General features: G+C 61.8%; 45 protein-coding genes and 1 tRNA gene (2 of these 46 only partly in view). 39 read left to right on the top strand and 7 right to left on the bottom strand.

What is annotated here, in order from left to right; genetic code table 11:
• Positions 1-964 carry the 5' portion of an MFS transporter gene (locus AC0Z8Z_RS07205; protein WP_485618636.1) on the bottom strand. It extends 281 nt beyond the left edge of the window, so the window shows 964 of its 1,245 coding nt (coding positions 1-964); it begins with the start codon at positions 962-964; its stop codon lies beyond the left edge, outside the window.
• A gap of 259 nt (positions 965-1,223) precedes the next feature.
• Between AC0Z8Z_RS07205 and hemB the strand changes: the two genes are divergently transcribed.
• Positions 1,224-2,198, top strand: a complete 975-nt coding sequence (gene hemB, locus AC0Z8Z_RS07200; protein WP_205483174.1) for a porphobilinogen synthase — start codon at positions 1,224-1,226, stop codon at positions 2,196-2,198.
• Between the two features lie 249 nt (positions 2,199-2,447).
• Here the strand turns inward: hemB and AC0Z8Z_RS07195 are convergent, their stop codons facing one another.
• Entirely contained in the window at positions 2,448-3,395 is a 948-nt protein-coding gene (locus AC0Z8Z_RS07195) for a VTT domain-containing protein (protein WP_485618635.1), read from the bottom strand.
• Between the two features lie 210 nt (positions 3,396-3,605).
• Here AC0Z8Z_RS07195 and AC0Z8Z_RS07190 point away from each other — a divergent pair, with 210 nt between their 5' ends.
• Positions 3,606-4,091: a Dps family protein gene (locus AC0Z8Z_RS07190; RefSeq protein ID WP_122535818.1), complete on the top strand. Its 486-nt coding sequence runs from the start codon at positions 3,606-3,608 to the stop codon at positions 4,089-4,091.
• A gap of 270 nt (positions 4,092-4,361) precedes the next feature.
• Here AC0Z8Z_RS07190 and AC0Z8Z_RS07185 read toward each other — a convergent pair whose 3' ends face one another.
• Positions 4,362-5,792, bottom strand: a complete 1,431-nt coding sequence (locus tag AC0Z8Z_RS07185; protein ID WP_485618633.1) for a mechanosensitive ion channel domain-containing protein — start codon at positions 5,790-5,792, stop codon at positions 4,362-4,364.
• 224 nt (positions 5,793-6,016) lie between these two features.
• On the opposite strand from AC0Z8Z_RS07185, the gene AC0Z8Z_RS07180 reads away from it, so the two are divergent.
• The 7 genes from AC0Z8Z_RS07180 to AC0Z8Z_RS07150 all read left to right on the top strand — a co-directional run bounded on the left by AC0Z8Z_RS07180 (position 6,017) and on the right by AC0Z8Z_RS07150 (position 16,333).
• Complete coding sequence (locus AC0Z8Z_RS07180) at positions 6,017-7,027, top strand: MBL fold metallo-hydrolase (RefSeq protein ID WP_485618631.1); 1,011 nt, start codon at positions 6,017-6,019, stop codon at positions 7,025-7,027.
• A gap of 111 nt (positions 7,028-7,138) precedes the next feature.
• Entirely contained in the window at positions 7,139-8,437 is a 1,299-nt protein-coding gene (locus AC0Z8Z_RS07175) for a c-type cytochrome (protein WP_485618629.1), read from the top strand.
• Positions 8,434-8,898: a (2Fe-2S)-binding protein gene (locus tag AC0Z8Z_RS07170; RefSeq protein WP_172612371.1), complete on the top strand. Its 465-nt coding sequence runs from the start codon at positions 8,434-8,436 to the stop codon at positions 8,896-8,898. The genes AC0Z8Z_RS07175 and AC0Z8Z_RS07170 overlap by 4 nt, the downstream gene beginning before the upstream one ends.
• On the top strand, positions 8,895-11,156 hold the full coding sequence (locus tag AC0Z8Z_RS07165; RefSeq protein ID WP_485618627.1) for a xanthine dehydrogenase family protein molybdopterin-binding subunit: 2,262 nt from the start codon (positions 8,895-8,897) through the stop codon (positions 11,154-11,156). Before AC0Z8Z_RS07170 ends, AC0Z8Z_RS07165 begins: the two co-directional genes overlap by 4 nt.
• A 468-nt stretch (positions 11,157-11,624) precedes the next feature.
• On the top strand, positions 11,625-13,169 hold the full coding sequence (locus AC0Z8Z_RS07160; protein WP_485618626.1) for an ATP-binding protein: 1,545 nt from the start codon (positions 11,625-11,627) through the stop codon (positions 13,167-13,169).
• A gap of 39 nt (positions 13,170-13,208) precedes the next feature.
• Positions 13,209-13,826 carry a response regulator transcription factor gene (locus tag AC0Z8Z_RS07155; RefSeq protein WP_485618625.1) on the top strand — a complete coding sequence of 206 codons (618 nt, stop codon included), beginning with the start codon at positions 13,209-13,211 and terminating at the stop codon, positions 13,824-13,826.
• A gap of 221 nt (positions 13,827-14,047) precedes the next feature.
• Positions 14,048-16,333, top strand: coding sequence for an ATP-binding protein (locus AC0Z8Z_RS07150; RefSeq protein WP_485618623.1), 2,286 nt, complete (start codon positions 14,048-14,050; stop codon positions 16,331-16,333).
• Positions 16,334-16,362: 29 nt separating this feature from the next.
• On the opposite strand, the gene AC0Z8Z_RS07145 is transcribed toward AC0Z8Z_RS07150, so the two are convergent.
• On the bottom strand, positions 16,363-17,007 hold the full coding sequence (locus AC0Z8Z_RS07145; protein WP_485618621.1) for a phosphohydrolase: 645 nt from the start codon (positions 17,005-17,007) through the stop codon (positions 16,363-16,365).
• Positions 17,008-17,232: 225 nt separating this feature from the next.
• Here AC0Z8Z_RS07145 and AC0Z8Z_RS07140 point away from each other — a divergent pair, with 225 nt between their 5' ends.
• From AC0Z8Z_RS07140 to AC0Z8Z_RS07105, 8 genes are all read left to right on the top strand, one after another.
• Positions 17,233-17,655 (top strand): AraC family transcriptional regulator, encoded by a 423-nt coding sequence (locus AC0Z8Z_RS07140; protein ID WP_485618619.1) that lies wholly within the window; start codon positions 17,233-17,235, stop codon positions 17,653-17,655.
• A 129-nt stretch (positions 17,656-17,784) separates the two neighbouring features.
• Entirely contained in the window at positions 17,785-18,705 is a 921-nt protein-coding gene (locus AC0Z8Z_RS07135; protein ID WP_485618617.1) for a LysR family transcriptional regulator, read from the top strand.
• Between the two features lie 1,021 nt (positions 18,706-19,726).
• Positions 19,727-20,143, top strand: coding sequence for a DoxX family protein (locus AC0Z8Z_RS07130; protein WP_122536253.1), 417 nt, complete (start codon positions 19,727-19,729; stop codon positions 20,141-20,143).
• Positions 20,136-20,765, top strand: a complete 630-nt coding sequence (locus AC0Z8Z_RS07125) for an antibiotic biosynthesis monooxygenase (RefSeq protein ID WP_485618615.1) — start codon at positions 20,136-20,138, stop codon at positions 20,763-20,765. The genes AC0Z8Z_RS07130 and AC0Z8Z_RS07125 overlap by 8 nt, the downstream gene beginning before the upstream one ends.
• A gap of 145 nt (positions 20,766-20,910) precedes the next feature.
• Positions 20,911-22,749, top strand: coding sequence for an amidohydrolase (locus AC0Z8Z_RS07120; RefSeq protein WP_485618689.1), 1,839 nt, complete (start codon positions 20,911-20,913; stop codon positions 22,747-22,749).
• Positions 22,750-22,875: 126 nt separating this feature from the next.
• Entirely contained in the window at positions 22,876-23,499 is a 624-nt protein-coding gene (gene ycaC / locus AC0Z8Z_RS07115; RefSeq protein WP_037010340.1) for an isochorismate family cysteine hydrolase YcaC, read from the top strand.
• A gap of 156 nt (positions 23,500-23,655) precedes the next feature.
• The gene (locus AC0Z8Z_RS07110) at positions 23,656-24,063 is read left to right on the top strand and encodes an SRPBCC family protein (protein WP_485618613.1); all 408 of its coding nucleotides are present in this window, start codon (positions 23,656-23,658) and stop codon (positions 24,061-24,063) included.
• 429 nt (positions 24,064-24,492) lie between these two features.
• Positions 24,493-25,179 carry a RibD family protein gene (locus AC0Z8Z_RS07105; protein WP_485618611.1) on the top strand — a complete coding sequence of 229 codons (687 nt, stop codon included), beginning with the start codon at positions 24,493-24,495 and terminating at the stop codon, positions 25,177-25,179.
• Between the two features lie 105 nt (positions 25,180-25,284).
• Here AC0Z8Z_RS07105 and AC0Z8Z_RS07100 read toward each other — a convergent pair.
• The 3 genes from AC0Z8Z_RS07100 to AC0Z8Z_RS07090 form a co-directional block, all read right to left on the bottom strand.
• Positions 25,285-25,360 (bottom strand) — tRNA-Asn (locus AC0Z8Z_RS07100).
• 459 nt (positions 25,361-25,819) lie between these two features.
• Positions 25,820-27,874, bottom strand: a complete 2,055-nt coding sequence (locus tag AC0Z8Z_RS07095; protein ID WP_485618688.1) for a TonB-dependent siderophore receptor — start codon at positions 27,872-27,874, stop codon at positions 25,820-25,822.
• Positions 27,875-28,228: 354 nt separating this feature from the next.
• Positions 28,229-29,272, bottom strand: coding sequence for an SDR family oxidoreductase (locus tag AC0Z8Z_RS07090; protein ID WP_485618610.1), 1,044 nt, complete (start codon positions 29,270-29,272; stop codon positions 28,229-28,231).
• A gap of 300 nt (positions 29,273-29,572) precedes the next feature.
• Here AC0Z8Z_RS07090 and AC0Z8Z_RS07085 point away from each other — a divergent pair, with 300 nt between their 5' ends.
• The 22 genes from AC0Z8Z_RS07085 to tssF all read left to right on the top strand — a co-directional run.
• Entirely contained in the window at positions 29,573-29,977 is a 405-nt protein-coding gene (locus AC0Z8Z_RS07085; protein WP_172612358.1) for an antitoxin Xre-like helix-turn-helix domain-containing protein, read from the top strand.
• Positions 29,971-30,663, top strand: a complete 693-nt coding sequence (locus AC0Z8Z_RS07080) for an RES family NAD+ phosphorylase (protein WP_485618608.1) — start codon at positions 29,971-29,973, stop codon at positions 30,661-30,663. Before AC0Z8Z_RS07085 ends, AC0Z8Z_RS07080 begins: the two co-directional genes overlap by 7 nt.
• 86 nt (positions 30,664-30,749) lie before the next feature.
• Positions 30,750-31,181 (top strand): HhH-GDP family DNA glycosylase, encoded by a 432-nt coding sequence (locus AC0Z8Z_RS07075; RefSeq protein ID WP_122625453.1) that lies wholly within the window; start codon positions 30,750-30,752, stop codon positions 31,179-31,181.
• A 23-nt stretch (positions 31,182-31,204) separates the two neighbouring features.
• Entirely contained in the window at positions 31,205-31,981 is a 777-nt protein-coding gene (locus tag AC0Z8Z_RS07070; RefSeq protein ID WP_485618687.1) for a DUF72 domain-containing protein, read from the top strand.
• Between the two features lie 143 nt (positions 31,982-32,124).
• The gene (locus AC0Z8Z_RS07065) at positions 32,125-33,249 is read left to right on the top strand and encodes a GGDEF domain-containing protein (protein WP_485618606.1); all 1,125 of its coding nucleotides are present in this window, start codon (positions 32,125-32,127) and stop codon (positions 33,247-33,249) included.
• Between the two features lie 138 nt (positions 33,250-33,387).
• On the top strand, positions 33,388-35,013 hold the full coding sequence (locus tag AC0Z8Z_RS07060; protein WP_172612355.1) for an NADP-dependent glyceraldehyde-3-phosphate dehydrogenase: 1,626 nt from the start codon (positions 33,388-33,390) through the stop codon (positions 35,011-35,013).
• Positions 35,014-35,397: 384 nt separating this feature from the next.
• Positions 35,398-35,901: a type VI secretion system contractile sheath small subunit gene (gene tssB, locus AC0Z8Z_RS07055; RefSeq protein ID WP_485618604.1), complete on the top strand. Its 504-nt coding sequence runs from the start codon at positions 35,398-35,400 to the stop codon at positions 35,899-35,901.
• 28 nt (positions 35,902-35,929) lie between these two features.
• Positions 35,930-37,468, top strand: coding sequence for a type VI secretion system contractile sheath large subunit (tssC, locus tag AC0Z8Z_RS07050; RefSeq protein ID WP_485618603.1), 1,539 nt, complete (start codon positions 35,930-35,932; stop codon positions 37,466-37,468).
• Between the two features lie 23 nt (positions 37,469-37,491).
• Positions 37,492-38,847 carry a type VI secretion system baseplate subunit TssK gene (gene tssK, locus AC0Z8Z_RS07045; protein ID WP_485618601.1) on the top strand — a complete coding sequence of 452 codons (1,356 nt, stop codon included), beginning with the start codon at positions 37,492-37,494 and terminating at the stop codon, positions 38,845-38,847.
• Between the two features lie 8 nt (positions 38,848-38,855).
• A complete protein-coding gene (gene tssL / locus AC0Z8Z_RS07040; RefSeq protein ID WP_485618599.1) occupies positions 38,856-39,527 on the top strand; it encodes a type VI secretion system protein TssL, short form in 672 nt (223 codons plus the stop codon).
• A gap of 7 nt (positions 39,528-39,534) precedes the next feature.
• Complete coding sequence (locus tag AC0Z8Z_RS07035; RefSeq protein WP_485618597.1) at positions 39,535-41,307, top strand: OmpA family protein; 1,773 nt, start codon at positions 39,535-39,537, stop codon at positions 41,305-41,307.
• A gap of 19 nt (positions 41,308-41,326) precedes the next feature.
• Complete coding sequence (locus tag AC0Z8Z_RS07030; protein WP_065991578.1) at positions 41,327-41,818, top strand: Hcp family type VI secretion system effector; 492 nt, start codon at positions 41,327-41,329, stop codon at positions 41,816-41,818.
• A 194-nt stretch (positions 41,819-42,012) separates the two neighbouring features.
• Positions 42,013-44,655, top strand: a complete 2,643-nt coding sequence (gene tssH / locus AC0Z8Z_RS07025) for a type VI secretion system ATPase TssH (RefSeq protein ID WP_485618595.1) — start codon at positions 42,013-42,015, stop codon at positions 44,653-44,655.
• Positions 44,655-47,189 (top strand): type VI secretion system Vgr family protein, encoded by a 2,535-nt coding sequence (locus AC0Z8Z_RS07020; protein WP_485618593.1) that lies wholly within the window; start codon positions 44,655-44,657, stop codon positions 47,187-47,189. The genes tssH and AC0Z8Z_RS07020 overlap by 1 nt, the downstream gene beginning before the upstream one ends.
• A gap of 135 nt (positions 47,190-47,324) precedes the next feature.
• A complete protein-coding gene (locus tag AC0Z8Z_RS07015) occupies positions 47,325-49,352 on the top strand; it encodes a lipase family protein (protein ID WP_485618592.1) in 2,028 nt (675 codons plus the stop codon).
• Positions 49,353-49,356: 4 nt separating this feature from the next.
• Complete coding sequence (locus AC0Z8Z_RS07010; RefSeq protein WP_485618591.1) at positions 49,357-50,148, top strand: hypothetical protein; 792 nt, start codon at positions 49,357-49,359, stop codon at positions 50,146-50,148.
• Between the two features lie 39 nt (positions 50,149-50,187).
• On the top strand, positions 50,188-50,976 hold the full coding sequence (locus tag AC0Z8Z_RS07005; protein ID WP_485618589.1) for a hypothetical protein: 789 nt from the start codon (positions 50,188-50,190) through the stop codon (positions 50,974-50,976).
• Between the two features lie 181 nt (positions 50,977-51,157).
• Positions 51,158-51,424, top strand: coding sequence for a PAAR domain-containing protein (locus tag AC0Z8Z_RS07000; protein ID WP_485618588.1), 267 nt, complete (start codon positions 51,158-51,160; stop codon positions 51,422-51,424).
• 2 nt (positions 51,425-51,426) lie between these two features.
• Positions 51,427-52,584, top strand: coding sequence for a hypothetical protein (locus tag AC0Z8Z_RS06995; RefSeq protein WP_485618587.1), 1,158 nt, complete (start codon positions 51,427-51,429; stop codon positions 52,582-52,584).
• A 197-nt stretch (positions 52,585-52,781) separates the two neighbouring features.
• Positions 52,782-55,949: an ImcF-related family protein gene (locus AC0Z8Z_RS06990; RefSeq protein WP_485618686.1), complete on the top strand. Its 3,168-nt coding sequence runs from the start codon at positions 52,782-52,784 to the stop codon at positions 55,947-55,949.
• A complete protein-coding gene (tssA, locus tag AC0Z8Z_RS06985; protein WP_485618586.1) occupies positions 55,946-57,550 on the top strand; it encodes a type VI secretion system protein TssA in 1,605 nt (534 codons plus the stop codon). Before AC0Z8Z_RS06990 ends, tssA begins: the two co-directional genes overlap by 4 nt.
• Before the next feature lie 24 nt (positions 57,551-57,574).
• Positions 57,575-57,671, top strand: the beginning of a protein-coding gene (tssF, locus tag AC0Z8Z_RS06980; RefSeq protein ID WP_485618584.1) for a type VI secretion system baseplate subunit TssF. 1,673 nt of this gene lie beyond the right edge of the window; the window shows 97 of its 1,770 coding nt (coding positions 1-97); the start codon lies at positions 57,575-57,577; its stop codon lies beyond the right edge, outside the window.

Below are 57,671 nucleotides of genomic sequence, written 5' to 3'. Positions count from 1 at the left end.
CGCCGATGCCGTCGAGCAATTGCACGCCCACCAGCCAGTAAGGGTTATCCGACATGACATACAGCACACCCCGCAGCGGCAGGAAAATGAAACCCGCCAGCAGCAAGGGCTTGCGTCCCCATACGTCGGCCTTGGCGCCCACCAGCCAGGCCACCGGCACCATCACCAGTTGCGCGGCGACGATGCAGGCCGAGGTCAGCGGCGTGGCAAGGTTGACGTCGATCTGCGAGAGCTTTTGACTCACCAGCGGCAGCATCGCCGCATTGGCCAGATGAAACAGCCCGCAGCAAATAGCGAACACCAGCAAGGGTCGGTTGTGCAGCAAGACCGCCCACCCGCTTGGCTGGTCCTTACCCTGGTCATGGCTGGGGTCGAAGCCTCGGGCGACGTCGTGGTCAATTGCCGAGGCATCGACGAACGCCACGGCGACAATGCTCGCCAGGGCCATGAACGCCATCAGGTAGAACACCGCAATCGGCCCGAACATCCATGAAAAGATGCCGGCCAGCAGTGCGGCGCAGGCATTGCCGGCGTGATTCCAGGTTTCGTTGCGTCCGGTCCGGCGGGTAAAGGCTTTCGGCCCGGTGATCCCCAGGGAAATGGCCGCGATGGCCGGGGCGAACACGGAGCCGGCAATGGCGCTGATGCTCTGGGTGATCGCCACCCAGGTAAACGAGTGAATGAACGGCAGCACCAGACAGCCGGCCGTCACCAGCAATGCCGCCACAATGACAACGAGCCGCTTGCTGCGGGTGCGGTCAATCAGCGCACCCGCCGGGGTTTGCGTGACCAGCGCGGCAATGCCGGCGAGGGTCATGACCAGCCCGATGCTCGCCGGGTCCCACTTATGGACAGCCAGCAAATAGATCGCGAGATAAGGCCCAAGGCCGTCGCGCACATCCGCCAGAAAGAAGTTCAGGCCGTCCAGAGAACGGTTGTTGCGCTGATCGGATGGGTTGCTCAAGGTCGGCCTCACTCTGGGGATGCGCAAGCGAAACGGCTGCGGCATTGCTAAATGACCCGGCGCCGTGGCAATGGTTCTTCACTCGGTTTTCTGGACGGTTTCTTCGCGCCGTTCACGCCTACTGTTGCCTCGCAGGTAACGGACTTTCTCGTCACGGCATTTGAATCGGCGCCGGTGCAGGCATAAGCTTCGCGCCATTGATATCGCCGGACGTGTTGGCTCCGGCGAGCTCCCGGATATTCTTGACTCAGGAACCGCCATGTCCAGTCTGTTTCCCGCTGCCCGTCCACGCCGTCTGCGCAGCAACGAAAACTTTCGCTCGCTGTTTCAGGAAAGCGAATTCACCCTGAATGATCTGGTGCTGCCGATCTTCGTCGAAGAAGAAATCGACGACTTCGTGCCCATCAACAGCATGCCCGGCGTGCAGCGCATCCCCGAGTCAAAACTGGCCCAGGAAGTCGAGCGCTACGCCCGCGCCGGCATCAAGTCGGTGATGACCTTCGGCGTGTCCCACCACCTGGACGCCACCGGCAGCGACACTTGGCAGGAAAACGGCCTGGTCTCGCGGATCTCGCGGACCATCAAGTCCGCCGTGCCGGAAATGATCGTGATGTCTGACACCTGCTTCTGCGAGTACACCGACCACGGCCATTGCGGCGTGATGCACGGCGGCCATGTCGACAATGACGCGACCATTGAAAACCTTGGCAAGCAGGCGGTGATGGCAGCCCGTGCCGGCGCCGACGTGATTGCCCCGTCGGCCGCGATGGACGGCCAGGTGAAGGCCATTCGTGCCGCCCTCGACGCCGCCGGTTTCACCCAGACGCCGATCATGGCGTACTCGACCAAGTTCGCCTCGGCGCTGTACGGCCCGTTCCGCGAAGCCGGCGGCTCGGCCCTGAAGGGTGACCGCAAAACCTACCAGATGAACCCGATGAACCGCCGCGAAGCACTGCGCGAATCGCTGCTGGACGAGGCCGAGGGCGCCGATGCGCTGATGGTCAAGCCGGCCGGCGCGTACCTGGACATCATCCGCGACATCCGCGAAGCCTCGAACCTGCCACTGGCGGCGTATCAGGTCAGCGGCGAGTACGCGATGATCAAGTTCGGCGCCCAGGCCGGCGCTATCGACGAACACCGCGTCGTGCGCGAAACCCTCGGCGCGATCAAACGCGCGGGTGCGGATCTGATCTTCACGTACTTTGCGATGGATTTGGCGCTCAGCGGGATCTGATTTCCGCTTATTGGAGATAGTGTGGAAGCAGCTCGCGGTTTTGGAACATGCTGCGGACCTGTGGGAGTGACCGGGTGTTATGTGGGTCACAGTTCCGGGACACGCCGCAGATTTTGTGGGAGTGAGCTTGCTCACAAATTGGCCGTCACATTCCGCAGAGGTCTGTCGGCTGGAACACCCATTCGCGAGCAAGCTCGCTCCCACATCAATCCCATCCCGGCAGGCAGTCCCGTCTGGATACTCCCAAACTCACGCCGCCGTTCTGCCCGTTGCCTCAGGCTGCACATGGGCAGCCTGCCACGCATCCAGCCCGCCGATGAGCGCTTTGCCCCGGGTCAGGCCGTGGGCGTGGAGCTTTTCCGCCAGCAATGCCGCCGACAGCTCATTCGGGCAGGCGCAATAGAACACCATGTCGACATCCCCCAGGCGCTCGATCCACGGCGCGATGGGTTCCTCGAGACTGATCGACACCGCTCCCGGTATGCCCTCGACGACGGCCGCATGAAAACTCGGCCGCACGTCGATGACCACCGGCGCATCCACGGTGTCGCGCAGGGCCAGCAGCTCGGGAACAGTGATGCGCGGTACTCGTGCCGTGCGCGCCTTGAGCCGACGCCGCTTGGCGTACTTCCAGCCAATGAACAGCCCCAGCACCGCCAGTACGCTGACGATGGCGACCGGGATGTAGCCGCTCAACCAGTCGAGCATGGGGATCAGCGCGTCACTGAACAGCATGCCCAACAGCAGCGCCGAACCCGCCCAGATAAATGAACCGGCCAGGGAATAGCGCACGAACACCCCGATCGGCGTGGCGTTCATGCCGGCCACGGTGGTGACCAAGGCGCCCGCGCCGGGCAGGAATTTCGACAGTAGCATTGCCCTGGGCCCAACACGCTCGTAGACGGTCAGCCCCTGACGAATGCAGGTGTCCTGGGACAGGGAAATCTTGCAGATGGTCTTGAGCAGCACGCCGCCATAACGCTTGCCGGCCCAATACCACAGCCCATCGGCGATCAGGCAGGCGACCATCGCCACCAGCACCCCGGCGCCCAACAGCGGCTTGCTCTGCATGGCCAGCGCCCCGGTCACGATCAGGGTCGGGTAGGCCGGCACCGGCAAGCCGATCTGCTCCAGCAGCACGTTGACGAACACCAGCAACAGCCCGTGGCTTTCATTCAGCTGCTGCAGTTCGTTCATGGCGGTGCCTGTTCGGAAGGTTCAGGGAGTGAAAAAGCGGTGGCCGTACCGTCGCCGAACAGCGCTTTTGTGTCAACGCTGAATGGCTTTGGCCGGGGAACGTTTCATAGGCCGCGTCGATGGCAGCGATTGCCATGGCTGATTTCCGTCCAGCCGCCTTGCTCTCTAAAATCGACCCCTCAGCAATCAACAGACCTTAGGGAGCAATTCATGGCTATTGAAATCGGAATCAACGAGCAGGACCGTGCAGAGATCGTTGAAGGACTGTCGCGACTGCTTTCCGACACCTACGTGCTGTACCTGAAAACCCACAACTTCCACTGGAACGTGACCGGCCCGATGTTCCGCACGCTGCACCTGCTGTTCGAAGAGCAATACACCGAACTGGCGACGGCGGTGGACTCCGTTGCCGAACGCATTCGAGCCCTGGGCTTCCCGGCGCCAGGCACTTATTCCACCTATGCGCGGTTGTCGTCGATCAAGGAAGAGCCGGGCGTGCCTGCGGCGACTGACATGATCCAGCAACTGGTTGAAGGGCAGGAGGCGGTGGTACGCACCGCGCGCGAACTGTTCCCGCTGCTGGAAAAGGTCAGCGACGAGCCGACTGCCGACCTGCTGACCCAACGCATGCAAGTCCACGAAAAGGCCGCGTGGATGCTGCGCTCGCTGCTGGAGGGTGACGGGTTCGTTGCCTGACATTTGCGATGCGGCTGACGGCCAATTCTCTGTAGGACCGGCTTCAGCCGGGAAGGCGTCAGGTGTAACACCGCAAAATTTATGGTGTACAGACCGGCCTCTTCCCGGCTAAAGCCGGTCCCACTAAGACACCGCGATCCATCGTCGGACCGCGGTCAATTGTGGGACCGGCTTCAGCCGGGAAGGCGTCAGGCGTAACTCCGAAGATCTTATGGTGTACATACTGGCCTCTTCCCGGCTAAAGCCGGTCCCACTGAATTCACCATTCATTTATCGCTTCTGCAACCATCCCAGAAAATTATTCTTCTTGATCACCGCCGGTTTGCGCATCAGCACGTGCTGGGTGCCTTGCTGGCGGACCGCTTGCAGCTTGTTCAACGCCGTGACGATTTCAACGCGCTGTTCCATGGCCTGCCGGGTGGCGGTTTTGTCGATGCGGTAAACGACGCAGGAGGTGAGGGCGGTGAAGCGCGCCTGGGACGGCGTGTCGGCCAGCACACTCTGCTCACCCATCACTTCGCCCGGGCCCATGCGCCCGGCTTCCACCATCTCGTTGCCGTCCTTGACGCTCGCTGACACCACGCCTGTGGCAATCACCAGCAAGCCGTCGGTGATCTCATCGACTTCGATGATCGTCTGCCCGGCGGTGTATTCCCGCGCGACCATGCTCTGGGCCAGGTGGTCCTTTTCTTCGGCGGTGCTGGTGCGGAACACCTTGACCTCGTCCAGCAACGCCCGCGGCCTAGACATCGCTTCGGCGGTGGTTTCCGACTGCCAGGCGATGCCCGCCGCTTCCAGATGCCGATAGGCCAGATCGAACAGCAGATTGCGCACATCGCTCTTGTTGTTCAGGTCGCTGATGAACCCGGTGACCGCGTATTCAATGGTGGTGGGGCTGGTTTCCTTGACCACTGCGCGAGGCTTGGGCGTCTGCAGCAGAGCGCTGCAGCCCTGCAACGCACGCTCCAGCGCATCGAGCACCCGGCGCGGGCGAATGTGCGGTGACATCATGATGTTGATCGACACGCCATGAATATGGACCGGTCGGCTCAAATTGACGATTTTGGCTTTGGCCGCCACGGAATTGGGAATGACCACCATGGTGCCGACGCCCGTGAGCAAATGCGTGGCGCGCCAGTCGATGTCCATGACTTTGCCTTCCATGCCGTCGATGGAGATCGAGTCGTCGACCTGATACGGCTTGGTGGTGTTGAGGATGATCCCGGAGAACACGTCGCTCAGCGTGCTCTGCAGGGCCAGGCCGACGATGATCGCCATCGCCCCGGACGTTGCCAGCAGCCCCTTGACCGGGAGCTGCAGCACATAACCCGCCGCCGCCACGATGGCGATCAGGAAAATCACCGCACCGATGACTTCCTGCAACAGCCGACCACTGTGTCCCACGCGACTGGTCAGCGCCAGCCCGAGGACCACGGTGAGGGTACGCGCCGCGTAGAGCCACCAGACGATCGCCAGTGCCGTCGCGCCGAATTGCAGGGCGCTGTCGTCAGGCCAGGCCGGCGCTTCCAGCGGGCTCACGCCGGCATTGATGATCACCAGGCTGTAGGCGACGAATGCCGCCAGCCGCGTGGCAATGCGCGCCAGCCGGTTGCGGTCGGCCAGCAAGTGCCAGGCCAGCGCGTCGGCGAACAACAGAAGCAGGCTCCAGGCCAGCGAATAGTGAGGGACGACGGTCGACATGAAAGATATCCGCAGGAAAAGTGCAGGGGCTAACGTGCAGGGCCTGGCTGGCCCGCGCGAATGCGCGCGCTCAATGTAGGCATGACCATGGACGATGTCTATAACCGATGGGGCCTGGTGATCCTGCAAAAAAAACGCGATGCTTCAAGCACAATGCTTCAAGACCATTACCCACGGACAGCGCAGTATCGGACGCCTCTCTTTCTCCGATTCGAGGCATCTCCATGCGCTCATCCGTTCTTCCACTCGCCCGTTCCGTTTCTTTGGCGGGCTCCGTCGCTCTCGGAGTCGCCTTGTGCTCTGGTCTGGCCTTCGCTCAAGCGCCCGCCCAGCAGAAAACCCAGGTGCCCGGTTATTTCCGTCTGGCCGTCGGCGACTACGAAGTCACGGCGCTGTTCGACGGCTACAACGACCTGTCGCCCAAGCTGCTCAAGGGCATGAAGCCTGAAGCGATCCGCGCCTTGCTCGCCCGCCGCGACATCGACACGCCGGGCGTGCAGACCGCGTTCAACGCGTTCCTGATCAACACCGGCGAGCACCTGATCCTCGTCGACAGCGGCGCCGGCCAATGCATCGGCGAGACGGCAGGCATGCTTTCGCAGAACATCAAGGCCGCCGGGTATCAGCCGGGTCAGGTCGACACCATTCTGCTGACTCACATGCACCTGGATCACGTCTGCGGCCTGGTCGACGCCGAAAAGAAACCGGTGTTCGCCAATGCCACGGTGTACGCCGCCAAACCCGAAGCCGATTACTGGCTGGACCCCACCGCCATCGGCCGGGTGCCGGAGCAGGCCAAGGCCTACTTCAGGATCGCCCAGGAGTCCACCGCACCCTACGTCGCCGCAGGCCGGTTCAAGACCTTCGCCCCGGGCCAGTCGCCGGTGCCGGAAGTCAGCACAGCGCTGGAGGCGGGGCACACGCCGGGCAGCACGACGTACCAATTCAGCTCCAGGGGCCAGACCATTCTGTTCATCGGCGACCTGATCCACAGCCTGGCCGTGCAGTTCGATCACCCGGCAGTGAGCATCGCTTTCGACGAGAACAGCCAGAAGGCCATCGCCAGCCGCGATCAGGTGTTCACTCAAGCGGCCAGCAAGAAGATCTGGGTCGCCGCCGCACACCTCCCATTCCCCGGCACCGGCCACATCGTCGCCATCGACAAGCACTTCCAGTGGGTGCCGGTCGAGTACGGCCCGTATCAACGCGCGGCTCATGTGCCGTTGTTGGAATAGTCTGAGTTGCGGGCGCCGAGGCGGCTGCAACTTTGAGCACAGCGGTACAAGTCCCGGTGGATTTAACGGCTAGTCTGAGCAGAGGTTGGCCGGCGAGAATCAGGGGGTGACATGAGGCGTGGGACGCTTTACCGGGCAGCATCGATGATCGTCGTCGCCGGCCTGATCGTCTGCGCGGCAATGCTCTGGCGCCCCTCGATCGATCCATTGTTGAAGGCGCCGGCGATCGACGACGCCAGCGCCCGGCGTGGCTCGCGGGTGGCGGAGCAGGGCGATTGCGCGGTCTGTCACACGCGCCCCGGCGGTGCGTACATGGCGGGCGGGCTGCCATTGGTGACGCCCTTCGGTACGTTGTACACCACCAATATCACCCCCGACCGCGAGACGGGCATCGGCAACTGGTCGCCTGAAGCATTCGTTCGCGCCATGCGCCACGGCGTTTCCCGCGACGGCCACTTTCTCTATCCGGCGTTTCCCTACGTCCACTACAGCAAGATGTCCGATGGCGACATCAGCGACGTATACGCCTACCTCATGAGCGTCGACCCGGTCTCGGCCCGTGCGCCGGAAAACCACATGATGTTCCCGATGAATTTCCGCCCGCTGGTGTCATTCTGGAACCTGCTTTTTTTGCGTGACGATCGCCTGACCGACCTGCCGGATCGCTCGGCGCAATGGAATCGCGGGCGCTATCTGGTCGAAGGCGCGGGGCATTGTTCGTCCTGCCATACGCCGCTCAACTTCATCGGAGGCGAGAAGAACAGCGAGCATCTCGGCGGCGGTCTGGTGGACGGCTGGAATGCACCGGCGCTGACCGGCATGGCACAGCGCAGCAACCCATGGACCGCCGAGCAGTTGGTGACCTACCTGCGCGCCGGCGTGGCAGGGCATCACGGTGCGGCGGCCGGGCCAATGCTGCCGGTCAGCCTGAGTCTGGCGCAACTGCCTGAAGCGGACGCTCAAGCCATCGCCGAGTACCTCCTCAGCCTGGACAGCAACACGCCGTCACCCGGTCCAGACTGCGGGGCAACAGGCGCAGCGTCAGCAGGTGCTGCGAGCCGTGTATCGGCGCCGGCGTTGGCTCAGGGCGAAGCGCTTTTCGCCGGGGCCTGCGCGGGCTGTCACGGCGGCGGGGCGCCCATGCGTACGATCGACGGACGGCCGGGCCTGAGCGTGGTGTCGGCGGCTACCGCAAGCGACCCGCGAAACCTGATCAAGACGATTCTCGATGGCATCCCGATGTCAGACCGGGCGCCCAGTCATTACATGCCGCCGTTCGCCGACACCCTCGACGACGCGCACATCGCCGCGCTCGCCGGTTACCTGCGCAATCAGGCGTGTGGCGCCGCGCCGTGGCGCGATCTGCAACAAACGGTCAACACGCTTCGTCAGGAGGGTCAGTCGAAATGATCACGCTGAACGTCAATGGCACGGATCATTCGCTGGACATCGATCCGGACATGCCACTGCTCTACGCGCTGCGCAATTACCTGCAACTCAACGGTGCCAAATATGGCTGCGGCCTTGGGCAGTGCGGCGCCTGCACGGTGATGGTCGAAGGCAAACCGGTCTTTTCCTGCCTGCTGCCTTCGGGCGCCGCCACGGGCCGGGCGGTCAAAACCGTCGAAGGCCTGGGCAGTGCCGACAAGCCCGGGCCGTTGCAACAAGCGTTTATCGACAACCAGGCCGCGCAGTGCGGTTATTGCATCGCCGGCATGATCATGCGCGCCCAGGCGCTGATCGATACCGTCGCAGCGCCCACCGACGAGCAGATACGCACGCACATGGCGCCGAACCTGTGCCGCTGTGGCACGCACCTGCGGATTTTCGCGGCGATCAAGGCCACGTTGGCGGCCAGGGTGAACCCATGAAGCACGGCGAGGAGAGGGTCGACCAGGGCCGGCGGGCGTTCATCATCAACGGCGCGCTGGTGGTGGGGTTCGCGATGGTGCCGGGGGCGGGGCGCGCATTTGCCGACACCGAGGTCGACACCCTGGGCACACTGGTGCTGGCGCCGGATCTGCCTGGCAGCCTGCGCACCAATCCGTTCCTGGACGCCTGGATTCGGATCGACGAGCAGAACGTCATCACCGTCTACACGGGCAAGGTCGAGTTGGGCACCGGTGTGAAGACGGCTTTGCTGCAAGTGGCGGCAGAACGTCTTGAGGTCGCGCCGCAGCTGATTCATTTTCTGACGGCCGACACCGCGCTTACCCCGAACGAAGGCTACACCGCCGGCAGCCACACGATGTTCGACAGCGGCACGGCGTTGTTCAATGCCGCCGCACAGGTTCGCCAACTGCTGCTTGAATCCGCCGCGCGGCAATGGGGGAGCACGGTCGAGCAGCTCAGCACAAAGGACGCCGTGATCCAGGGGCCCGCCAACCAATCGATGACCTACGCCCAGGCGCTCGTCGGCGTTCAGTTGCACCCCTATGCCAGCGCCCGTTCGCCGGCCATGGCGCCCGACCGCTTCACCCGGATCGGACACTCGTTGCCGCGCGTCGACATCCCCGCCAAGGTCAGCGGCGGTGCCAGTTATGTCCAGGACATGCGCTTGCCCGGCATGCTTCACGCCCGGGTCATTCGACCGCCGCGCCGCGGCTGCCGGCTCGAAGCAATCGACCCGTCCGCCATCGACAACATGGGCGGAGGGGTCAGACTGGTGCGCAATGGCAGCTACCTGGCTGTGGTCGCCGAGGACGAATGGCAGGCGATCAAGGCCATGCGCAAGGGCCATGAACTGGCACGCTGGTCCGAAGGGGATGCGCTGCCTGATTCAGGCAATATCCATCAGTTGCTGACCGAGCTGCCGTCGAAACGCTATCCGATCCGTAATTCCGGCGGGTCGGTTATCAGTTCGTCGCTCAGTCCGGTGCACCGTTGGAAAGCGACGGTGACCAAGCAGTACTTGATGCACGGCTCCATCGGCCCGTCGTGCTCGGTGGCCTGGTTCAACGAAGGCACGTTGACCGTCTGGACCCACACCCAGGGGGTCTACCCGCTGCGGGCCGGCATCGCTGAAATGCTGGGACTGCCGCTGGCACAGGTGCGCTGTATTCATGCCGAAGGCTCGGGCTGCTATGGCCACAACGGCGCTGATGATGCCGCCGCCGATGCAGCGTTGATTGCCATGGCGCTCCCGGGCAAGCCGATCCGCGTGCAATGGATGCGCGAGCAGGAACATCTCTGGGAGCCATACAGCTCGGCGATGCGCGTCGAGCTGGATGTCGCGGCGGATGCCGGCGGGCGCCTGGGCCTCTGGAACGCCGAGCTGTGGACCACGCCGCACAACGAGCGGATCGTCAACGCCGGGCGTCTGATGCCGGCGTGGCTGTTGGCGAAGCCGTTCGCGCCGGCGCCTTCGGTGCCGATTGCCCAGCCCGAGGGGGATGGCGACCGCAACGTGATCCCGCTGTATGACGTCGCCAGCAGTCGGATCAACATGACGTTTGTCACGCAGATGCCGTTTCGCACCTCGGCGATGCGCTCGCTGGGCGCTCACGTCAACGTCTTCGGTATCGAGTCCGCCATGGACGAGTTGGCCGTGCAAGCCGGCGTCGACCCGGTCGAATTCCGTTTGCGCAACCTCAGTGATCCGCGCGCCCGGGCGGTGATCGAGAAGGTCGCTGCGGCGTTTCAGTGGCCGACCAAAGCCGGTGGCCCCGGCAGCGGCATCGGCTTTGCCTTCGCCCGCTACAAAAACATCATGGGCTACTGCGCGATCGCGGTGCAGGTGCATGTCCAGCGTCAGACCGGCGAGGTGGTCATCGATCGGGTTGTCACGGCGGTGGATGTCGGTCAGGTGGTCAGCCCGGACGGGCTGCGCAATCAGGTTGAGGGCGGGATCGTCCAGTCGGCCAGCTGGACGCTGTACGAGCAGGTCGATTATGACCCTGCCGGCGTGCGCAGCTATGACTGGAGCGGCTACCCGATCCTGCGCTTCCCGGCCTTGCCCCGGCAGGTCGAGGTGCACGTGCTCGACCAGCCCGGCCAGGCGTTTCTTGGCGCCGCCGAGATTGTGCAGGGTCCTATGGCCGCCGCGCTGGGTAATGCCCTGTCAAATGCCACGGGCAAACGGCTGCTGTCCCTGCCATTGGCGCGCAGCGGCTGGCACCGCGCGCTGTAAAGGCATTGAGGCAATAAAAACGCCCCGGTCTAAAAGCCGGGGCGTTTTTTTCAGGGGCGTTTTTGTCGAGGGCAGGTATCAGGGGCCACGGCTGACCGCCGCCAGCCTTCGAGCGGTGCGTGCGCGGCAATAAGATGCGTTGAACGCAAAAGCCTTTTGCGTCCAGCGCAAAGCTGCAGTCATGTTTATGCCGGATCCGCAGCCTATACTTCGGGCGCCACAAGGGCGGCGATCCTCTGGGCATCGCTCAAGGCGGCGGTCTTGAGCCCTTGCAGCTCAAAGCATGCCGCTTGTGGTTAACCCGTGGGGTCACTATCCCTACAGCTAATATCGGCGATTGTTTTTAACTGGTTAGATGAGCGCTTGTTAAAAATGGATAGCTGCGCTGTACGTCTCCGGGATTCAACCTCGCCCGGACGATGGTCAGCGAATCAGGGCCTGCGACTCCACTTCCAAGGACTGCATGAAATGATAAGTCTCGGTCAGACGATGATTTCCCGCGAGCACAGAGACGTGTTCAAGGACGGCGTCGCCATGCGCATTGGCACCCGCGCTTTCGACATACTCGACATCTTGCTGCGTCATCAGGGTCAGTTGGTCAGTAAGGAACTGATCCTTCAGAGTGTCTGGCCGGACACCGTGGTTGAAGAGAACAACCTGCAAGTGCATATCTCCGCGCTGCGCAAAGCGTTGGGCAACGACCGTGAGCGGATCCGCACTGTGCCTGGCCGTGGCTATGTGCTGCTGGGTGGGGAAAGCCTCGATGCCCACAACCCTCCCCACAACCATGCTCGCACGCCGTCCATGCTGCACGGCATCAGTTGCCATCACCGCCTGCCGGCCCGCATCGCTTTGCTCGGGCGCCAGGCATTGCTGGATGAAGTGAACAACGCTCTGGCCGAGGGCTGCGCGCTGGTCACGCTGATCGGCCCGGGCGGCGTGGGCAAAACCGCCTTGGCCGCCGAACTGGGCCAGACCCTGCTGGACGCCGGCACGACCCCTGTGTACTTCGTGCCGCTGGCGCAACTGCAATGCGCCGAGCTGCTGCTGGAAGCGTTTGCCAGCGCGGTCGGCTTGGACTGCAGCGGTGGTGATCCGGACCTGCAAGGGCTGATCCGCTGTCTGCAGCAGCAGCCGGGGCTGATCATTCTGGACAACTGCGAGCACCTGGTCGAAAGCGTCGCCAGCCTGCTGGAGGTGATTCTGCGCGGAGCACCGGCGGTGCGCGCGGTTGCCACCAGCCGCGAGCCGTTGCGCATCGCCGGCGAGCGCAGCCTGCAGGTGCCGCCCCTGGACGTCCCTGAGCTCAATGCCTCCCGAGAGACCATTCTGCGCAGTGCGTCGGCGCAGTTGTTCCTGCGTCAGTGGCGTGCGCTGGACAGCCATCTTGCGGCTGACGGCAACGCCGAACTGGACGATTACAGCGTCGAGTTGGTGGGCGAAATCTGCCGCCGGCTCGACGGTATGCCGCTGGCGCTGGAAATGGCCGCCGCCCGGGCCTGCGCCTTGGGGCTTTATCAACTGGTGGCGAGCCTGGACGGTAGCCTGCACATGCTCTCGGCGTCGTTGCGCACCGCGCCGCCGCGTCAGCAAACGCTGCAGGCGTCGCTGGCCTGGAGCCTGCGTTTGCTCGGTCGCGAAGAGCGCACCGTGCTGCGGCAGCTGGCGGAGCTGGACGGTCGCTTTACGCTGGAACGTGCCTGCGATGCCTTGCAGCGAACCCGTCTGCCGCGGGCCTGCATCATGGATTGCATCGTGCGTCTGGCCACCAAGTCGCTGCTGATGGTCAGTGCCCAGGGACCCTTCCGTTTCTATCGAATGCTCGGTACAACCCGCGCCTGCCTGCTGATCGCAAGCGCCCACGACACCGTCTCGACGGAGACCCACGCGCCGCGTGCGCAGGATTACGACGCACCGTCGGCCCTGGCGACGCTGCAAAGCATCAGGGCTGTGCCGGCCGGGCCCGACGGGTATCATGCGCGGCATCAAAGAGCATTGGCCATTGGCCGTTAACAGGTCCGTTGCTGCGACGAAATCCTTTATGAGCCTGTCATGAACGTGAACCCCAAGGTCTATGTGGTGGACGACGACGCTGCCATCCGCACTTCCTTACAGCGGCTGTTGCATTCGGCGGACATCGCCTGCGAAGTGTTCGACAGCGCCCAGGCGTTTCTCGACTGCCCCCTGAGCCAGGGTCCCCTCTGCTTGCTGCTGGATGTCAATCTGGCCCAGGGCACCGGCTTCGATCTGCAACAGAGCTTGCTGGATCGCGGCCAGACCTTCCCGATCATTTTCATGACCGGTTACGGCACCATCGCCATGTCCGTGCGTGCTATCAAGGCCGGCGCCCGGGAGTTCCTGACCAAACCCTTCGAACCGGAGCAGTTGCTGGATCTGGTGCGTGAAGCGCTGACCAGTGACGCGGCAAACATGGACGAGCGCTGCCTGACCGCCTGCGTGAAAGCGCGTTTCGACAGCCTCACGCCGAGGGAACGGCAAGTCATGGCGCTGCTGATCACCGGCAAGATGAATAAACAGATTGCCGGTGAATTGGGCACCAGCGAAGTGACTGCAAAGGTGCATAAAAAGCACGTCCTGACAAAGATGGATGCGCGCAATGTCATTGAGCTGGTGAAGATGAGTGACCGGCTGGGTTGCCTGGCGAAATGACCGTTGAGATCGGCGATGCTTTCAGAAGAGGTGTTGCGAACACTATCCCTGTGGGAGTGAGCTTGCTCACGAAGAGGCCGGTACATCCGCCAAATCCTCATCAGCCTGAATGGCGCCTTCGCGAGCAAGCTCGCTCCCAGAGGTCGTGCCAACGGGACGGGCTTTAGCCGGCAATGGCCGGGACGGTGCCAGCAACAGAATTCCAATAATAAAGGGGCTCCATGAGCAGCATTTTCAACGGGCCATACACGGCTATCTCCAGCGCCGGGGCATTCGGGCCCCTGTGGCTGGATCGGCTCGTCTGGCAGTTGCTGTTTGTCGATGGAGAAGTCGCCCATTACCGGGTCACGCTGACGCAGGAGGATCGCCACTGGCGCATCGTTCGTCCTGCTCCCGACGCCTCGATCGCTGCAATCCGCCGTCTTGAACACGAATTTTCACTGGCGCCCCGGCTGATGCCGCAATGGGCCGTGCAGCCGGTGGCACTGCTGTCGGGGCCGGAAGGCACGCTGATGGTGCTGGAGGATGCCAGCGGCGTGGCGCTTCATGATCAGCCCCAGGCGCCGCTGTCCATCGAAGGCTTTTTGCAGCGGGCCATCGCTGCCGCTGCCGCCGTATCAGGCGCTCACGAAGCAGGCCTGCTGCACCGCGATATCAAACCGTGCAACCTGATCCAGGACGCAGACGGTGTGGTCCGGCTCAGCGGTTTCGGCCTGAGCGTCGATGTGCAGTTGGCGTCGCCGCTGCCGGTAGTCGACGCCATTTGTGGCTCCCTCGGCTACATGGCGCCCGAACAGTCGCGTCGGATTGAGCGTCAGGCTGACCAGCGCAGCGACCTCTATGCGCTGGGCATGACCTTTTATGAATGGCTGGCCGGGCGATTGCCCTTTGAGGCCACCGATGCGGTGGAATGGGTGTATTGCCACGTTGCGCGAATACCGCCGCCGCTGAGCCAGCACCGCGGCGACATCCCTGAGCCGTTGGCCGGTCTGGTGCATCGTTTGATCGCTAAAAACCCGGATGACCGTTATCAATGCGCGGCGGCCCTGCACCGGGATTTGAACGAAATGCTGCGTCAGTGGCAGGAACTGCGGGACATTCCGGATCTTCAGCCTGACCCGTCCAATGGCCAACATGACGCGTCTATCCGCACGCCTTCCCACGATCCGACCCTTGCGTTGCGTAATCTGGAGGCGTGGTCGGCACGTACATCGATCAACCTGAGCGGACGTGATGCCCTGGACCTGTCCTCCGTCATGAAATCCGCCCACGCGCTGCGCGACGAGAGTGAGCTGGACCGGCTGATCGAAACGCTGTTGCGCAACACTATTGTTCATGCCGGTGCGCAACGCGCCTTGCTGCTGCTGGTAAAGGACGAGGCGCCGGTGATTCGCGCAATCGGCCAGAGCGGCGCCGACGGCTTGCACATCGAGTTGGCGGACAGCGCTCCAGACAACCGGCATCTGCCGCTGTCGATCCTGTACCGGGTGATGCGCACACGCCAGCGCCTGGTGCTGGACGATGTCTGCGGCGATGCCTACTTCGGCGCCGATGAATACGTGCGCCAGCATGGGGTGCGCTCGGCCTTGTGCGTGCCGCTGGTTAAGCAGAGCAGGGTGCTCGGCGTGTTGTACCTGGAAAACAACCTCGCGCCCGGCGTCTTCACCCTCTGTCGCACCGAGGTGCTGGAACTGCTCGCCAGCCAGGCGGCGATTTCCCTGGAAACCGCGCGCCTGCATCAGGAACTGGAGCAGGAAAACGCGCGGCGTCGGGATGTCGAGATCGCCCTGCGCGGTGCTCGGGCCCGGCTGGCCAGCATCGCCCAGGCCACGGTGATGGGTGAGCTGGCAGCGTCCATTGCCCACGAAATCAACCAGCCGCTGGCGTCGATGGTGTCCAATGCCGCCGCCGGCATCCGCTGGCTCAATCGCGAAAACCCGCAGGTGGACGAAGCCTTGTCCGGGCTGCGCGACATCGTCGCCCAGGGCCGGCGCGCCGGGGAGATCGTCAACGCGCTGCAGAGCCTGGCGCGGCAGGGGCCCCACCACCGGCGACAGCTGCTGATCAATGACGTGATTCGCCATGTGGTGGCGCTGACCGGTGTCGAAGTCGAACAGCAGCGGGTTTTGATGACCACTCATCTGACCTGTTCACCGTTGCGGGTGTGCGCCTCCAGCGTGCAACTGCAGCAAGTGGTGCTGAACCTGATCCTCAACGCGCTGGACGCCATGAGCGCAGGCGATCACGTGCTGCGGCGGCTGTCTATCACCAGCGAAGTGGTGGGCCGCGATTACGTGGTTGTCAGCGTTGAAGACAGCGGCCGCGGCATCGAGCCGGTGGACCTGCATCAGCTGTTCAACGCGTTTTTCACCACCAAGGACAAAGGCATGGGCATGGGACTGGCGATCTGTCAGTCGATCATCACGGCCCACGGTGGCCACCTCTACGCCATGCCGGCCCGCTTCGGCGGTGCGACCTTCGTGTTCACCTTGCCCGTCGTCGAGTAGCGCCGACGGCTCATCGAAGTCCGGGCTGTTCAGTACGGCCATGTCGAAGCAAGCAGTCGTTCGCAAAAGCCGCCAGCGTGCATACGATGGGCGTGAAACGACAGCACGTCGGCGTTTGTCGTGCCCAGCGTGGAGTGCGGGCGATGCAGCTGCCCCATCGCCATGACATGCAGAAACTTGAATTTGAAACCGGGTTCCCGGGGGTAAGCGGCCAACACCCGCGCCTGAGCGGCGGGGCTGAAGCACTGGCAATGCGCGCCGGTCAAATCGGTTTCGACCGCGGCGCAGAGCAGGGCGGTCAACGGCGGTTTGTGCTGCGGGATGCCCGGCGTGGTGTGCAGCGCGATGGCGTCCCAGACCTGGGCGATGTCGTCCCACGACCGGCCATGCCCGCGCAGGAACTGGGCGGCGGCGTTGGCGCTGTCGACTTCAAACCGCAGTTGCGACCGGGCGTACAGCCGGGTGATGCCGATGCGCAGAAACAGTGCGGCGGTGTACAAGAGGTCGGTATCTAATCGCAGGCCGCGACTGTGCCCCAGCAGGCTGGCGAAGACGAACGTGCGGCAGGCCGCGTTCAGCAGCAGGTCGGACTGGTGATCACGCATCAGGTCGGTTGCCGCTTGGGCCATCGCACCGTCGGGAATCAAAATTCCGGCCACGTATCGGGTGGTCACATGCAGTCCCTCGCAGCGAACCGAATCTTCGGAGCTGGCACGGTATCGCGCTGGCCAATGGCCGTCCTTGGTGCTGCCTTAAACGTTCTGAAAGCGGCTTGCGCGCACCGCGACGAGGCATGTCGTCGTACGACTTTTCAGAACGATTAATACCGGGAGAAGGACTTTAAGAACGCTGCTGTAGAGACTTCGCTCACCGCCAACGGTGAAGCTGGAGCGCCTGACATGACTGCATTCAACCCCTTGCTGAACCCCGAATCCGTTCTCGAGCGCGTCGCGCTGTCGCCGTGGCAGGAGCGTCGGGCCAAGGACTTGATGTCCAGCCAGATGGACAAAGGGCTGTCCATCGCCCGCATCGCTGCCGAATGTTCGCTGTCGCGCAGTCACTTCTCCCGCGCGTTCAAGAAGAACACCGGGCTTTCCCCTCGCGACTGGTTCTTGCAGATGCGCCTGGACAAGGCCCGGGCGTTGCTTGGCGAGTCAGTGCTGACCATCTCGCAGATCAGCCTGGATTGCGGTTTCGCCGACCAGTCGCATTTCACCCGGGTGTTCAGTCGCGTGGTGGGGCTGACCCCGTGCAGCTGGCGCCGGACCATGGCCCTTTTGCCAGCCAAGGGGTGTTTGGCCCAGCGCGCGCACGCCTGTTGAGGGCCGCGTCCCGAGCCATCGTCGGGCGCGACAGCACCGATGTTCAAGACACGGCCTCGGCAGCTGTGTATACCTGCGCCGGTCTGGCATAGTCAGGCCTCCCGATAACGCCCACCCCGGAATCGCTGAATGAACCGCAACGACCTGCGCCGCGTCGACATGAACCTGCTGGTGATCTTCGAAGCATTGATGTTCGAGCGCAACCTCACGCGGGTAGCGGAAAAGCTGTTCATGGGCCAGCCGGCGATCAGTGCGGCACTGGCCAGATTGCGCGACCTGTTCGACGACCCCTTGCTGCTGCGCAACGGCCGCGCCATGGAGCCCACAGCCCGGGCCCTGGCGATCCTCAAGGAACTGCAACCGGCGCTGGACACCATCTCCGGGGCGGTGAGTCGGGCGAAGGAATTCGATCCGGCGACCAGTTGCGACATCTTCCGCATTGGCTTGTCGGACGACGCCGAGTTCGGCCTGTTCCCGCCGTTGCTCAACCGTCTGCGTGAAGAAGCGCCGGGCATCATCGTGGTGGTGCGCCGGGCCAATTTCCTGCTGATGCCGGCGTTGCTGGCGTCGGGGGAGATTTCCGTGGGCATCAGCTACACCACTGAACTGCCGGCCAACGCCAAGCGCAAGAAGCTGCGCGACATCGGCGTCAAGGTATTGCGCGGCGACAAACGCCCGGAGCCGTTGACGCTGGATGAATTCTGCCAGCGGCCGCACACCATGGTGTCGTTCTCGGGTGACCTGAGCGGCAAGATCGATATCGACCTGGCGAAAGTCGGGCGGGCGAGGAGGGTGGTGGTGGCGGTGCCGCAGTTCAGCGGATTGCGTGCGCTGCTGGCGGGCACCGAGCTGATCGCGACGGTCCCGGACTACGCTGCCTGCGCCCTGATTGAGGGGTGCGCTTTGCGAGCAGAGGATCCGCCCTTTCCGATCGAGCCTGCCGAGTTGTCGATGGTCTGGGCGGGCGTGCACGATAACGATCCGGCGGAGCGGTGGCTGCGCTCGCGGATTACTGAGTTCATGTCTCAGGAGACGCGGCCTTTGCCGTAGCGCAAGGTCTTTAAGATCAAGATCCAAGGCGTCTGCCTGGGGGCAGACTGTTTCGCCTTCGGCGACTTACTTTTGAAAAGCACCAAAAGTAAGCAAAAGTGCCTGCTCCTGGTTGGGCCCTTCGTTCCTCAGGGTTCCTTCACTCCGGTCTCGCTCCGTGGGCCCGCCGCCATCCGCCATCCATGGCGGGGGGCGGCTCTCGCGGCATCCATGCCGCTCGGCCCACTCCGCGAGACCTGCGTTCAGCCTGCACCCAAGTCGCGATTTGTGGTGTTTGGGCTTTTTGCGTATGAAGATCAAAAACAGACCAAAAGCAGATCAAAAGCAGATCAAAAGCTTCCCGGCTGAAGCCGGTCCTACAGTCGGAGGCGATTCCACAGGGTATACGCGATGCTTTTAGTGGGACCGGCTTCAGCCGGGAAGAGGCCAGCTCAGGCGCTGACATTTTTGCTGATAGCACCTCCTCCCTGTGGGAGCGAGCTTGCTCGCGAATGCCCTATCAAAAACACCAGATATCCGATGGATATACCGGCCCTTCGTGAGCAAGCTCACTCCTACAAGTCCTTCGCTTGACCCGCCCTGGATCTGCACTTGATCTGCTTTTGATCTTTAAACACAAAACTCCCAGACGACGCCAATCGCGACTTGGGTGCAGGCCGAACGCAGACGACGCGGAGTGGGCCGAGCCGCATGGATGCGGCGAGAGCGCCGTTGCGGACATGGATGTCCGTTCGGCGCGCGCCCACGGAGCGTCGTCGGAGTGAGGGTATTCCGACGAAGGAGGAACCCAACCAGGAGCAGGCACTTTTGCTTACTTTTGGTGCTTTTCAAAAGTAAGTCGCCGAAGGCGAAACAGTCTGCCCCCAGGCAGACGCTTGTGATCTTAAGGATCTTGATCTTGATCTGGATCCTCAAAAGCACGTCTGTTCAATACCCACCTCCGTCGCCCCGCCACACTGAATTCATCGGCCACGTACTCCGGCACCTCGGCAAACGTGGCCCACGCAATGAATGGTGTGTGATGACCTACCCAACCCACAACGACCGCGCACAAGACCTCGGGCTGCTATTCCTCAGATCCGCCGGCGCACTGTTCCTGCTGTTCGTCCACGGCCTGCCAAAACTGCTCGACTTCAACACCCAGCTGACCCTCATCGAAGACCCGTTTCACCTCGGCGCCACCCTCACCCTGAGCATGGCCATCTTCGCCGAAGTCCTCTGCCCCCTGCTGATTCTGACCGGCGTACTGGCGCGACTGGCATGCCTGCCTATTCTCATCCTGCTGCTGGTCGCGCTCATCGTGGTACACAGCGAGTGGAGCGTCGAACAGGGCCAGTTCGGCTGGCTATTACTGATTATCTTCACCAGTGTGCTGATCGCCGGACCCGGTCGTCTGGCGCTCAACCATGGTTTGCCTGGAGCGCTTCGCTATGCCTGATTACGCCACGACCGCCGACACCGTCCCGACGTCGAAACTGTCCGCCGACGAGATCGTCACCCTGGTGGTCAAGCACCGGATCAAGGCCGGGCTGGAAGCCCAATACGAAGCCTGGCTGAGGCGCATCGTCGCCATGGCGGCCAGCTACCCCGGGCATCTGGGCGTGGACGTCATACGCGGCAAGGCCGACGGCTTGCACATGTTTACCTGCGTGTTGCGTTTCTGTTCGACCGACGCCATGCAGCGCTGGATGGACTCTTCTCACCGCCGCGAGCTCGTCGCCGAAGCAGCGCCCATGCTGGCCGACGGCGATTTCACCGAGGTCAACCCGCACAATGAATTCTGGTTCGTCCCCGCCGCTGAAAGCCCGCCGCCACGCTGGAAACAGGCCTGCGTGACCTTTCTGGTCATCTGCCCACTGACCCTGCTGGTCCCGCTGGTCTGGGGACCGGTGTTCCGCCTGTACCCGCTGTTGGCCCATTACATCATCAGCACCGCACTGGTCACCGTGACCATCGTCCTGCTGGTGGTCTACGTGCTGATGCCCCGCGCGACGCGGCTGTTTGCACCCTGGCTGAATGCCCGGCCCGCGCCGGTGGTCGGAGCCGATCATGAAGGATGACGACGCCGATCAACCGTCTTCCAGCGACCGTCGCCGGTTCGTCGCCAAGGGCTCGCTGCTCGGCGCGGCCGCCGCACTGTTTTCTTCCATGCCTGCCACCGGCCTTGCTGTCGGGGCATCTAAAACGTCTGCCAACGGAGGCGCGATGAACGTCGATCTGATTCTCTTCAACGGTAATTTCCACACGGTTGACCAGGAAAAACCCAAGGCCAGCGCCGTGGCCATCAGCGGCGGGAAATTCGTCGCCGTGGGCAGCGACGCGGAGATCATGGCCCAGCGCGGCGCGGCCACGCAGGTCATCGACATGCACAAGCGCACGGTGATCCCGGGCCTCAATGACTCGCACTTGCACCTGATCCGTGGCGGGCTCAATTACAACCTCGAACTTCGCTGGGAAGGCGTGCCGTCGCTCGTCGACGCGCTGCGCATGCTCAAGGCCCAGGCTGATCGCACACCCACGCCGCAATGGGTGCGCGTGGTCGGTGGCTGGAACGAATTCCAGTTTGCCGAAAAACGCATGCCAACCCTCGAAGAACTCAACCAGGCTGCGCCCGACACCCCGGTGTTCGTCCTCCACCTGTACGACCGCGCGCTGCTCAACCGCGCCGCGCTGCGTGTGGCCGGCTACACCCGCGACACGCCGAACCCGCCGGGTGGCGAGATTGTCCGCGACAGCAACGGCGACCCGACCGGCATGCTGGTGGCCAAGCCCAACGCGATGATTCTCTACTCGACCCTGGCCAAGGGGCCGAAGCTGCCGCTGGAGTATCAGGTCAACTCTACGCGCCAGTTCATGCGCGAGCTGAACCGCCTGGGCCTGACCAGCGCCATCGACGCCGGCGGCGGCTACCAGAACTACCCGGACGATTACGCCGTGATCACGCAACTGGCCGAGGCCAAACAGCTGACCGTGCGCATCGCCTACAACCTGTTCACCCAGAAGCCCAAGGAAGAGCTGGAAGATTTCAAGCACTGGACTAACACCGTCACGCTGCATCAGGGCGACGACTTCCTGCGCCACAACGGCGCCGGCGAGATGCTGACCTTCTCGGCCGCGGATTTCGAAGACTTCCTCGAGCCGCGCCCCGATTTACCGGCGGGCATGGAGCAGGACCTCGAACCGGTGGTGCGTCACCTGGTCGAGCACCGCTGGCCGTTCCGCCTGCACGCCACCTATGACGAATCGATCTCGCGCATGCTCGACGTGTTCGAGAAGGTCAATCGCGAGATTCCGTTCAACGGCATCCCGTGGTTCTTCGACCACTGCGAAACCATCACGCCGAAGAACATCGAGCGGGTCAAGGCGCTGGGCGGCGGCATCGCGATTCAGGACCGTATGGCCTTCCAGGGCGAGTATTTCGTCGAGCGCTACGGCGCCAAGGCCGGCGAGCACACGCCGCCGATCAAACGCATGCTGGCCGAAGGCGTGCCGGTGGGCGCCGGCACCGACGCCACCCGCGTGTCGAGCTACAACCCCTGGACTTCGCTGTACTGGATGGTCAGCGGTCGCACCGTCGGCGGCCTGGAGCTGTACCCGGAAGGCTTATCCCGGGAAACCGCGCTGGAACTGTTCACCCGTGGCAGCGCCTGGTTTTCCTCTGAGCAGGGCAAAAAGGGCCAGATCAAGGTCGGCCAGCTGGCGGACGTGGTGGCGTTGTCCCAAGACTTCTTCAGCGTGCCGGAAGAGTCGATCAAGTGGATCGAATCGGTGCTGACCATCGTTGACGGCAAAGTGGTGTACGGCGCCGGCGAGTTCGACGATCTGGCACCGCCGAGCGTGCCGGTGCTGCCGGACTGGTCGCCGGTTTCCAAGGTTCCGGGCCACTGGCGTCCGGGGGCACCGATGGCCGCGGCGGTTCACCAGTGCAGCGGCCCCTGCGGCGTCCATGCCCACAGCCACGATAAAGCGCGCCAGTCGAAAGTACCGGTCAGCGACTTCCAGGGTTTCTGGGGTGCGTTTGGCTGCTCGTGCTTCGCCTTCTGATCTGCGCCTGAACAGAGCAATTGAAAAGAGCATGAAAGGCCTCGTCGGCACTGACCGACGTGGCTCACCGTCAGCGTGATGCGCTGGCTCCCGTACTCATCCGTCACCCACTCAATGGAGTCAATCATGACCGTTCCCTACAAGCGCTTGAACAAAGATGATGCCGTGGTTCTGCTGGTCGATCACCAGACCGGCCTGATCTCGCTGGTGCAGGACTTCACGCCGAACGAGTTCAAGAACAACGTGCTGGCCCTGGCCGACTGCGCCAAGTTCTTCAACCTGCCGACCATCCTCACCACCAGCTTCGAAACCGGCCCGAACGGCCCGCTGGTGCCCGAGCTCAAGGCGATGTTCCCGGACGCGCCGTACATTGCCCGTCCTGGCCAGATCAACGCCTGGGACAACGAAGATTTCGTCAAGGCAATCAAGGCCACCGGCCGCAAGCAGATCATCATCGCCGGCGTCGTGACTGACGTCTGCGTGGCGTTCCCGACCCTGTGCGCGCTGGAAGAAGGTTTCGACGTGTTCGTGGTCACCGATGCGTCGGGCACCTTCAATGACGTGGTGCAAAAAGCCGCGTGGGCGCGCATGACCGCAGCCGGCGCACAGTTGATGAACTGGTTCTCGGTGGCCTGCGAGCTGCAGGGCGACTGGCGCAACGACATGGAAGGCCTGGCAAATCTGTTGTCCCAGCGCATTCCGAACTACCGCAACCTGATGAACAGCTATTCGGCCTTCACCGCCAAGTAACACCGCTGCGCCGCGTTATTGCGGCGCACACCCTCCCGAATCAGCGATAACCGTGACAAGATTGCTCGCGGTTAACGCTTATCAAAGAGGGCGCGGCCCCGCCACGCCATTCAGCGTTGGCGGATCGGCCGCTGCCCCACGTCTGGAGAAAACATCATGGCTCAAGCATCTGCATCCGTTCGCATCCCGGTCTCGGCCGACAAGGTCTGGGCGCTGACCGGAGGCTTCCTGTCGCTAAACGATTGGCTGCCCTTCATCAAGACAAGCGAGTCGCAGGAAGGCGGGCGCGTGCGTCATCTGATCACCGACGACGGCGCTGAAATCACCGAGCGTCTGGAGACCTACGACAATAAGGCGCGCACCTACAGCTACTCCATCGACAAGGGGCCGTTTCCAATCAGTTCATATCTGGCAACGCTGACAGTCAAAGAAGATGGCGCCAATGGGGCGTTGGTGGATTGGTCAGGGGTTTTCACCGCCGACGGTGTTTCCGATGCGGAAGTCGAGGCGTTGTTCAAGGGCATTTACGAGGGTGGTCTTGAGGCGCTGAAGGCCAATTTCTAAGTCGTTGAAAATGTAGGCCGCCGATCATCGCGGGACCGCCAGGCCATTGCGGCCTGGCATATCGGTGCCGTGCTTGAATCGTTGTCGCGTCAGGCGTTTGAGGCCTTAGATGTGCTCGGACACTGTTGCTGCATTGATCAGGTCGTACAGGGCAAATGCGCGGTTGACCAGGAAAACGGTCACGGCGGTAAGGGCAACGGCGTTGATGATGTGCAGGGTCATGGTCATGGTCCTTGTAGTGGTTCCGTGTCGGGTCTGGAATGACGCGATGGTACGCGAGCCCTGTCGAAGCTGAAGACAATAGGCTTCATGGTCTACATCACCGGCAATGATGGGGCAGGGTGCTGGAAGGGCAAAACCGGGTGACGGGGTGAACTATTGCCGCGCGTTCCGGGTCGGCTTTACACACTTATCAGCCTGGAGCCTGCCATGCAGCCTTATGTCATTTGCCACATGATGTCCTCCCTCGACGGCCACGCCCTCACCGATGGCTGGGATCGCGCGTTCAAGAAGGACGCCGGTGATTTGTACGAGAAGCTCGCCCAGACCTTCGCGTTCGACGCCTGGATCTGCGGACGCGTGACCATGCAGGAAATCGCCCACGACGAGGGCTATCCCAAGGGCCTCGCTACAGGTCCTATCGAGCGCAGCCACTATTTTGCTGACCGCAACGCCAAGGCCTACGCGGTGTCCATCGACCCTCAGGGCAAGGTCGGCTGGAAGAAGAATCAGGCGCTGGATTCCCACGTCGTCGAAGTGCTGACCGAAGGCGTGTCGGATGACTACCTGGCGTACCTGCAGTCGATTCAGGTGTCTTACATCTTCGCGGGGAAGACCGAGATCGACCTGCAGCAGGTGGTGCAGATCCTGTCGAGCGAGCTGGGCTGCAAGCGCTTGATCGTCGAGGGTGGCCCTCACGTCAGTGGCTCGTTCGTCAACGCGGGGCTGGTCGATGAAGTCAGTGTGCTGATCCTGCCGCTGATCGACGGGCGGGGCGAGCACCCGGCGTCGTTCGAGGTGTCAACCGAGGCCTGGAAGCAACCGGCTCACTTGAAATTGACCTCGGCGCAGGTTCAGGACGGCGGCGCTGTCTGGCTGCGTTACACCAAGGCTTGACCCTGGCGCGGAGCGGGGCTCATGCAGTCCCGCTTCATCCAGAGAACAAAACCGTCGGAAACGAAAAAGGCCAGCTAAGCGCTGGCCTTTTCGTTTACTTCTGTCTGGCTCCACGACCTGGACTCGAACCAGGGACCCAGTGATTAACAGTCACTTGCTCTACCAACTGAGCTATCGCGGAATGCGCGCTATCTTACTGATTGGAAAAGGGAAGTCAAGCGAGCGTGTTAAAAAAGTTATCGGATAGGCTCGCCTATCAGATGCATAGCGTTATCGATCTTCCAGCCAGCGAGTCACGTGTGGGAGATTCTATGGTTGTCATCAAGCCAAATCCCCCTTTTGATCGTTCCCACGCTCCGCGTGGTAACGCCGCCTCGGACGCTCCGCGTCCCGCAGACGACGCGCATTCAGGCCGGGGGAGGTGACGCGGAGCGTCACGGGATGCATTCCCACGCAGAGCGGGGGAACGATCAAGATCAAAAGCTTCCCGGCTGAAGCCGGTCCCACAGAATGCACGCGCTGCTTTTAGTGGGACCGGCTTTAGCCGGGAAGAGGCCAGCCCAGGCGCCGACAGTATTGCGGATCAGCCACACTTCCTGTGGGAGCGGGTGCGGTGTCCAGCAAGTGAGGCAGACCTGAATCAATAGCGCCAGGTCAACGACGCGGTCAGGTTGCGCGGGGCGCCGTAGTTGCTTGCCGTGCCGCTGTACAGCGAGGTCAGGTATTTGCGGTCGGTGACGTTGTTGAAGTTCAGCGCCGTGCTCCAGTTGCTGTCGATGTCGTAGCTGGTCATCAGGTCGACCAGCGCGTAGGCGTTCTGGCGGATGACGCTGTAGTTGTCGTTCTGAATCCCGCTCTGCCAGCTGACCCGGGTGCCGATTCTGGCCTGGGGCAGGCTTGGCAGCCGGTAGCTGGCCATACCGCGAAAGGCGTGGGCGGGCACATAACGGCGGGCTTTGTCGCCGTCATCGTTTTCGATGTGCACGTAGGTGTAGCCCGCCAGCAGGTCAAGACCCGGCAGCGCTTCGCCCGACGCTTCCAGCTCGATGCCGTGGCTTTTGTAATCATCGGTGAAGTAGCGGAACTGCGAGCCCACTTCGATGAAGTCCGCCGATTGGACGTTGCTCTGTTTGGTCTTGAACACGGCGGCGGTCAGGTTCAGGCGATCGTCCATCACGCTGCCTTTTACGCCGGCTTCCAGGCTCTTGCCTTCCAGCGGCGCGAGCACTTTGCCGTCGACGCCGACCGTGCCGTACTGCGGATTGAAAATCTCCGTCCAGCTGGTGTAGACGCTCCACTGCGGGGTCAGGTCGTAGACCAGACCGGTGTACGGCGTGACCTTGCCGTGCTCGCGCTGTGAATGATCGGTGCCATAGCTCTCGCCCGTGCCGTCGACGCTGAGCATGCGCGCACCAGCGATCCAGTGCAGATCATCCGCCAGGCTGAAGCGGGCACCGGCGAACAGGCTTTTCTGCCGGTCCTCGAAATTCTGGGTGTTGGTGTCACGGGTGAAGTCAAACTGCGGTCTCGGCGTGTTGCCGGCAAGAATGCCGGCAAACGAGGTATTGAAGTAGCCGGCTTCGTCGGCGTCGTATTCCCGTGCCTTCTGGTGAGTGCGGCCGTAGGCGGCGCCGAAGGTCAGCTCATGGTCGCGGCCGAACAGGCTGAACGGGCCGGACACCTTGGCTTCGCCCAGCAACTGGTGCGCCTTGCTGGAGGTATCAGCGGCGAACACCGAGGCGTCGTCATCGGTGACACTCGAGACGTACAGCATGTTGGTGTCCTGGTATTCGGTAATCCCGGTGCCGGTGAGCGTGGCATTCCAGCCGTTGCCGAAGTCATGCTTCCATTCTGCGAACGCGCGCTGGGTGTGCATGTTCCAGTAGGTCCACGGCTGGCCGACGTTGGACGAGCGGCTGCTGTAATGGATCGGATTGTTATTGATGTCGACCAGCGGCAGGTTGCCCCAGGTACTGCCGTTGGAATCGCTGTTGTGTTGGGTGAAGCCCACGGTCAGGGTGTCGGCATCGGACAGGTCAAAGGCGAGCAGGCCAGCGGCGACGTTTTTCTCGTGGCTGTAGCGGTCCATCCACGAATTGCCCTTGTCGTGGGCATAGATGAAGCGGCCGCGCACGTTGCCGGTGTCGGTCAATGGCCCCGACACGTCGACGTCAATGCGACGGTTGTCCCATGAGCCCACGCTGGTGTCGATTTGCGCCTGGAAATCCCGCGTCGGTCTTTTGCGGATGAAGTTGACCGTGGCTGACGGATTGCCGGTGCCGCTCATCAAACCGTTGGCGCCGTGGAGCACGTCGATCTGCTCGAATTCGGCCATGTCCAGGTCACCGATCATGATGGTCTGGGCGAAGGGCATGCCCATGCCGTCGTACTCGAAACTGCCGATGTCGAACCCGCGGGAGGTGAACTCCGTGCGGTCGCTTTCGCTTTGCTCGACGGTCACCGACGGCGCCGAGCGCAGCGCGTCCTTGACCCCGTTCATTTTGAAATCGTTCATCTGCGCGCGGGTGATGGTCGTAATCGCCTGAGGCGTCTGCTTGTTGGTCAGCCCCAGCTTGGTGGTGCTCGAAGACGGCTTGCCCTGATAGCCCACGCTTTGCCCGTCATCCTGTGCGGCGGTGTCCTGGATCTGCATCGCGGGCAAGGTGACGTCGTCGGCTGCATTGGCAGCAGACATGGCGGTGACGACACCGGCCAGGAGAAAGGTGGCGGGGAGGCGAGGGATCACGATCGAAGTTCCTGAAGACGCGGTGGGAGCGCGATTCTGAATCAAGATGCGAATCATTACCAGATATGACTAACGGGATTTTCACATTTTTTTCACGGGCTGAAGGCTCTGGGATGGGCTCTTCCCGGCTACAGCCGGTCACGCGATGAGAACCTCTGCACTCGGCGGCGCGCTGATGGACCTTGACTGTGGGACCGCCTCGGCCGGGAAGACGTCAGCGTGTAACGACCCAGGGGATGGTTGGCACGAGGACTGATTGATTGACCGTGACGCGCTGTCAATCAATCAGTCCCCTTTAACGGCTCAGGGAATCAGCTTTCTGGCCCGCATGTCTTCCAGGTGCGCCAGCAGCACTTCATCCGAACGCAGCGTCATGCTCGAGAACCCTGCCTGCCGGGCTTTGGTGACGTCAAAAATGGCATCTTTTTCGACGTGGAAAATGAAGTCGCCGAAAGAGCCCAGCGCGATTCGGTCCGGGTCGGTTTCCGCCAGCCCTTCGCGTCGCGTCAGGCTTTCCCACACAGGACGCAGCGCGCCTAGGCGCTGGGAGAGGGAAATCGGTTGCGGCTCGCCGACGTCGAGCCCGAACCACTCAGCCAGTTTTGGCCAGACATGGCTCCAGCGAAACACGTCCCCATTGGTCAGGTTGAAGGCGCCGTTCATGTCGTTGACTGCGGCCCAGACGGCTGCCTCGCCAATCAGCTCTGCGGAGGTCACGTTCACCAGGACATTGCGGTAAGCGATGTCGGAGCCTGGAAACTGCATCGCCGTGCCGGTCTCGCGGCACAGTGTGCCGTACAGACCGATCAGATTGCCGAGGTTCATCGCCGAACCCATGGAATGGCCGATGACGATGTCGGGGCGCAACGCTGTCCATTGGACGCCTTGCGCTTCGAGGCTTCTCACGAAGTCCTCGTGGCGGAAGTAGAGGTTGGGCGGGAAGTGGCGGCTGTCATTCTCACGGGCAGGGGTTTTATAGACGCCCAGTTGCGCGCCGTAAATTTTGCCGCCCTGAACAATGGTGATGCGCTTCAGACTCGCGCCTGAATCGCGCAGGGCGGCGACCAGATTCTCCAGCATTGCGGCGTTTTCATCCGCTTCGATGCCCGGATCGCTGTCGGGCTTGAGGGCGCTGTAGAAGAGGTGGGTCACGGGCTTCAGGCTGGCTTTCGAGGCGTCGAGGGTCTCGGGCTCCAGCAGATCAGCAGTCAGGTGTGGAAAGCGACTTGGTGCGGTCGTCGATCTGCCGACGGTGGACACTTGCCAGCCGGCGTCGGCGAAACTTTCTACTACCGCTTTACCGATAACCCCGCTGGCGCCGGCGACGAGTAAGTGCTGTTCAGGCATGGGTAGGTTCTCCTCTGGACAATCAGTGGGCGCGCCGCAGGTAAGCAGCGCAGTCAAAGGGCAGACCGTGGCGGTTTCGGTCCGTGCATTCTTTTGCGGGGTGGAGAGACAGCCGTTCTGCGATGCGCTCATGGTGGAGGCTGGGTTGAAGGGTGCCCGATGGAGCGGCCTTGGCCCGGAAGTCATCCAATAACGCAGTGCAAATCTACGCTGCTGAAACTTGACATTGCGTCCATGGATGCAAATGAAGTAGGGTTGCGTCTGTAGATAATGTAACCGCTGTGACCAAGAGGTAATTTCATGACCATCGCCCTTCCAGCGCGACAACTTTCGAAGTCCGAATGCGTGGTCGGTTTGCGGGCGGCGTTGCGGGTGCTGGACAAATGGAAAGCCACCAGCGAGCAAGCCTGTCAGATCCTGCGCATTTCCCGAAGCACGTACACCCGCGCTCGCCAGGACGACGCGCAGTGGTCGGTGGCACTGGATCAGGACCAGATGCAGCGGGTCAGCTTCGTGCTGAACATTCACGCCGCCCTGCGAACCCTGTTTGATAATCCCGACAACGCCTACGGTTTCCCGTCGATGGAAAACCACAACGAGTTCTTCAATGGCAGAAAGCCCCTGGACGTCATGGCCCAGGGCGACATGATCGCGCTGTACGAAACCTTCCGTCGCATCGATACCCTCCGGGGCGCCCAATGGTGACGCCGGACGCGCTCCCCGCACTCGCCGGTGAGACGCAGCAGGCCTATCGCCTGGTCAATTCCAAATTCCCTCCCATCGAGCTGTTCAGCGACGTTGCCGATGCCGCCGAGTTCGAGACGCTGTATCGAATTCAGGCGCTGACCAACCCGCGCCTGCAAAACGAAGTCGGCCGCATCGAGCTGATTCCCCTGGCCGAGATCCCGTTCGGCATCCCCGGGTGTTCTTATGCGGTTGCACCCTTTACCCATGTCAATCCGGCGGGCTCGCGCTTCAGCAGCGGCGAGTTCGGCGTGCTGTATCTGGCTGACACCGTCGACACGGCCATTGCTGAAGTGCGTCATCATCAGCAGTTGTACTGGTCGCGGGTCGCGGCGCTGAAGTACGAGCGCTTCGTGTTCCGCTGCCTGAGTTGCAGCTTCAGCGAGGAGGGCAGCGTCGACGCTACTTCAATCCCGCTCTCCGACCCCATCTACGCACCCGACGACTACGCGCAGTCCCACGTGCTGGGCAAGGCCGCGAAGCAGGCCGGGATGGCCGGGCTGCGTTACTGCTCGGTGCGCTCGCCAGGCAATGTCTGCTGGGCATTGCTGACCCCGCGCCACGTCACGTCCATTGTGCAGAGCGCTCACTACGAGATGATCTGGAGCGGCGAGGTCATCGGCATCAACCGGCTCTCCAACGCCTGACGCTGATCGATCCGCACGCCGCGCAAAACATCGAACTCAACCGCTGCTTGAGAAGTCACTCCAGCAATGGATATCGAGGAGCGGTCATGGGCAAGAACATCACAGCGCTGGAACTGGGCATCGACCTCGTCGAGGGCGGTGAGGCGGCGCTGTTCAAATGGTTGCTGGCCAGTTTCCTGATGGGCAAGCGCATTCGGGCGCAGGCGGCGGTGCAGACCTATCACGTCATCGTCGACAGGCACGGCCGCGACACGCCGCGCAAGCTGGCCGGGTGCACCCATCGGGAACTGGTGAGGATGCTGGGCGAGGGCGGTTACGCGCGTTACGACGAATCCACGGCCGTGCGCCTCTTGGCGCTGGCATCCAGGCTGATTAACGAATATGGCGGCACTGTCACCGCGATCGTTGCTGCCAGCGCCGACCGTGGCGAGTTCGAAAAGCGCCTGCAGGCGTTCGACGGCATAGGACCGAAGACTGCAGAAATCTTTATGGGTGAAGCCGGGGAGGTGCTGTTTTGAACGATACAGTTTTGACGGGTGCTGTGTTCGACGGCGCTGTCCCGCAAGCGCCTGGCAGAGTCTTCGTGGGCTGCGCCGGCTGGAGTCTGGGCCGTGAATATGCGTCGGCGTTTCCGGGCGACGGCACTCACTTGCAGCGCTACGCCCGGCAATTCAATACCGCGGAAATCAACAGCTCGTTCTATCGCCCCCACCGACCGCAGACCTACGCCCGCTGGGCTGAGTCAGTACCGGCGGATTTCCGCTTTTCGGTGAAAATCCCCAAGCTCATTTCCCACGAACAGCGCTTGCACGACAGCGCCCGGGCGCTGGATGAATTCCTCGGTCAATGCGGGGAGCTGGGCGAACGGCTTGGCTGCCTGTTGCTGCAGTTGCCACCGTCGCTGGCGTTCGAACCACGGGTGGCCGAGGCCTTTTTGATCCAGCTGCGCGAGCGCTATGAGGGCCATGTGATCATTGAACCGCGCCATGAAAGCTGGGTGCAGGGCGAGTCGATGCTTCTTCACTATCGCATCGCGCAAGCAACGGTCGATCCGTCGAGGCTCAGCAACGACAGCCAACCCTCAGGCTGGCCGGGGATGCGTTACTGGCGACTGCACGGCGCGCCGCGCATCTATTACAGCGGCTATGAAGAAGATTATTTGATTCGTCTGGCCGTCGAGTTGAAGGCTAAGGCGCAAAACGGTGCGCCGACGTGGTGTATTTTCGATAACACCGCCAGCGGCGCCGCAACGGGCGACGCCTTAAAACTGACGGAGTTGCTCGGTCTGCAGCCATCCGGACTTACGCAAAAGGATTGACTCCGGGACGCCCGAACCGTCATTTTTCCGGCGGATTGCCCCGCTCGCCGGCTTGGGCAACATTTAGTTGGCGCGCGAGTTGTTTACTGTCATAGCACGATGCCACAATCCGCTCCATCCAATGCCAGGGTCGGGCGAATTCGATGTACCTCCATAATTCTCAACCGGCGCGCGAGGCCCTGATACGGGGCCAGGTGCGTAACGATCGTTTGCAGTTGCTTTTCCGTCAGAGTTTTTTCTCGGTGTTCGGCAGTGCTCTGGCGGCAATTATGCTCTCCTGGATTTGCTGGGAGCGCCTCGAGCATTCGCTGATTCTCTGGTGGCTAGGGTTGCTGGGCGCCTCGACCACCCTGCGCCTGATCATGTTGACCACCTATTTTCGGATGCCGGAAACCGCCCGGACGCCGGAGCGCTGGGAACCCGTTTACTGGATCACGCTGGTACTGTCCGCTGGCATCTGGGGCGGTGGTGCGCTGGCACTGATGCAAGCCGGTGATCTGCTGATCCAGACACTGGTGCTGCTATTCGCGGTGGGCATGACGGTGAGCGCGGTGTCCTGTTATTCCGCGTACCGCTCGATGACCCTGGTGTCGATTGCGCTGGTGCTGTTGCCGTGCTCGCTCTGGCTGCTGTTTCAGCCCCAGACCGCGCAGCAGGGCATGGCTGCCGCGTCGCTGATCTTTGCCATTTTCGTGGTCAGTGCGACGCGCAAATTGTGCCGGGCGATGGAGCGGGCATTTCGCCTCAGCCGCGAAATGGAACATGCCCATGGCATCGCTGACCACGCCGCACAGACCGACGAACTGACCGGAGTGAAAAACCGCCGGGCTTTTTTCCATCGGGCCGAGCGCGCCTACGACACCTGCAAGCGCAGCCGGCTGCCGCTGTGCGCGCTGATGCTGGACATCGATCACTTCAAGCGCATCAACGATTGCCACGGCCATCAGGCCGGCGATGACGTGTTGCGGCAGATCGGCCGGGTCATCTGCCAATCCGTGCGGGAAGGCGACGTTTGCGGACGCCTGGGCGGCGAAGAATTTGCGCTGGTGCTGGCCAACACCACGCTCGAAGCGGCCCATGCCATCGCCGAAAAACTCCGTCAGGCCATCGCCGACATTACCTGCCAGCACGACGAAGGGGTTACCGCCAGCCTCGGTGTCGCCGCGCTGAGCGACACCGATCAGGACGTACACGGCTTGCTCGGCCTGGCGGACAAGGCGCTGTTTCGGGCCAAGGCATCGGGTCGCAACCAGACGGCGGTGGCCTAGGGGAATCTCTGAAACGAGCGCGGACAGTTTTCGTGTCACTCGGACGTGACATGTGTCTCGACGCTTCATTCGGCGGCGGCTGTGGCGTAGTGTGTTCAGCCTGTTTGGCACGAAGACCGACTGGAAGAGGTAAATGAGATGACCCTGCAAAACCGCCTGGACAACCTGTACCCGCGCGCCGACGAGATCCCTGAGCCGTTCCGCGCAGGTCCCGCCATCGAGCAGCGCGATTACCTGGTCAATGGCGAACTGCACCAATGGCACGGGCCGTTGGCGCCGGTGTTGAGCCCGGTCTCGCTGCAGACCGACACAGGCCTTGAGTCCGTGGTGCTGGGCAGCACGCCGCTGATGGATGCCGACACGGCAATGACCGCGCTGGACGCTGCCGTCAAAGCCTACGATCGGGGCCAGGGCGCCTGGCCCACAATGCGCGTGGCCGATCGCATCCATCACGTCGAGACCTTCCTCAAGTTGATGCGCGAGCAGCGCGACGCGGTGGTCACGCTGCTGATGTGGGAAATCGGCAAGAATCTCAAGGACTCGCAGAAAGAATTCGACCGCACCTGCGATTACATCGTCGACACCATCAACGCCCTCAAGGAACTCGACCGCCGTTCCAGCCGCTTCGAGCTGGAGCAGGACACCCTCGGCCAGATCCGCCGTGTGCCGCTGGGTGTGACCCTGTGCATGGGCCCTTACAACTATCCGCTGAACGAGACCTTCACCACGCTGATTCCGGCCCTGATCATGGGCAATACCGTGGTGTTCAAACCGGCCAAGTTCGGCGTGCTGCTGATTCGTCCGTTGCTCGAAGCGTTCCGCGACAGCTTCCCGGCCGGGGTTATCAACGTGATCTACGGCAGTGGCCGCGAGACGGTCAGCGCGCTGATGGCCAGCGGCAAGATCGACGTGTTCGCGTTCATCGGTACCAACAAGGCCGCCAGCGCCCTGAAAAAACTCCACCCCAAGCCGCACCGTCTGCGCGCCGCCCTGGGCCTGGACGCCAAAAACCCGGGCATCGTGCTGCCGGATGTGAACCTGGACAATGCGGTGACGGAAGCCATTACCGGCTCGCTGTCGTTCAACGGTCAGCGTTGCACGGCGTTGAAGATCCTGTTCGTGCACGAAAACGTCGTCGGCAGTTTCCTCGAGAAGTTCGAAGAAAAACTCGCTCAGCTCAAACCTGGCATGCCGTGGGAACCGGGCGTCTCGCTGACGCCATTGCCGGAGCCGGGCAAGACCGAGTACCTGCAAGGTCTGGTGGACGATGCTGTGGGCAAGGGCGCCAAAGTGGTCAATGAGGGCGGCGGCACGACCCACGGGCAGTTTTTCTACCCGGCCGTGTTGTACCCGGTGACGCCGGACATGCGTGTGTATCACGAAGAACAGTTCGGGCCCGTGGTGCCGGTGGTGGCCTACCGCGATCTGGAAACGGTGATCGAGTACGTGCTGGACTCCGATTTCGGCCAGCAGTTGAGCATCTTCGGCAACGATTCCAAGCAGGTCGGGCGTCTGGTCGATGCGTTCGCCAATCAGGTGGGGCGGATCAACATCAATGCGCAGTGCCAGCGCGGCCCGGACAGCTTCCCGTTCAACGGCCGCAAGAATTCGGCTGAAGGCACGCTGTCGGTGCACGATGCGCTGCGCGTGTTCTCGATCCGTACCCTGGTGGCGACCAAGTTCCAGGAGAGCAACAAGGCACTCATCAGCGACATCATCCATAACCGTGAGTCGACGTTCCTGACTACCGATTACATTTTCTGATTCATCGCCCGACGTCACCGCAAGCCTGTTGAACAGTTGATGCTGTTCAACCGCTTGCGGTTTTTATATCTGTACTTTAAAACCCGCCGCCACTGTATGGCGCAGGCTGTTTAATTTTGCAGCCGTTCCGCTCTCCGGGATCATTTTGTAGGAAAGTTTCTAGACTTCCGTAGGACAGCTCTCGACCTGTCTTTGTGGGTAGAGTTTTTATTCGTAGGGGATTAGCCTTGCCGCTTCCCGAATGCGATGAAAACTTCATCAGCCCATTCGCTGCTCACACTTGTTAAAACTTGACCGCTTGGGTCCTGGACGCTCGACTGATAAAAAGGCCCTGCGGTCCAGATATTCCCCTTTGTGACGTGTGGCATTTTCGACGGAGGAGTTATGGCTTCAAACAGCTTTCAAAATGAAGTGCCCAAAGCCCGGGTCAATATAAAACTCGATTTGCACACGGGTGGTGCGCAGAAGAAGGTCGAGTTGCCACTCAAATTAATGGTGTTGGGGGATTACAGCAATGGCCGGGAAGGCCGAGCTTTGTCCGAACGCACAAAAATCAATATCAACAAGAATAATTTCGACAGTGTGCTGGCTGAATTCGCTCCGGCATTGAAACTGACCGTTGAAAATACCTTTGCCGACGACGGTTCCGATGCCTCCGTGGATTTAAACTTTCAAAAAATGAAAGACTTCGAACCGGAACAGGTAGCAAGACAAATACCGTCATTGCGCGCGTTATTGGCGACCCGCAATCTGCTGCGCGATCTCAAATCAAACCTGCTCGACAATGCGACCTTCCGTCATGAACTTGAACGCATCGTCAAAGACGAGACGCTCAGTGACGAGTTGCGCGCCGAGCTGGCAGTACTCGCCGCCCCCACAGCGGATTAATCAACCGGGTCTCTAGCAGGTATCAAACATGTCCTCGAAGCACTCTTCCGCAGTCTCAGGCGGTGGCACCGTTTTGTCCGAAGAAAGCCCCGGCGTGTATAACACGCTGTTTTCAAAAATCAACCTCAACCCGGTTTCAGCGTTGGGCGATATCGAGGCGTTTCAGAACAACGAAGCGCTGTCGGAGATTTCCGCCGATGAGCGCGTAACCGCAGCCGTCAGCGTATTCCTCAACCTCCTCAAAGGCTCGTCGCGCAAGGTCCAGCGCCTCGACAAGACCCTGCTTGACGAGCACATCGCCTCGCTGGACGCGCAGATCAGCCGCCAGCTCGACGCCGTCATGCACCATCCGGACTTTCAGCGAGTGGAGTCCACATGGCGCGGCGTTAAATCGCTGATCGACCAGACCGATTTCCGGCAAAACGTGCGCATCGAGTTGCTGGACATCAGCAAGGACCATCTGGTCCAGGATTTCGAAGACGCTCCTGAAATCGCTCAAAGCGGTCTGTACATGCACACCTATACCCAGGAGTACGACACGCCTGGCGGTGAACCCATTGCCGCAGCTGTTTCCAGTTACGAGTTTGATCGCAGCCCGCAAGATATCGCGCTGCTTCGCAATATATCCAAAGTCGCGGCGGCCGCGCACATGCCGTTCATTGGTTCGGTAGGGCCGGCATTCTTCGGCAAGGAAACCATGGAAGAAGTCGCTGCCATCAAAGACATCGGCAATTATTTTGATCGCGCCGAATACATCAAATGGAAGTCGTTCCGCGACACCGATGATTCCCGTTATATCGGGTTGACCATGCCCCGGGTATTGGGACGGCTGCCCTATGGCCCAGACACCATTCCGGTACGCAGTTTCAATTATGTGGAAAGTGTCAAAGGCACCGATCACAGTAAATATTTGTGGACCAATGCGTCATTTGCCTTCGCTGCCAATATGGTGAAGAGTTTTGTCGCCAATGGCTGGTGTGTGCAGATTCGCGGACCGCAGTCCGGGGGTGCGGTGTCGGACTTGCCTATTCATTTATATGACCTTGGCACCGGCAGTCAGGTGAAGATCCCTTCGGAAGTGATGATTCCGGAAACCCGAGAGTTTGAATTCGCCAACCTGGGCTTTATCCCACTCTCGTATTACAAGAATCGCGATTACGCCTGTTTCTTTTCCGCCAATTCGACACAAAAACCTGCGTTATATGACACCGCCGATGCCACGGCCAACAGCCGGATCAACTCGCGCTTGCCTTATATCTTTCTGCTGTCGCGCATTGCGCATTATTTGAAATTGATTCAGCGCGAGAACATCGGCACCACCAAAGACCGGCGTCTGCTGGAACTGGAATTGAATAAGTGGATCAGCGGGCTGGTCACCGAAATGACCGACCCCGGGGACGACCTGCAGGCCTCGCACCCGTTACGTGATGCACGGGTGACGGTGGAAGACATCGACGACAACCCGGGTTTCTTCCGCGTGAAGTTGTACGCCGTGCCGCATTTCCAGGTGGAAGGCATGGACGTGAACCTCTCGCTGGTTTCCCAGATGCCCAAAGCCAAAACCTGACGTCGGCCATAGGTGAGCACAACATGAAAATCGACCGACCTCTCTGGGCCGCCGGGGCGCTACTGTCTCAGCAGCAATTCCAGCAGCAAGCGCGCTGGGAAGCCTGGACCAACGAATGTATCGCTTACCTGTCGCGGGTTCATCCGTGGGGTGTGCAGACGGCGACCTTCGATGGTGAGGCGCTGCGGCTCGGCAAACTCAAGGCGTCCGCGCTGCGCGTCCGCATGCCCGACGGCACGCTGATCGATACCGACAGCGTTGATCGGCTGCCCGCCGCGCTGTCCCTCGAACAGATTCAGATCGAGCCGGGGCAGGGCGCGACGGTGGTGTTGTGCCTGCCGCTGGAGCAGGCCAACGGTGGTAATTGTCTGTTTGAAGACGCTCGCGCTGACCGGCCGGTGCGTTACCGCCAGGATTGGCGACAGGTGCAGGATCTGTATGGCGACGATCAACAGTCGATCGGCGTGCTCGATCACATGCTGAGCCTGCGTCTGGCCAGCGATGACAACGCTAATTACCTGACCTGTCCGGTCGCCCGGCTGGTGCGTGACGGCCAGGGCCGTGCGTGCCTGGACGAGGCGTTCGTGCCACCGCTGTTGAGCTTCGCCGGGCACCCCGGTTTGCAGGTCCAGCTGGACAATCTGCTGACTCAACTGGCCTCCAAGCGACAACGCTTGATGGGCATGCGCCGTGAGAGTAACCAGCGCATGGCCGACTTCGCGGTGGCCGATGTTTCGTTGTTCTGGCTGCTCAATGCGCTGAACACCTATCAACCCGTGCTCGCCGATTTCAAGGCCAGCCCGGCGCGCCATCCCGAGCAGGTCTATCAGGAAATGGTGAAGCTGGCGGGCGCGCTGCTGACGTTCTCCCTCGAACACGACGTTGACGCCATTCCGGCGTACCGCCACGAAGACCTGGAAACCGTATTCCCGCCGTTGATGCAGATGATCTCGACGTTGCTGGAAGCCAGTCTGCCATCGCGGGTGATTGCCCTGGAGCTGGAGCGGGTGATCCCGGGTCGCTGGCAAGTGGCGTTCAATGATCCGCGCCTGCGTGAAGCCGACGCCGCTGACTTTTACCTCTCGGTGCGCTGCCGCGAGGCCCCGGCGCAACTGCAGGCGCAGTTTCCGCGGCTGTGCAAGGTCGGCACCCCGGACGACGTCGATCAGTTGATCAATGCCGCGCTGGACGGTGTTCCGTTGCAGCCGCTGAGTCATGTGCCGGCGGCGATTCCGCTGCGTCTCGAGAACCAGTATTTCGCCCTCGACTTTGCCCATCCGAGCGGTCAGGCCGTGCTCGCCGAAGGAGTCTGCGCGTTCTACGTACCGGCGACGCTGCCGGACGTCAAGCTTGAGCTGTTTGCGGTGTTGCGCTCATGAGCCGGCCGATGAAAAGCCAAGCGGCTGCGCAGCACGTCGATGTCGATCAACTGCTTCAGGACAGTTACCTGCTGGTGGTCGAGTTGCGCCATGGCGCGTCGTCTCCAGACAGCGATGCGCTCTGGGACCTGTGTACCCGGCAGGTGGTGATGGTTCGCGACGGGCTGACGCAAGCCGGTGTCAGCCAGCGCCATGTTGATTTCATCAGCCACGCCCAGTGTGCACTGCTGGATGAAACCGTGCTGATCCACGCCGGTGCCAGTGCCCGCGCCAAATGGACCTACGAACCGCTTCAGGCGCATTACTTCGGACGTCATCAGGCGGGGCAGTTTCTCTACGAAGAAATGCGTGAGGTGTTGAACGAACCGGCTCCGGACCCGAGCGTGCTGAGGGTGTATCAACGCGTGCTGATGCTGGGCTTTCTCGGTCGCTACAAGGCGCCCGACCACCCCGAGCGTCAGCAGTTGATGGCCGAGTTGACCACCCGGGTTGCGCCGGTGAGCCTGGATCAGGCGCTGCCGACGTGGATCGACGCACGGGGCCGCAAGCCCTTGCCGGCATGGATGCGCGCCCCGTTGCTGCACCTGTTCGCGGCCGGTCTGCTGCTGGCGGGCCTCTGGTGGCTGCTCGATTCGCATCTGGCGGCGCTGGTCGCCTCCCTTGTGACCGAGCGGGTGTGACGCGCCCATGACACTCAAGTTGATGCGCGCACTGGCCCTGTGGTCGGGATGCCTGGCGCTGATGGTGATCAGCGTGTTGCCCCTGAGCGCGGTCGCTCAAGCCCTTGCTGTCACGGCCGCCCTGGGTCTGGTGGCGGGGGCGTGGGTGCTGGCGGGGCGACGCTCTGTCCGTGTTGGTGGTCCTCTGGGGTTGGGTGAGAGTCGAGCCTTGCCCGGCAGTGAGTACCGCCTGCCCGTAGTGCTGGTGTGCGGGCAGGGATCGTCGGCGCTTTTTGCTGCTGATCTTGATGTCGATGCCGATATCGCCGAGCAAACCGCCGTGCGGACGACGGCGAGCGGGTGTTACGTCAGCGTGCCGAGCATTGAGCGATTGCCTGGTATGGCCGCTGCTCTGCTGGCCGCCCGTCCGCAATGGCGCGCGCAGATGAGCGTCATGTTTGTCATTAATCCAGCCCAACACGCTGACAGCGCGGAACTGGAGGGCCAGCTTCGTGCGCTGACCCACCAGCTTTCGGTGATCCGCAAGCGCGCGCTGACCTTGCCGCTGTGGGTGGTGAGCTATCAACAAGCGTCCCAGGATGCGCGCGATGTGGGTGCGAAAGAGGACGGTGCGAACGGGGAATCCGTCTGGTTCAGTTGGGAAAATGGCCAGCCATCGGCGCGGGTACGACACAACGGCACCTGCGTCAGCGTTGAGGACTGGCAGAGACAAGAGCCCGCCGCTCTCACCGACCGCATGCAGCTCGCCGTGCAAATGCACGCCCACGCTGCATGGCTGGAACAATGTGTTGTCCCGCATTTCATACCCCCCGGCCGCCATCGCGCGCGTTTGCCGGTGACCTACGCGATCTGCCGCGTACCTCGTTTGCCGGAACAGGTTTCGGCCAGCGTTTGGCAGCACTGGATACACGCAAAAACCGGGCTGTTGCCGACTCTTCTTGCGGAGCACCCGGGTGGCGTTTTGCCTGTGCCGGACGCTTTGCTGGAACTGCTGCCCCGGCACACCGGCAACACCGCAGCACGGCGCGCCGGTGTCATGGGCATCTGGCTGGCGGTTTTCGCTGCCGTCGTTGCCATGTCGAGCTCGGCCCGGCAGAACACCTTGCTGATCCGCCAGGTCAGCGACGACCTGCGCCGCTACGCCTCGATCAACGAAACCGCCCGAGACGATCAGCAGGCCAGGGCCTTGCGCGAAGCGGCGTTGACCGTCCTGCACGACGACGTCCGGCGGCTGGATGACTACTACCGCTACGGCGAACCACGGTCGTTGGGCCTCGGCCTTTATCGCGCCGAACAACTGCGCATCAGGGTCTGGCACGCCATCGGCCGTTACCGTCCGCCCGCCGAGATGGCGCAGGCGTCCGCGCCGGTGCGTCTGGACACGCTGTCGCTGTTCAACATCGGCAGCGCCGAACTCAAGGCGGAGTCGACCCAGGTGCTGATCAATGCGCTGGTCGGCATCAAGGCCAGACCCGGCTGGTTGATCGTCGTCACCGGGCACACCGACGCCACCGGCAGCGCCGAGCAGAACCTGCGCCTGTCCCGCGACCGCGCCGCTTCAGTGCGCGACTGGATGCAGCGCATGGGCGGCATCCCCGGCAGTTGCTTTGCCGTGCAGGGCTATGGCGCCAGTCAACCGATTGCCAGCAATGACACCGAACAAGGGCGCAGGGCCAACCGCCGCGTCGACATCCGTCTGGTGCCGGAAGAGGGGGCCTGCGGGTCGCTTTCTGCCGGGGCCGGGCCGGCTACCCCCGTCGCATTTCGCGGCACTCGATAACCCAAGCAAGGAGTTTCACATGGCAATTCCCGTTTACCTCTGGCTCAAAGATGACGGCGGCGCTGACATCAAAGGCTCGGTCAACGTGCAGTCCCGGGAAGGCAGCGTCGAAGTGGTCGCCCAGGACCACAGCGTCTACATCCCCACCGACAACAACACGGGCAAATTGACCGGCGCCCGGGTGCACACGCCGTTCCTGTTCACCAAGGAAATCGATGCCAGCAGCCCGTACCTGTACAAGGCCGTCGGCACCGGCCAGACGCTGAAAAGCGCCGAGTTCAAGTGGTACCGCATCGACGACGCAGGCCAGGAAGTCGAGTACTTCAACACCCTGCTGGAGAACGTCAAGGTGGTCCGCGTCGCGCCGAAAATGCACGACGTCAAGGACCCGGCCAAGGAGAAGCACAACCACCTGGAGATGGTCGAGTTGCGCTACGAGAAGGTCACCTGGACCTACAAGGACGGCAACATCATCCACTCCGACTCGTGGAACGAACGCCAGACCGCCTGACGCTGCACGGCCGGCAGACAGGCAGCTTTTGCACGCCTGTCTGCCGGCTGCGGTGTGTTGGGTTGAGCGCCCGGTCGCGGGCGCTCCGCCAAGCACATCTGCACGGCACGTTTCCCCAGAAAAAACAGCGAGGCGCCGACCGCTCACCGGTCTCGTCGACGCTCCTTACTCCATCCGTTCAAGGACGATGACCCATGGCACAGAGCTCCTCCCGTTTGCTACGCCGCCTTAACCCTTTCTGCGCCCAGGCCCTGAGTGCGGCCGCGACGCTGTGCCAAAGCCGGGGCCACCGCCATATCACCATCGAGCACTGGCTGCTGAAACTGCTGGGGCAGGGCGACGGCGATCTGGTGCTGATCGGCCGGCGTTACGAGTGGGACATCGAAGCGCTGTGGACCGGCTTGCTCGACCACCTCGATCGCCTGCCGCGCAGCGTCCAGGCCAAGCCACAGCTGTGCGACAAACTGCAGCGGCTGATCAAGAACGCCTGGGTACACGCCTCGCTGGACGAGGACAACGAGCAACTGCGCTCGGCCCACGTTCTGGCCGCGCTGATCGAGAGCCCCGACCTGCTGGCGTGCGTGGAAGCCTGGCCGTTGCTCAGCCTGAGCGAGGTGCAGTTGCGTCACTTGCTGCCGTTGCTGGACGAGCATTCCGATGAGCGCGCGGGTTCGAGGCCTGGGCCGGGGCTGGATCTTGGGCCGGATCGTGCTGCGGTGCAGAAGTCGTCCGCGGATTCAGCGGCGGAAAACCCTGTGCTGGCCAGGTTCACCCAGGACATCACCGACAAGGCGCGCAAGGGCGAGATCGACCCCGTTCTGGGCCGTGACGACGAGATTCGTCAGGTCATCGACATCTTGAGCCGCCGACGCAAGAACAACCCGATTCTGGTGGGCGAACCCGGCGTCGGCAAAACTGCGCTGGTGGAAGGGCTGGCCCTGCGCATCGCCGAAGGCAACGTGCCCGCCCGCCTCAAACCGGTCAGCGTGCGCACGCTGGATCTTGGCCTGTTGCAAGCCGGCGCGGGAGTGAAAGGCGAGTTCGAGCAACGCCTCAAAGACGTGATCGAGGCCGTGCAGCAAGCCGAGCATCCGGTACTGCTGTTCATCGACGAAGCCCACACGCTGATCGGCGCGGGCAATCAGGCCGGAGGCGCCAACGCCGCCAATCTGCTCAAGCCCGCCTTGGCCCGAGGTGAACTGCGCACCATCGCCGCAACCACCTGGGGTGAATACAAGCAGTATTTCGAACGTGATCCGGCGCTGGAGCGACGCTTCCAGACGGTCAAGGTCGACGAGCCGGATGACGCCACGGCGATGATCATGCTGCGCGGGTTGAAGGCCCGCTACGCCAGCCATCACGGCGTGCACATCGAGGACGCCGCGATACAGGCGGCGGTGGTGCTGTCGCGCCGCTATCTGCCCGGCCGCCAGTTGCCGGACAAAGCCGTCGACCTGCTCGACACCGCCAGCGCCCGGGTGCGCATGAGCCTGGACTGCGAACCCCAGGCGCTGATCGCGAGCAAGGCCCGGCGGTCCGCGCTGGAGCAGGAACGCCAGGCGCTGCAAGACGATCAGCGCATCAACGGACGCAACGCCGATGAACGTCTGGCGGCCATCGCCGAGCAGCTTTTGTCGCTGAGCGATGAGCTGGGGCGACTTCAGCACCAGCACGCCCACGAACTCGATCTCGCGCAGACGTTGCTCGCCGCCCGCCATGCCGAGGCCTTCGACGCCGACACCTGCGCGGATCTACAGGCGCAGCTCAAGACGGTTCAGGGCGATGCACCGCTGCTGTCGCTGGACGTGGACGATCGCAGCGTCGCCCAAGTGATCGCCGACTGGACCGGCGTGCCCCTGAGCAGCCTGCTCAAGGACGAACAGGCCAGCCTGCTGACGCTGGAGCAGTCGCTCGCATCCCGAGTCATCGGTCAGGACCGCGCGTTGACGGCGATGGCCCAACGACTGCGCGCCGCGAAAACCGGCCTGACCGAAGAAGACTCACCGCTGGGGGTCTTCCTGCTGGTGGGCAGCAGCGGCATCGGCAAGACCGAAACCGCCCTGGCGCTGGCCGACACCCTGTTTGGCGGCGAGAAATCGCTGATCACCCTGAACCTCTCCGAGTACCAGGAAGCCCACACCGTCAGCCAGCTGAAAGGCGCGCCGCCGGGTTACGTCGGTTACGGACAGGGTGGCGTACTCACCGAAGCGGTGCGTCAGCGACCCTACAGCGTCGTGCTGCTGGACGAAGTCGAAAAGGCCCACCGCGACGTGATCAACCTGTTTTATCAGGTCTTTGATCGGGGCTTCATGCGTGACGGCGAGGGGCGCGAAATCGACTTCCGCAACACCGTCATCGTCATGACTTCCAACCTCGGCAGCGATTTGTTGCAGGACTACCTGCTGGCGAACCCCGATGCACTCGACGGGGAGGTGCACGAGCAACTGCGACCGGTGCTGCGCGAGCACTTCCAGCCCGCGTTGCTCGCGCGTTTTCAGACGCTGGTTTATCGACCGCTGCAGGCGCCGGCGCTCAAACGCATCGTCGCAATCAAGCTGGGCAAAGTGGCGGAACGGTTACGCCGGCATTACGGGCTGGACTGCCGGATCGACCAGCGTCTGCATGACGCGCTGGTAGAGGCGTGCCTGCTGCCCGACAGCGGCGCGCGGAACATCGACAGCCTGCTCAATCAACAGATTTTGCCGGTGCTGAGTCAACAGCTTTTACAGCGCCAGGCGGCACGATTGGCCACCCGGGGCGTGGTTCTGGGGCACTGCGAGGAGGACGGCATCACCCTTGAGTTCGTCGATTCCTCTGCTTGTGTGGAGGGCGAATGATGAACGATGCCATCGGGGTGTTTTTCGACCATAGCCGTCACAAACTCGTCGTTCATAACCTGCCTATCGCGCTGGATGTGCTGGCGTTTGAGGGCGAGGAGCAGCTGAGTCAGCCCTTTCATTACCGCATTGAATTTACCTCGGCTGAGCAGGACATCGGGGCTGAACGGATGTTGGGGCAGGACGCGCAGTTCAGTCTGCATGCTGCGGCCCACACGTTGCCGATGGCTATTCCTGGTTTGCCGGTGCTTAAGGTTGAGGCGCTGCGGACGCTGCATGGGGTGATTACCGGGTTCAAGCGGCTGTCCGGTTCCGCTGACGAGGCGCGCTACGAAGTGACATTGGAGCCGCGCCTGGCGTTGCTGGCGCGCGGGCGGCAGTTTCGGATTTATCAGCACCAGTCCGTGCCGCAAATTGTCGAGAGCATCTTGCGCACGCGGCATGATTTTGAGGGGCAGGACTTTCTGTTCACGCTGGTGCGGGACTACCCGAAGCGCGAGCAGGTGATGCAGTACGGCGAGAGTGATCTGGCGTTTATCTCGCGCTTATTATTCGAGGCGGGGATCTGGTATCGCTTTAGCAACAATGAGCGATTGGGGATTGCGGTCGTCGAGTTTCATGATGATCAGCGGCATTACGTCAGGCCTCGGGTGAGCTTGCCGTTTCGGCCTCAATCCGGGTTGGGCAGCAGTGGTCAGGATGGGGTTTGGCAGCTGCAGGTGAGTCATGAGGTGGTGGAGCAGAGCGTTCACTTTCGGGCTTATCACCACCGGGAAGCGAGTGCCTGGCTGGATGGAAATGTTGACCAGACGCGGGGTGACACCACGACTTACGGCGAGGCGTATCACTATGCCGAGCCGTTCAAGGCCTTGGGCCACAAGCTGGATCAGGATGAGGATCTGCTGGGCGAAAGCGGGTTTTTCTATGGTCGGCTGCGGCATGAGCGGTATCTGAATAACCAGACTCGCCTGAGCGGTATCAGCAGCAGCGCTTCGTTGGGACTGGCGCAGGTCCTGCAAATTTCTGGCGGCGCGCCCCAAGCGTTTGAGCCGGGAGCGGTCATTACAAGACTCCAGCTGCGCGCTGCGCGGGATCGTAGTTTTGAACTGAGCTTTGAAGCGATTCCGTATTCCGAGAGCGTGTGCTTTCGGCCGCCGTTGCTGGCGAAACCGCAAATTGCCGGAACCGTCCCGGCCCGGGTCACCAGTTCGCTGGCCAACGATCCCTACAGCCACATCGACCGCGAAGGCCGCTACAAGGTCAGCTTTCTGTTTGACCGCGACAGCTGGGAGTTGGGCGAAGAAAGCCTGTGGCTCAGATTGGCCCGTCCGTATGCCGGGGATACCCACGGCCTGCACTTGCCACTGATCTGCGGCACCGAAGTCGCCATCGCGTTTGAGCAAGGCGACCCGGACCGGCCCTACATCGCCCATGCGCTTCACGACAGTAGACATCCCGACCATGTGACGCTGCTGCGCAGCGACTACAAACGCAACGTGCTGCGCACCCCGGCCAATAACAAGCTGCGCATGGAGGACGATCGCGGCAAAGAGCACATCAAACTCAGCACCGAGCACAGCGGCAAGAGCCAGCTGAACCTTGGGCATCTGGTCGACAACGAGAAGGATAAGCGCGGCGAAGGGTTTGAACTGCGCACGGACGGCTGGGGCGCAATTCGGGCCGGGCGTGGGGTGTTTATCAGTGCGGATGAACAGACCAGGGCCCACGGTCAGCAGCTCGATATGGACGCTGCAATCGAGCAGCTTGAAAGCGCATTGTCGCTGGCCCGCTCCATGGCTCAAGCCGCACGAAGTGCCCAGGCCATTGCCGCCGATACGAGCGGCCACGAGCAACTCACCGCGGCCTTGACCAACCTGACCGAACCCGGGCTTTTGCTGCATGCGCCAGCCGGCATCGGCGTGGTCAGTCCCGAGGCTGTTTTGCTGTCCTCCGGCCGTGACAGCGTCGCCATCACGTCGTCGCGCTCGACCAACATCAGCGCAGGCCACGACATCACCGGCACCGCCGAGGGTGCGATCAGCCTGTGCGCCGTGACCAAAGGCCTCGACCTAAAAGCCGTGGATGGGGATGTGCAGCTCCACGCCTACGGCGGCGCGATTCACGCGTTGGCGACTGACCAGATAAAAATTGAAAGCCTGGCCGGCCGTGTCGAGATCAGTGCGCCCGAAGAAATCGTCTTCAGCTGCGGCGGCGCGTTCATCCGCATCAAGGGCGGCGAGATCGAGCTGGGCGCGCCGGGGAACATCCATCACCGGGCCGCGTACGTGCTAAAGGACGGTGCCACCACGCTGACCACCCCGGCGACGCCGATACCGCCGGGCTATGCCGCGGGCTACACCCTCAGCGACTCGGATAAGGGTTACGCCCCCTTCGTCCGTTACCTGATCACCACCCAGGATGGCGAACGGTTCCCCGGCGTGACCGATAAGGACGGCAGAACGATCCCGGTTCACACGCTATTGCCCGGGAACGTGGTGATCGAGTTTCCCAATGACAAGCCCGATGAGCAGTGACCACCGCTCAGAGGCCCCGTCGCCCGGATGGGTTGCGATCTGCATCGCAACGGCTACCGACACTGCGTCCCCCGGCAAGCAATCGACCGCAACGATTTATCACCGCATCAAATCTTCAATCAGGAAGGACCCGGCATGAAAGACAGACAGCACCAGACGGACATTTTTTGCACCTACAAGCCTGTGGCTATCGGCCCGCAGAAAACCCATTGGGTTGAATTTCAACTGGTGGACGAACTCGGCGAGCCGCTGGCTAATCTGCCGTGGCGAGCGACCAATCAGGCAGTGCGGGAAGGCTGCGTTGCTGAATATTCGGGGAGCACCGATGCCCAGGGTGTCATTCGACTTGAAGACCTTCACCCGCTCGACGTGACATTGCTGATGCCGGCGGCGCCGTTGGCTGACGTCCTGCAACAGCGGCGGTTGCGCGCGATGCGCCCGGAGCCCGAGCGGCCGGGTGCAAGTGACAGCAAACCTCTCTACGGAAAGCAGCGTCCCGGGTTTTCGCCGGTGGAAAAGCAGGCGATTGAGCAGGGGCATGCCTATCACTACCTGCGAATAGGGCAACTGTGTGATGAGCTGCCGGCGTTCAACCCGCCGTGGCCAGAGCTGGATCCGCCACCGGCTTATCATTTCCCGGATGCTGAGTTTTCAGGGTTTACGGTGCAATACGAAGCGCTGAACTGCCGGCATGTCTTGGAAGTTTGCCCACTGCGGGCTTGGTCGTTGGTGCTCCATGACAAGAATGAGTACAGCCTGGCGAACGCCTATAACCTGGGGCTGATGAGTATTTTGGCTTATAGCAATGAGGACAGAGCACAACATGGTTCTCAGGTGGAATTCTTCGCGCAGCAGTGTGTGGATCTTTCACGCACGCCGCGGGTTTGGGATGGGGGAAAAAACTGGCCATGTCTGGTGACTGACGTACCGTTCGACGATCGTTACGAACCTTGCCAGCCGTTGAACACCGCTAGAGCCGAAATTCCTCAAGGGGATACCCAGCTTTTCTACGTTGCGAACGCTACTCAAATGTTGGTTGCTTGGCGGGGAACCGATTTTGATCGAATAAGTGCTCCGGACCTCGTTACCGATCTGACATTCCGCCCAGTCGATCCCAAGTTAAGCAGCAGTTGTGCCCCGTCTGTTCCATGCCCAGACCTGTCGGGTGAGGGGCGCGTACACCTAGGTTTCCGTAACGCCTATGTCGCCGCCCACACTCTATTTACCGCCGACCTGACATCCAAAATCCTGGACAAACTCCCAGGTAAAAAACTTTTTATTTGCGGCCACAGCCTTGGAGGTGCTTTGGGATTAATTCACGCCGCAGCTCTAAAGGATAGCGATCCGATGTTGTACACCTACGGCATGCCTCGCACTTTCACGCTGAGCGCGTTAAAGGGGTTGAGCGAAATTTGTCATTTTCGTCACGTCAATGACACTGACACCATTCCCAGCGTGCCACCTCAGGCTGACCTTGATAACCACCTCTACAAGTTGTATGGCCCGTTAGGCACGACATTGGGTTTCGCATGGTCGATGGGCCAAGTCCTCGCGACTAATGTGATCAAGTTCGGCGATCCATACGGCCATCACGGCGAACTTGCCATGTTCTACCGAATAGAGCAGCACACGCAGAGCCGGGGCTCTTCTTACCCTGCATACCGCAGCAAAGATGGCCTCGGCGCGCCTTACTACAACACAGTCAAAACCCGACTCCCGGAGCGGCCCAGCCTTTACTTGGTGCCCAGTTTATGCGGCGCAGAAAATGATCAGGCCGAACAGTCGCAGCGCGCCCTAATGCGTTGCCTAACTCCCGAGGAAAAAGCGCGCTTCTTCCTACCTCATGAAAACATGAAGCCCGGGGGGCTGCTGGGTATCGGTAACCACATGATGGGTGAGTACATGACACATATCACTGATCGCCTATTAGCAGCTATCAAATTTGATCGTGTGCCACAGCTTGCCGCGCAGAAAAAGATTAAGCGTTTCAAGGATCAGATGAGCAAATACTGCAACTCCTCACCGAAAGATGAATATGACCGGAATAAATTTTTTCTGGCGATGCATCAGGGAGTTGATGCGGCATTGAAGGCGACGCAGCAGTTGGACGGCGGTGCCGAAGCGCTCAAACGGCTAGATACCATCGCGTTAACGCGGGGATAAATAAATGAGTGGAGTAACTGGTCAGCTTAGAAGTTTGTTGCTGTGCTTTACGCTGTCTATCTCAGTGAGCGGCTGCGCAACGGATCGCACTATGTCACCAGCGCAGGAGGGTGAAAAGGTCTCCATTAGTATTAAATTGCCCGAAGGCTTGGAGGCGAAGCCTATGCGCGTAATGTATCGGTCTGCCATATGTCGGCACGTAACCCATGATGCACACGGGCGCCGTGAAACTTTGGATGGTTATAACGGATTCGATCTAATGTTAAGGCGAATTAAGAATGATCTGTATGGGGCTGAACTATATGTCGACGGCGGTGGCCCTTGCAGATGGCGTCTGAGCAACGTGGATCTCGGCGTTCAATATAGCGTACCTACTCCATTTGGAGTTGATGCGACACCTGGGTGGGGCGGTGGATTGATAGTGGTATTTGATTCCAACAACCCTCAGCGTCAAATCTCCAGGCCAATTATCGTGAAAGACGCAGTGTTGAATGTTATAGAAGATTACTATCCACTGGTGAGCGAGCGTTTTATCAATGGTTACGCCAAGCAGGTTAGTCTCGTCGGCGTCGATGGAGGCGATTTGACGTATACCGCGCCGGATGCCCGGATAGTCTATTTTGAGCCAGTGCTGCACGGGGATTACGTAGTGAGGTCCATTGCCCCTAAGAAAAATGTAAAAGGCGACTTTCCTAAGTTTTATTATCCGGATGGAACCGTTCAGTCCCATTGGCGATCGGAGGCTGACTTTAGAAAAATGCAGGAAATCCGCCTGAAAGAGGAAGCAAGTAAATGAGCCGGTCATATGGGCGATAAGGGTCGTTGGATGGGTTGCATGACTAGCGAAAAATTGCTCGTGAAGAGTTCGTATTTGTGTGTTGCGCTGATAACTTCCATCAGTGGCTGCGCCCAGGATTACAGCTTCGCTCCTCTGCCAACCGGCGAGAAGACTACTATTACAATTAAGGTCTCAAAGGAACTGGAAGCTAAGCCTATGCGTGTCATGTACCGTTCGTCCATATGTAGGCGCATTACCTATAATGGAAATGGAAAGCCTCGATCGTTAGAAGGATACAAAGGTTTTGAGATGGATTTCGATCGTATTGATAAAGATCTACTTCAAAGCGAGCTTTTCATCAACGGCGGAGGCCAGTGTGAATGGCGTTTAAGTAATATTGTTTTTAGCGTGAGATATCGCGCCCAAAATCGCTTTGGTAATGCGACCCCCGGAATAGATGCCGGCATCATTGTTGTGTTTGATCACAATGATCCTCAAATACGATCATCTGGTTCCGTAACGTCAGAGCCGCGCGACTTGGTTGTCGTAAAGGACTACTACCCATGGGTGAATGAGGGGTTCATTGATGGGTACGTTAAAACGGCTGATCTTGCCGGTGAAGAGGGGGTTTATCTAATATATGTAGCCCGCCAAGCCCGGAGTGTTTTTTTTGAACCAGTACTTCACAGCTCGTACGTAGTGAGCTCAAAAGAACCCGCAAAACAAAAACTTGGTGAGTTCATTACCTTTTATTATCCGGATGGGACAATCCAGTCTGATGGGCGCCATGTGCCCGACTTCGAAAAATTGCAAGTTATACGTCGTGGAGTTGAGGGTAGGAAATGATGCAGTTCAACTCTCTACTACTGCGCCAAATTTAGTGAGGGAAGTGTTAGGCGAGTGCCAGTCCGCATTCCTGACAGATTAGTTCGCTTAACCACGCCTGCGAACGCATTTGTACGCCCAAGCATCCGCTCGCGCGGAATAAACACACGGCTTCATCAATTCATTAACAAAGGATCTTTCAATGTCACAAGGATTCGTATTGTTGGGTGACAAGACCAACCACGGAGGAGCGGTAATTTCCGCGTCGTCCACTCATATCACTCAGGGCAAAGCAGTCGCTCTGGTGGGGGATATGGTCATGTGCCCCATACCGGGACATGGCGTTAATCCCATTATGGAGGGCTGTGACGACTACTTCGAAGATGGCCGTGCCTTGGTGGTCGACGGCTGTCACTCACTGTGCGGTTGCCAGGTCATTTCCAGCGCACCTGACTGGGCGGTGGATTGAAGATGGCGTGGCAACGTGAATACGTGCAAGCAGGGCTCGCACCCAAACCCCCTTCACCGGTTCGCTGGCTGCTGATCGTGGTTTTAGCCGTGGCAGCGGCTGTGCTGATGTTCCTGCTCTACGCGGTGCTGCCTGAATTGCAGGCGTTAAACGTATGGGCGGTCACAGCCTCGCCGTTGGTGGTGGCGATTCTCGCGCTGGCGGCGCGGGTGCACGCCTACGGTGGCGCTCTGGATGAGTACAGGCTGCTGCAGGAGCGGTCCCGGCTGGCACAGGTCGCCTGGGCGGAGTGGGGTCAGCGTTACATGGCAGTCATGGGCGGTCTGACTCTTTTGCCCGAGCATTTGTCTGCCGTGGCGATGATGAAATCGGGACAGATGCCTGTCCCACACTCAAGCAAAGCCCGCAGCATCGTTGGCCTGCCGAAGGGCCAAAAGGGCCGGGCCATGGCAGGTCTTGCCCAATTGATGGGTTCGCTGTCGACAGTACTGGCGGCGCTGCCACCGAGTGAAAGTCTCGGGGTCACTGTCCTGACCGATGCGCCACAGGATGAGCATCCAGCATTGGCCGACGCCTGCCAGCAGCACCTGGCCGATCTCACCCCGTCATCCACCCTCACCGGCGTCCACGTAACAAGCCAGCTCTCTTTCACCTGGATGGAAGAAACACTTAAAACCCCACGGGACGCCGTCGAGCTCATCCTCGTCGTCCAGGCCCACGGCAAAGAGGCTTACTCCGACGGACTGGCCGCCCTCCTGATGTGCCCCGACACAGTCGCCAAAGCCCACAAGCTCCCAATCGCCGCGCGCCTGTTGCGCCCGATGCCCGTCGACGTCGATTCCCTGGAAACCGACTTCACCACTTTCCTCCAGATTCAGGCCAAAGCTCGCGATGCAACGGGCGTGCTGGCCGACCGCGCCGACTGGCAACCGGAAACCACCCCATTACTGGCGGCAGCCGCGCGAGAGGGTGCAGCGCTGTCGGTGGACCACCGCTGGATTCTGGAACCCGTAAACGGCGTGCCGGGCCCCTGCGGTCACTGGCTGCTGGCAGCGCTTGGCATCGAGATGACCAGACTCGCGCAGCAACCCTTGTTGCTACTGAGCAGCGAAGACACAGGCTGCTGGATCAACACCGTCACACCGGGAGAAATCGCATGAAATCCTTGATCGGCAATGGCTGGCGTCGCGCGGGTGGCGCGGTATGGCTGGTCGCCTTCGCAGCGGCGCTGGGTTGGCTTGTTTACGCCTATGGCGCAAGGGTTGGACTGACGGAGAGACATCAGCAAATCACGGCGTTTCTGTTGCTGGTGATGATCGCGCTGTTGGTGCAGACCATTCCTCGTGCGCTGGCGCTGATGAAGGCCCGCCGCAGCGTTGAGCGGCAGAAGGGCGACGGCGTGTTCCCACCGCAGGAATCGTCATCCAACCCTGAAACCAAAAAACTCCCGGGCGTCGCTGAGCTGCACGAGCACCTCGACCACCAGTACACCGCCTTCCAGCGCACCCGCACCCGCTTCCTACTGGTCGTCGGCGAACCCAAACAGATCGAAGCCATCGCCCCAGGCCTGGCTGACGCCCAGTGGCTCGAAGGCCATAACACCGTGCTGCTCTGGGGCGGCAGCCCGCAATCCGAACTTCCCGAAGCCGCCACCCGCTGGCATGCGGTAATTCATCGGCGGGGTCTGGACGGCGTGGTCTGGGCCCTTGATAAGCAGCAAAGCGCGAACGCCGCGACAATGGCCGGTGGCGTCGCTGGTTTGCAGCAACTGGCGCGAACCCTGGGCTGGCAGTTGCCGCTGCACTTGTGGGAGGTCTGCGAGAGCGAATGGACGCAGCAAAAGCGCGCACGCGGGCCTGCCGGGTTGTTGTTGCCTCGGCGTCTTGACGGCGTACAGCTGAAGACGATGTTGGCCCCGATCGACGATTCGTTGCTTCAGGTGGGCCTGGCCGAGATCGAGGCCTACCGTGACCATGACTTCCTCTGCCGGTTGTCCTCTACCCTTAAAGCAGAGGGCATCGCCCGCTGGCGTCAGGCGCTGATGCCATTGCTCGGCAAGTTCGCGCGGGGCGTGCCCTTGCGCGGGCTGTGGTTCAGTTTGCCGGCGCCACCAACCGAGTCCAACGGCAATCTGTTGCTGCCAGGTCCGGCGTGGGCCGGCGTGCTCGAGGACGCACCTCGCGACGTCCGGCGCTTGAATTGGCCCGTCACGCGCATCAGCTACGCACTGGCCCTGGGTGCCGCGCTGATCTGGGCAACAGGCCTGTTGCTGTCGTTTTCCACCCACCGCACGCAGATCCTCGACATTCAGTCATCGCTCGCGGCCGTTCAACCTTCGGGCGACGGCGATGAGCAGTTGCTGGCCCTCAACGCGCTCATCCTCGAAATGGGTCGTCTGAAGGAGCGCGCGCGGCGTGGCGAGCCGTGGTACCAGCGCTTCGGGCTGAGCCAAAACGACGCGTTGCTAGCAGTAATGTGGCCGCGTTATGTGGAAGCCAACAACCGGCTGATGCGCGACCCGGCGGCGGAGAACCTCAAGCGTCAGCTCGCGTCCCTGGCGGCATCGCCCGCCGACAGTTCACGGCGGGCGAAGGGCGCGCACAACGCGTACGTGCAGCTAAAGGCCTACCTGATGATGGCGCGGCCGGAGAAGGTTGACGCCGCGTTTCTGGTGAAGGCCTTGGGTCATGCCGAGCCGACGCGCATGGGTGTGTCGCCGGGGTTATGGAAAGGGCTGTCCCCCTCACTGTGGCAGTTCTACGCCGAGCAGTTGGCGGCCAATCCGCAGTGGCGCATCGAGGCGGATAACGCACTGGTGGCCCAGGCGCGGCAGGTCTTGCTGGTGCAACTGGGCCAGCGCAATGGCGAGGCCAGCCTGTATCAGCAAGTGCTGGAGGCTGCCGCGACCCACTTTCCCGATCTCGGGGTTGAGCAGATGGTCGATGACAAAGAGGCGTGGCCGCTGTTTTTCACCGAGGCGCGTGTGCCGGGCGTGTTCACCCGGCAGGCGTGGGAAGGGCAGGTGAGCCAGGCGATCGATGACATCGTCGCTGCCCGCCGCGAGCAGATCGACTGGGTGCTCAGCGATCGCGAAAAAAGCGCCGTCGCCGACACCTCGCCCGAGCAGCTCAGAGCGCGCCTGACCGAGCGCTACTTCCATGACTACTCTGACGCCTGGCTGGCGTTTCTCAACAGCGTGCAGTGGCGACGGGCCGACAGCCTCGCCGACGTCATCGACCAACTGACGCTGATGAGCGACGTCCGTCAGTCACCGTTGATTGCGTTAATGAACACCTTGGCGTGGCAGGGCCAGGCCGGCAATCGCAGTCAAGGGCTGAAGGACTCGCTGGTGCAGTCGGCGCAGAAGCTGATGGGCGGCGAACGCTCGATGCCGGTGCCTGCCATCAGCCAGCAGCTAGACGCGCCGGCTGGGCCGCTGGATCCGACCTTCGGCCCGCTGCTGGGGTTGTTGGGCAAAGACCCGCAAGGCAAGGGCGGCGACGACGATCTCAGCCTGCAAGCGTTTCTGACCCGCGTGACCCGGGTGCGCCTGAAGTTGCAGCAGGTCAGTCACGCCGCCGATCCCCAGGGCATGACCCAGGCCATGGCGCAGACGGTGTTTCAGGGCAAGAACATCGACCTTACCGACACCCGCGCCTACGGCGAGCTGCTGGCGGCCAGTCTCGGCGAGGAGTGGGACGGTGTGGCCCACGCGCTGTTCGTGCAGCCGCTGGATCAGGCCTGGCGCAAGGTGCTCGAGCCCTCGGCGGCCGCCCTGAACCGGCAGTGGCAGCAGGCGGTGGTTGATGAATGGGACAAGGCGTTTCTCGGCCGTTACCCCTTTGCCGCCACCGGCAGCGACGCCTCGTTGCCGATGCTGGGCAAGATGATTCGTGGTGATTCGGGACGTATCGAGCAGTTCCTGCAGCGGGAGCTGACCGGTGTGTTGCGCAAGGACGGCGGCCGCTGGGAGGTGGACCCGACCCACGGTCAGGGCCTGTTGATCAACCCCAAGTTTCTTGCGGCAGTGAACCAGCTCAGCCACCTGGCCGACGTGCTCTACACCGACGGCGGCATGGGCATCAACTTCGAGCTGCAGGGCAAGGCGGTGCGCGACGTGGTGCAGACCAGCTTCGTGCTCAATGGCGCGCGGCATCAGTATTTCAATCAGAAAGAGAGCTGGCAGCGCTTCGCCTGGCCCGGCGGCAGTGATTACCCCGGCGCCAGCCTGACGTGGACCAGCGTGAGCAGCGGCGAGCGTTTGTATGGCGACTTTCAGGGCGCCTGGGGGCTGATCCGTTTGCTGGACGCCGCCACCGTCACTGTGCTGGACGACAGCGACAGCCGCTACCGCATCAGCATTCCGGCGCCGGATGGCCTGGACCTGACCTGGCACCTGCGCACTGAACTCGGCGCAGGACCGATGAGCCTGCTCGCGCTGCGCAATTTCAAACTGCCGCGCCAGATTTTCCTCAACGGCATCGCCAGCGCACAAAGTGCATCGCGCGCCGAGGTGATGGAATGAGCCTGCAAGCGTTGGTCGCCACGACGCTGGGTGAGCGCGACGGGGTGGCCCTCGCCAGGGGCCACGCTGAACACTGGGCCGCGTGGCTGGCGCCGATCAGTGCTGAGTCCGCCGTGGGTCAGGACCCGGGCTATGACGATGATTTCCAGAGCATGCGAGAGGAGGTCAACAGGCTTTCCGGCGCGGACGCCGATCGGGTCATCGTGCTGGCGGAAACACTGCTCAAAGGCACGTGCAAGGACTTGCGCGTGCTCACCTATTACCTGTGGGCGCGTCTGCAGCGGGACGGCGAAGCCGGATTGGCGGAAGGCTTGAATCTGCTGGCTGGAATGGTTGATCGCTACAGCGCCGAAGTACTGCCTGCACGGCCCAACAGTCGCAAGGTGGCGCTGGAGTGGCTGGCCAGCGCCAAGGTGCTGGACAGCCTGAGGCTGTACCCGGAAGTGGTAAAGGCCGAGGCCGAACGTACGGTGGCCTCACTCGTATGGCTGAATCAGGTGCTGGAAGGCTGGCCCGCCGAGCAGCGGCCGAACTTGGGCGCGCTGTACTCGGCGCTGTCGGCACGGCTGGCCCAGGCCGGCGGAATCGAGGCCGTAGTGCCGCAGTTCAGCGCCAGCCATGATTCTGCACCCCGAGAAGCCACCAGCCACGGCGCCAACCATGGCGCTGGTCCGAACGCCATCCGCTCGGGCCGTGACCTGCTGGACAACGGCCGCGCACTGGCCAGCTATCTGCGCGAACAACCCCAGGGCTGGCTGGCCGCCCATCGGCTGATGAAAAGCCTGCGCTGGGACACCGTGCACCAGTCGCCGCCCCAGGACGCCAACGGTCGTACGCGACTGGCACCGCCGCGATCTGAGTACCGTGCCCAACTCAAACGGCTGTACCTGCAACAGAGCTGGAGCGAGTTGCTCGATCAGGTCGAGCGCATGTTCGCCGAGGGCGTGAACCATTTCTGGCTCGACCTGCAGTGGTTTTTGTATCAGGCGCTGAGCCGCCAACCCGCACCATTCGAGGGCTGGGCGCGGATCGTCAAGGAGGATCTGGGCCTGCTCCTCGACCGCCTGCCGGGCCTTGAAACGTTGTGTTGGGACGACGGCTCGGCCTTTGCTGACGAGACCACCCGCGAGTGGATCGAGCAGCACGTCAGCACCCAGGCCGCTTCTGCCTGGCTGCCCACGTCGACCGCATCCATTTCAGACGAAGCCGACATTCTGGCCCTCGAAAGCGAGGCGCTGGCCCAGGCCGACCGTGACGGCGTCGAGGTGGCGCTGGCCTGGCTCGACACGCGTCCCGAGATTCACAGCGGTCGGCAGCGCTGGTTGCTGCGCCTGCTCATGGCGCGGGTCGCCGAGCAGTACGGCAAAAGCGAGCTGGCGTTGCACCTGCTGGGTGAACTGGACGCGACCGGCCAGCGCCATGGGCTCGCTGAGTGGGAGCCGGCGCGGGTGTTCGAAGTGAAGGCGCGGTTGCTCAAGCTGCTGCGCATCAAAGCCCAACGCAGCGACGCCGACAAGGCCGCGCTGGGCAAACGCATGGAGCCGCTGCTGGCGGCTCTGGTGGCCATGGACCCGGTGCGCGCGGCAGTGCTGTGCGGCTGAAACTCAAAAAAACAGGAGGTTTACATGAATGAGGACAATCTGACCCTGCGTTATTTCGACGCGGAAATGCGCTACCTGCGCGAGGCCGGCAAGGAGTTCGCCCAGGCGTTTCCCGACCGCG

It is taken from the genome of Pseudomonas sp. 1L-C-7-B-C1, assembly GCF_057291635.1.
This window is presented reverse-complemented; position numbering and strand designations above follow the sequence as displayed.

Bases quoted from the DNA above. Each gene is read 5' to 3' on its own strand.
- hemB (WP_205483174.1), top strand. From the start codon at position 1,224: ATGTCCAGTCTGTTTCCCGCTGCCCGTCCACGCCGTCTGCGCAGCAAC.
- AC0Z8Z_RS07195 (WP_485618635.1), bottom strand. From the start codon at position 3,395: ATGAACGAACTGCAGCAGCTGAATGAAAGCCACGGGCTGTTGCTGGTG.
- AC0Z8Z_RS07190 (WP_122535818.1), top strand. From the start codon at position 3,606: ATGGCTATTGAAATCGGAATCAACGAGCAGGACCGTGCAGAGATCGTT.
- AC0Z8Z_RS07185 (WP_485618633.1), bottom strand. From the start codon at position 5,792: ATGTCGACCGTCGTCCCTCACTATTCGCTGGCCTGGAGCCTGCTTCTG.
- AC0Z8Z_RS07180 (WP_485618631.1), top strand. From the start codon at position 6,017: ATGCGCTCATCCGTTCTTCCACTCGCCCGTTCCGTTTCTTTGGCGGGC.
- AC0Z8Z_RS07175 (WP_485618629.1), top strand. From the start codon at position 7,139: ATGAGGCGTGGGACGCTTTACCGGGCAGCATCGATGATCGTCGTCGCC.
- AC0Z8Z_RS07170 (WP_172612371.1), top strand. From the start codon at position 8,434: ATGATCACGCTGAACGTCAATGGCACGGATCATTCGCTGGACATCGAT.
- AC0Z8Z_RS07165 (WP_485618627.1), top strand. From the start codon at position 8,895: ATGAAGCACGGCGAGGAGAGGGTCGACCAGGGCCGGCGGGCGTTCATC.
- AC0Z8Z_RS07160 (WP_485618626.1), top strand. From the start codon at position 11,625: ATGATAAGTCTCGGTCAGACGATGATTTCCCGCGAGCACAGAGACGTG.
- AC0Z8Z_RS07155 (WP_485618625.1), top strand. From the start codon at position 13,209: ATGAACGTGAACCCCAAGGTCTATGTGGTGGACGACGACGCTGCCATC.
- AC0Z8Z_RS07150 (WP_485618623.1), top strand. From the start codon at position 14,048: ATGAGCAGCATTTTCAACGGGCCATACACGGCTATCTCCAGCGCCGGG.
- AC0Z8Z_RS07140 (WP_485618619.1), top strand. From the start codon at position 17,233: ATGACTGCATTCAACCCCTTGCTGAACCCCGAATCCGTTCTCGAGCGC.
- AC0Z8Z_RS07135 (WP_485618617.1), top strand. From the start codon at position 17,785: ATGAACCGCAACGACCTGCGCCGCGTCGACATGAACCTGCTGGTGATC.
- AC0Z8Z_RS07130 (WP_122536253.1), top strand. From the start codon at position 19,727: ATGACCTACCCAACCCACAACGACCGCGCACAAGACCTCGGGCTGCTA.
- AC0Z8Z_RS07125 (WP_485618615.1), top strand. From the start codon at position 20,136: ATGCCTGATTACGCCACGACCGCCGACACCGTCCCGACGTCGAAACTG.
- AC0Z8Z_RS07120 (WP_485618689.1), top strand. From the start codon at position 20,911: ATGAACGTCGATCTGATTCTCTTCAACGGTAATTTCCACACGGTTGAC.
- ycaC (WP_037010340.1), top strand. From the start codon at position 22,876: ATGACCGTTCCCTACAAGCGCTTGAACAAAGATGATGCCGTGGTTCTG.
- AC0Z8Z_RS07110 (WP_485618613.1), top strand. From the start codon at position 23,656: ATGGCTCAAGCATCTGCATCCGTTCGCATCCCGGTCTCGGCCGACAAG.
- AC0Z8Z_RS07105 (WP_485618611.1), top strand. From the start codon at position 24,493: ATGCAGCCTTATGTCATTTGCCACATGATGTCCTCCCTCGACGGCCAC.
- AC0Z8Z_RS07095 (WP_485618688.1), bottom strand. From the start codon at position 27,874: ATGTCTGCTGCCAATGCAGCCGACGACGTCACCTTGCCCGCGATGCAG.
- AC0Z8Z_RS07090 (WP_485618610.1), bottom strand. From the start codon at position 29,272: ATGCCTGAACAGCACTTACTCGTCGCCGGCGCCAGCGGGGTTATCGGT.
- AC0Z8Z_RS07085 (WP_172612358.1), top strand. From the start codon at position 29,573: ATGACCATCGCCCTTCCAGCGCGACAACTTTCGAAGTCCGAATGCGTG.
- AC0Z8Z_RS07080 (WP_485618608.1), top strand. From the start codon at position 29,971: ATGGTGACGCCGGACGCGCTCCCCGCACTCGCCGGTGAGACGCAGCAG.
- AC0Z8Z_RS07075 (WP_122625453.1), top strand. From the start codon at position 30,750: ATGGGCAAGAACATCACAGCGCTGGAACTGGGCATCGACCTCGTCGAG.
- AC0Z8Z_RS07065 (WP_485618606.1), top strand. From the start codon at position 32,125: ATGTACCTCCATAATTCTCAACCGGCGCGCGAGGCCCTGATACGGGGC.
- AC0Z8Z_RS07060 (WP_172612355.1), top strand. From the start codon at position 33,388: ATGACCCTGCAAAACCGCCTGGACAACCTGTACCCGCGCGCCGACGAG.
- tssB (WP_485618604.1), top strand. From the start codon at position 35,398: ATGGCTTCAAACAGCTTTCAAAATGAAGTGCCCAAAGCCCGGGTCAAT.
- tssC (WP_485618603.1), top strand. From the start codon at position 35,930: ATGTCCTCGAAGCACTCTTCCGCAGTCTCAGGCGGTGGCACCGTTTTG.
- tssK (WP_485618601.1), top strand. From the start codon at position 37,492: ATGAAAATCGACCGACCTCTCTGGGCCGCCGGGGCGCTACTGTCTCAG.
- tssL (WP_485618599.1), top strand. From the start codon at position 38,856: ATGAAAAGCCAAGCGGCTGCGCAGCACGTCGATGTCGATCAACTGCTT.
- AC0Z8Z_RS07035 (WP_485618597.1), top strand. From the start codon at position 39,535: ATGACACTCAAGTTGATGCGCGCACTGGCCCTGTGGTCGGGATGCCTG.
- AC0Z8Z_RS07030 (WP_065991578.1), top strand. From the start codon at position 41,327: ATGGCAATTCCCGTTTACCTCTGGCTCAAAGATGACGGCGGCGCTGAC.
- tssH (WP_485618595.1), top strand. From the start codon at position 42,013: ATGGCACAGAGCTCCTCCCGTTTGCTACGCCGCCTTAACCCTTTCTGC.
- AC0Z8Z_RS07020 (WP_485618593.1), top strand. From the start codon at position 44,655: ATGAACGATGCCATCGGGGTGTTTTTCGACCATAGCCGTCACAAACTC.
- AC0Z8Z_RS07015 (WP_485618592.1), top strand. From the start codon at position 47,325: ATGAAAGACAGACAGCACCAGACGGACATTTTTTGCACCTACAAGCCT.
- AC0Z8Z_RS07010 (WP_485618591.1), top strand. From the start codon at position 49,357: ATGAGTGGAGTAACTGGTCAGCTTAGAAGTTTGTTGCTGTGCTTTACG.
- AC0Z8Z_RS07005 (WP_485618589.1), top strand. From the start codon at position 50,188: ATGACTAGCGAAAAATTGCTCGTGAAGAGTTCGTATTTGTGTGTTGCG.
- AC0Z8Z_RS07000 (WP_485618588.1), top strand. From the start codon at position 51,158: ATGTCACAAGGATTCGTATTGTTGGGTGACAAGACCAACCACGGAGGA.
- AC0Z8Z_RS06995 (WP_485618587.1), top strand. From the start codon at position 51,427: ATGGCGTGGCAACGTGAATACGTGCAAGCAGGGCTCGCACCCAAACCC.
- AC0Z8Z_RS06990 (WP_485618686.1), top strand. From the start codon at position 52,782: ATGAAGGCCCGCCGCAGCGTTGAGCGGCAGAAGGGCGACGGCGTGTTC.
- tssA (WP_485618586.1), top strand. From the start codon at position 55,946: ATGAGCCTGCAAGCGTTGGTCGCCACGACGCTGGGTGAGCGCGACGGG.